Source organism: Variovorax sp. OV084, from assembly GCF_900111625.1.
In the GTDB taxonomy this organism is placed as follows: Bacteria; Pseudomonadota; Gammaproteobacteria; order Burkholderiales; family Burkholderiaceae_C; genus Variovorax.
The window spans coordinates 112,109-167,575 of record NZ_FOII01000011.1 but is presented as its reverse complement, the minus strand read 5'-3'; the positions used below and the strand labels follow the sequence as shown (position 1 = coordinate 167,575).

54 protein-coding genes (2 of these 54 only partly in view) are annotated in these 55,467 nt (G+C 67.9%); 25 read left to right on the top strand and 29 right to left on the bottom strand.

All coding sequences use genetic code 11. From position 1 onward, the window contains the following. From BMW87_RS24105 to BMW87_RS24065, 9 genes are all read right to left on the bottom strand, one after another. Positions 1–811, bottom strand: the 5' portion of a protein-coding gene (locus tag BMW87_RS24105; RefSeq protein ID WP_093079068.1) for a DMT family transporter. It extends 38 nt beyond the left edge of the window; 811 of the gene's 849 nt are visible here — the first part of the coding sequence; its start codon is at positions 809–811; its stop codon lies beyond the left edge, outside the window. Between the two features lie 84 nt (positions 812–895). Beyond that, entirely contained in the window at positions 896–1,603 is a 708-nt protein-coding gene (locus BMW87_RS24100) for an AraC family transcriptional regulator (RefSeq protein WP_093079066.1), read from the bottom strand. Between the two features lie 50 nt (positions 1,604–1,653). After that, positions 1,654–2,205 (bottom strand): hypothetical protein, encoded by a 552-nt coding sequence (locus BMW87_RS24095; protein WP_093079065.1) that lies wholly within the window; start codon positions 2,203–2,205, stop codon positions 1,654–1,656. Between the two features lie 43 nt (positions 2,206–2,248). Continuing rightward, complete coding sequence (locus BMW87_RS24090) at positions 2,249–3,412, bottom strand: SLC13 family permease (protein ID WP_177192835.1); 1,164 nt, start codon at positions 3,410–3,412, stop codon at positions 2,249–2,251. Beyond that, complete coding sequence (locus tag BMW87_RS24085; RefSeq protein ID WP_093079063.1) at positions 3,409–4,671, bottom strand: MFS transporter; 1,263 nt, start codon at positions 4,669–4,671, stop codon at positions 3,409–3,411. The genes BMW87_RS24090 and BMW87_RS24085 overlap by 4 nt, the downstream gene beginning before the upstream one ends. A 19-nt stretch (positions 4,672–4,690) precedes the next feature. After that, positions 4,691–5,488 carry a hypothetical protein gene (locus tag BMW87_RS24080; protein WP_093079062.1) on the bottom strand — a complete coding sequence of 266 codons (798 nt, stop codon included), beginning with the start codon at positions 5,486–5,488 and terminating at the stop codon, positions 4,691–4,693. 151 nt (positions 5,489–5,639) lie between these two features. Next, positions 5,640–7,001 carry a sigma-54-dependent transcriptional regulator gene (locus BMW87_RS24075; RefSeq protein ID WP_093079060.1) on the bottom strand — a complete coding sequence of 454 codons (1,362 nt, stop codon included), beginning with the start codon at positions 6,999–7,001 and terminating at the stop codon, positions 5,640–5,642. Beyond that, complete coding sequence (locus BMW87_RS24070; RefSeq protein WP_093079108.1) at positions 6,986–8,446, bottom strand: sensor histidine kinase; 1,461 nt, start codon at positions 8,444–8,446, stop codon at positions 6,986–6,988. The genes BMW87_RS24075 and BMW87_RS24070 overlap by 16 nt, the downstream gene beginning before the upstream one ends. 37 nt (positions 8,447–8,483) lie before the next feature. Further along, positions 8,484–10,016: a class I adenylate-forming enzyme family protein gene (locus BMW87_RS24065; protein WP_093079059.1), complete on the bottom strand. Its 1,533-nt coding sequence runs from the start codon at positions 10,014–10,016 to the stop codon at positions 8,484–8,486. A gap of 179 nt (positions 10,017–10,195) precedes the next feature. Here BMW87_RS24065 and BMW87_RS24060 point away from each other — a divergent pair, with 179 nt between their 5' ends. After that, on the top strand, positions 10,196–10,693 hold the full coding sequence (locus BMW87_RS24060) for a hypothetical protein (RefSeq protein WP_093079057.1): 498 nt from the start codon (positions 10,196–10,198) through the stop codon (positions 10,691–10,693). A gap of 15 nt (positions 10,694–10,708) precedes the next feature. Here the strand turns inward: BMW87_RS24060 and BMW87_RS24055 are convergent, their stop codons facing one another. The 3 genes from BMW87_RS24055 to BMW87_RS24045 are packed head-to-tail and all read right to left on the bottom strand — an operon-like array spanning position 10,709 to position 16,498. Then, a complete protein-coding gene (locus BMW87_RS24055) occupies positions 10,709–12,151 on the bottom strand; it encodes an efflux transporter outer membrane subunit (protein WP_093079056.1) in 1,443 nt (480 codons plus the stop codon). 5 nt (positions 12,152–12,156) lie between these two features. Then, a complete protein-coding gene (locus tag BMW87_RS24050; RefSeq protein ID WP_093079054.1) occupies positions 12,157–15,294 on the bottom strand; it encodes an efflux RND transporter permease subunit in 3,138 nt (1,045 codons plus the stop codon). 13 nt (positions 15,295–15,307) lie between these two features. Then, entirely contained in the window at positions 15,308–16,498 is a 1,191-nt protein-coding gene (locus tag BMW87_RS24045) for an efflux RND transporter periplasmic adaptor subunit (RefSeq protein WP_093079107.1), read from the bottom strand. A gap of 138 nt (positions 16,499–16,636) precedes the next feature. On the opposite strand from BMW87_RS24045, the gene baeS reads away from it, so the two are divergent. Next, positions 16,637–18,022 (top strand): sensor histidine kinase efflux regulator BaeS, encoded by a 1,386-nt coding sequence (baeS, locus tag BMW87_RS24040; RefSeq protein ID WP_093079105.1) that lies wholly within the window; start codon positions 16,637–16,639, stop codon positions 18,020–18,022. Then, a complete protein-coding gene (locus tag BMW87_RS24035; RefSeq protein ID WP_218149769.1) occupies positions 18,019–18,723 on the top strand; it encodes a response regulator in 705 nt (234 codons plus the stop codon). The genes baeS and BMW87_RS24035 overlap by 4 nt, the downstream gene beginning before the upstream one ends. A gap of 18 nt (positions 18,724–18,741) precedes the next feature. On the opposite strand, the gene BMW87_RS24030 is transcribed toward BMW87_RS24035, so the two are convergent. Genes BMW87_RS24030 through BMW87_RS23995 form a run of 8 tightly spaced genes read right to left on the bottom strand, consistent with a single transcriptional unit; the run spans position 18,742 to position 26,012 of the window. Continuing rightward, positions 18,742–19,878, bottom strand: coding sequence for a DegT/DnrJ/EryC1/StrS family aminotransferase (locus BMW87_RS24030; protein ID WP_093079053.1), 1,137 nt, complete (start codon positions 19,876–19,878; stop codon positions 18,742–18,744). Further along, positions 19,875–20,843: a Gfo/Idh/MocA family protein gene (locus BMW87_RS24025; protein ID WP_093079051.1), complete on the bottom strand. Its 969-nt coding sequence runs from the start codon at positions 20,841–20,843 to the stop codon at positions 19,875–19,877. The genes BMW87_RS24030 and BMW87_RS24025 overlap by 4 nt, the downstream gene beginning before the upstream one ends. 19 nt (positions 20,844–20,862) lie before the next feature. Continuing rightward, positions 20,863–21,639 carry a hypothetical protein gene (locus BMW87_RS24020; protein ID WP_093079050.1) on the bottom strand — a complete coding sequence of 259 codons (777 nt, stop codon included), beginning with the start codon at positions 21,637–21,639 and terminating at the stop codon, positions 20,863–20,865. Beyond that, on the bottom strand, positions 21,636–23,069 hold the full coding sequence (locus tag BMW87_RS24015) for a glycosyltransferase family 4 protein (protein WP_256216887.1): 1,434 nt from the start codon (positions 23,067–23,069) through the stop codon (positions 21,636–21,638). The genes BMW87_RS24020 and BMW87_RS24015 overlap by 4 nt, the downstream gene beginning before the upstream one ends. Further along, positions 23,066–24,067, bottom strand: a complete 1,002-nt coding sequence (gene lipA, locus BMW87_RS24010) for a lipoyl synthase (RefSeq protein WP_093057742.1) — start codon at positions 24,065–24,067, stop codon at positions 23,066–23,068. Before lipA ends, BMW87_RS24015 begins: the two co-directional genes overlap by 4 nt. Positions 24,068–24,074: 7 nt before the next feature. After that, positions 24,075–24,782, bottom strand: coding sequence for a lipoyl(octanoyl) transferase LipB (gene lipB, locus BMW87_RS24005; protein WP_177192834.1), 708 nt, complete (start codon positions 24,780–24,782; stop codon positions 24,075–24,077). 31 nt (positions 24,783–24,813) lie between these two features. After that, positions 24,814–25,122, bottom strand: a complete 309-nt coding sequence (locus tag BMW87_RS24000; protein WP_093079048.1) for a YbeD family protein — start codon at positions 25,120–25,122, stop codon at positions 24,814–24,816. Continuing rightward, positions 25,119–26,012 carry a D-amino acid aminotransferase gene (locus BMW87_RS23995; protein WP_093079047.1) on the bottom strand — a complete coding sequence of 298 codons (894 nt, stop codon included), beginning with the start codon at positions 26,010–26,012 and terminating at the stop codon, positions 25,119–25,121. The genes BMW87_RS24000 and BMW87_RS23995 overlap by 4 nt, the downstream gene beginning before the upstream one ends. 158 nt (positions 26,013–26,170) lie before the next feature. Between BMW87_RS23995 and BMW87_RS23990 the strand changes: the two genes are divergently transcribed. The 20 genes from BMW87_RS23990 (at position 26,171) to BMW87_RS23895 (ending at position 46,680) form a co-directional block, all read left to right on the top strand. Beyond that, positions 26,171–26,656 carry an ATP synthase subunit I gene (locus BMW87_RS23990; RefSeq protein ID WP_093057738.1) on the top strand — a complete coding sequence of 162 codons (486 nt, stop codon included), beginning with the start codon at positions 26,171–26,173 and terminating at the stop codon, positions 26,654–26,656. A 4-nt stretch (positions 26,657–26,660) separates the two neighbouring features. Continuing rightward, on the top strand, positions 26,661–27,530 hold the full coding sequence (gene atpB, locus BMW87_RS23985; RefSeq protein ID WP_093057737.1) for a F0F1 ATP synthase subunit A: 870 nt from the start codon (positions 26,661–26,663) through the stop codon (positions 27,528–27,530). A gap of 60 nt (positions 27,531–27,590) precedes the next feature. Next, a complete protein-coding gene (gene atpE / locus BMW87_RS23980; protein WP_007830191.1) occupies positions 27,591–27,854 on the top strand; it encodes a F0F1 ATP synthase subunit C in 264 nt (87 codons plus the stop codon). Positions 27,855–27,942: 88 nt separating this feature from the next. After that, the gene (locus BMW87_RS23975; protein WP_093057736.1) at positions 27,943–28,413 is read left to right on the top strand and encodes a F0F1 ATP synthase subunit B; all 471 of its coding nucleotides are present in this window, start codon (positions 27,943–27,945) and stop codon (positions 28,411–28,413) included. An 8-nt stretch (positions 28,414–28,421) separates the two neighbouring features. Further along, the gene (locus BMW87_RS23970) at positions 28,422–28,952 is read left to right on the top strand and encodes a F0F1 ATP synthase subunit delta (protein WP_093079045.1); all 531 of its coding nucleotides are present in this window, start codon (positions 28,422–28,424) and stop codon (positions 28,950–28,952) included. A 48-nt stretch (positions 28,953–29,000) separates the two neighbouring features. Next, positions 29,001–30,554: a F0F1 ATP synthase subunit alpha gene (atpA, locus tag BMW87_RS23965; protein WP_093057734.1), complete on the top strand. Its 1,554-nt coding sequence runs from the start codon at positions 29,001–29,003 to the stop codon at positions 30,552–30,554. A gap of 33 nt (positions 30,555–30,587) precedes the next feature. Continuing rightward, positions 30,588–31,463, top strand: a complete 876-nt coding sequence (atpG, locus tag BMW87_RS23960; protein WP_093057733.1) for a F0F1 ATP synthase subunit gamma — start codon at positions 30,588–30,590, stop codon at positions 31,461–31,463. A 90-nt stretch (positions 31,464–31,553) separates the two neighbouring features. After that, positions 31,554–31,940: a hypothetical protein gene (locus tag BMW87_RS23955; RefSeq protein ID WP_093057732.1), complete on the top strand. Its 387-nt coding sequence runs from the start codon at positions 31,554–31,556 to the stop codon at positions 31,938–31,940. Positions 31,941–32,077: 137 nt separating this feature from the next. Beyond that, positions 32,078–33,478 carry a F0F1 ATP synthase subunit beta gene (atpD, locus tag BMW87_RS23950; RefSeq protein WP_093057731.1) on the top strand — a complete coding sequence of 467 codons (1,401 nt, stop codon included), beginning with the start codon at positions 32,078–32,080 and terminating at the stop codon, positions 33,476–33,478. Positions 33,479–33,496: 18 nt separating this feature from the next. Continuing rightward, positions 33,497–33,916 carry a F0F1 ATP synthase subunit epsilon gene (locus BMW87_RS23945; RefSeq protein ID WP_093057730.1) on the top strand — a complete coding sequence of 140 codons (420 nt, stop codon included), beginning with the start codon at positions 33,497–33,499 and terminating at the stop codon, positions 33,914–33,916. A 230-nt stretch (positions 33,917–34,146) separates the two neighbouring features. Next, positions 34,147–35,316, top strand: a complete 1,170-nt coding sequence (locus BMW87_RS23940) for an ROK family protein (protein ID WP_093079044.1) — start codon at positions 34,147–34,149, stop codon at positions 35,314–35,316. After that, on the top strand, positions 35,313–36,851 hold the full coding sequence (locus tag BMW87_RS23935) for a sugar ABC transporter ATP-binding protein (protein WP_093079042.1): 1,539 nt from the start codon (positions 35,313–35,315) through the stop codon (positions 36,849–36,851). Before BMW87_RS23940 ends, BMW87_RS23935 begins: the two co-directional genes overlap by 4 nt. After that, a complete protein-coding gene (locus BMW87_RS23930; protein ID WP_093057727.1) occupies positions 36,814–37,845 on the top strand; it encodes an ABC transporter permease in 1,032 nt (343 codons plus the stop codon). Before BMW87_RS23935 ends, BMW87_RS23930 begins: the two co-directional genes overlap by 38 nt. Before the next feature lie 43 nt (positions 37,846–37,888). Next, positions 37,889–38,851, top strand: coding sequence for a substrate-binding domain-containing protein (locus BMW87_RS23925; protein WP_093057726.1), 963 nt, complete (start codon positions 37,889–37,891; stop codon positions 38,849–38,851). A 37-nt stretch (positions 38,852–38,888) separates the two neighbouring features. Further along, the gene (locus BMW87_RS23920; protein WP_177192837.1) at positions 38,889–40,016 is read left to right on the top strand and encodes a Gfo/Idh/MocA family protein; all 1,128 of its coding nucleotides are present in this window, start codon (positions 38,889–38,891) and stop codon (positions 40,014–40,016) included. 25 nt (positions 40,017–40,041) lie between these two features. After that, a complete protein-coding gene (locus tag BMW87_RS23915) occupies positions 40,042–40,749 on the top strand; it encodes a phosphatase PAP2 family protein (RefSeq protein WP_093079039.1) in 708 nt (235 codons plus the stop codon). A 77-nt stretch (positions 40,750–40,826) separates the two neighbouring features. Then, positions 40,827–41,348 carry a DUF3617 domain-containing protein gene (locus tag BMW87_RS23910; protein ID WP_093079037.1) on the top strand — a complete coding sequence of 174 codons (522 nt, stop codon included), beginning with the start codon at positions 40,827–40,829 and terminating at the stop codon, positions 41,346–41,348. Between the two features lie 39 nt (positions 41,349–41,387). Then, on the top strand, positions 41,388–42,416 hold the full coding sequence (locus BMW87_RS23905; RefSeq protein WP_093079036.1) for a ligase-associated DNA damage response exonuclease: 1,029 nt from the start codon (positions 41,388–41,390) through the stop codon (positions 42,414–42,416). Continuing rightward, entirely contained in the window at positions 42,413–44,068 is a 1,656-nt protein-coding gene (locus BMW87_RS23900) for an ATP-dependent DNA ligase (RefSeq protein ID WP_093079034.1), read from the top strand. Before BMW87_RS23905 ends, BMW87_RS23900 begins: the two co-directional genes overlap by 4 nt. Further along, the gene (locus BMW87_RS23895; RefSeq protein WP_093079033.1) at positions 44,065–46,680 is read left to right on the top strand and encodes a ligase-associated DNA damage response DEXH box helicase; all 2,616 of its coding nucleotides are present in this window, start codon (positions 44,065–44,067) and stop codon (positions 46,678–46,680) included. The genes BMW87_RS23900 and BMW87_RS23895 overlap by 4 nt, the downstream gene beginning before the upstream one ends. A 5-nt stretch (positions 46,681–46,685) precedes the next feature. Here BMW87_RS23895 and trxC read toward each other — a convergent pair whose 3' ends face one another. Further along, complete coding sequence (trxC, locus tag BMW87_RS23890) at positions 46,686–47,135, bottom strand: thioredoxin TrxC (protein WP_093079099.1); 450 nt, start codon at positions 47,133–47,135, stop codon at positions 46,686–46,688. Positions 47,136–47,212: 77 nt separating this feature from the next. On the opposite strand from trxC, the gene pdeM reads away from it, so the two are divergent. Continuing rightward, complete coding sequence (gene pdeM / locus BMW87_RS23885) at positions 47,213–47,893, top strand: ligase-associated DNA damage response endonuclease PdeM (protein ID WP_093079031.1); 681 nt, start codon at positions 47,213–47,215, stop codon at positions 47,891–47,893. On the opposite strand, the gene BMW87_RS23880 is transcribed toward pdeM, so the two are convergent. The 3 genes from BMW87_RS23880 to BMW87_RS23870 are packed head-to-tail and all read right to left on the bottom strand — an operon-like array spanning position 47,890 to position 49,944. Continuing rightward, the gene (locus BMW87_RS23880) at positions 47,890–48,429 is read right to left on the bottom strand and encodes a TPM domain-containing protein (protein ID WP_093079098.1); all 540 of its coding nucleotides are present in this window, start codon (positions 48,427–48,429) and stop codon (positions 47,890–47,892) included. The genes pdeM and BMW87_RS23880 overlap by 4 nt on opposite strands. A 5-nt stretch (positions 48,430–48,434) precedes the next feature. Then, positions 48,435–49,334 carry a TPM domain-containing protein gene (locus BMW87_RS23875; protein WP_093079030.1) on the bottom strand — a complete coding sequence of 300 codons (900 nt, stop codon included), beginning with the start codon at positions 49,332–49,334 and terminating at the stop codon, positions 48,435–48,437. 10 nt (positions 49,335–49,344) lie between these two features. Then, complete coding sequence (locus BMW87_RS23870; RefSeq protein ID WP_371127398.1) at positions 49,345–49,944, bottom strand: LemA family protein; 600 nt, start codon at positions 49,942–49,944, stop codon at positions 49,345–49,347. 46 nt (positions 49,945–49,990) lie between these two features. On the opposite strand from BMW87_RS23870, the gene BMW87_RS23865 reads away from it, so the two are divergent. Then, positions 49,991–50,749, top strand: a complete 759-nt coding sequence (locus tag BMW87_RS23865) for a hypothetical protein (RefSeq protein ID WP_093057717.1) — start codon at positions 49,991–49,993, stop codon at positions 50,747–50,749. A gap of 1 nt (position 50,750) precedes the next feature. On the opposite strand, the gene BMW87_RS23860 is transcribed toward BMW87_RS23865, so the two are convergent. The 5 genes in view from BMW87_RS23860 to BMW87_RS23840 are tightly spaced (at most 19 nt apart) and all read right to left on the bottom strand, a layout consistent with a single transcriptional unit that may run on beyond the window. Beyond that, on the bottom strand, positions 50,751–51,425 hold the full coding sequence (locus BMW87_RS23860) for a cysteine hydrolase family protein (RefSeq protein ID WP_093079028.1): 675 nt from the start codon (positions 51,423–51,425) through the stop codon (positions 50,751–50,753). After that, positions 51,422–52,354 (bottom strand): ABC transporter permease, encoded by a 933-nt coding sequence (locus BMW87_RS23855; protein WP_093079027.1) that lies wholly within the window; start codon positions 52,352–52,354, stop codon positions 51,422–51,424. The genes BMW87_RS23860 and BMW87_RS23855 overlap by 4 nt, the downstream gene beginning before the upstream one ends. Further along, positions 52,351–53,472 (bottom strand): ABC transporter permease, encoded by a 1,122-nt coding sequence (locus BMW87_RS23850; protein WP_371258851.1) that lies wholly within the window; start codon positions 53,470–53,472, stop codon positions 52,351–52,353. The genes BMW87_RS23855 and BMW87_RS23850 overlap by 4 nt, the downstream gene beginning before the upstream one ends. A 19-nt stretch (positions 53,473–53,491) precedes the next feature. Then, entirely contained in the window at positions 53,492–55,018 is a 1,527-nt protein-coding gene (locus tag BMW87_RS23845; RefSeq protein ID WP_093079023.1) for an ABC transporter ATP-binding protein, read from the bottom strand. Positions 55,019–55,034: 16 nt separating this feature from the next. After that, positions 55,035–55,467, bottom strand: partial view of a BMP family ABC transporter substrate-binding protein gene (locus BMW87_RS23840; RefSeq protein ID WP_093057712.1) — the 3' portion only. It continues 674 nt past the right edge of the window; only the last 433 of its 1,107 coding nucleotides appear in the window; the start codon falls outside the window, past its right edge; its stop codon occupies positions 55,035–55,037.

Genomic DNA, 55,467 nt, shown 5'->3' with positions numbered 1-55,467 from the left:
TGAGCCAGGCCGCCACGGCGATGGTCCAGGTGAGCGGCCGGCCGGTGACGAGCAGCAGCAGCGCGGTCGAGCCCAGCGGCGTGAGGTAGCTCAGGATGCCGATCTGCCGCGCGTCGCCGCGCTTGAGTGCGATGTCCCATACGAAGAAGGCCGCGCCCAGCGGGCCGAGGCCGCAGAGCACGAGCAGCAGCCAGTCCCGGCCCGACAGCGCCACCGAGGGCTCGAGCACGGCGTGGCAGGCCAGCGAGAGCACACCCGAGACCAGCCCGAACAGGCCGATCGCCGAGGTCGGGAAGGCCGCCACGCGCTTCGTCCAGAGCGAATAGCTCGCCCAGACGAAGGCCGAGCCCAGCGCCGGCACGAAGCCCCAGTACTCCTGCGCCCCCGTTGCCGCCGCGCCGCCGCTGCGCGCGCCGAGGATCGCGATCGCTGCGCCCGCGAACCCCAGCAGGGCAGCCACCACGTGCAGCGGCCGCAGCGACATGCCCGGCAGCAGCACCGGCGCCAGCACCACCATCAGCAGCGGCCACAGGTAGTTGACGAGGTTGGCTTCGACCGGCGGCGCATGCCGCAGCGCGATGAACAGCAGGAAGTGAAAGCCGAACAGCCCGTAGATGCCCAGCGCCAGCGTGCGCGGCGGCACCCGCCAGGCCGAGCGGTCGCGCAGCACCAGTGGCCAGCTCGGCACGCTGCCGATGATCAGCGCAAAGCCGGTCAGGAGAAATGGCGGCAGGTGCGATAGCGCAGTGCCGAGCGAGGCGAGCGTGGCCCAGAGCGCGATGGCCAGCAGGGCGTAGACGGTGGACGACATGGGCGGCAAGGCTAAGCGACGCGGTCGTCGCGCAATGACGGTCCGTCGTCGCGCAACGACGGTCTTGCGCCGGGGAGGGCGCAGTCAGCGGCGCAGTGCGGCTGTGAGTGCGGAGGGCGACCGGTAGCCCGTGCGGCGTGCTGCCTCAGCCACGCTCATGCCGCCCAGCCGCAGCTCACGCGCATGCGCCAGCCGCAGCGAGCGCAGCCAGTGCATCGCGCTCACGCCCTGCTCGTCGCGGCAGCGCTGCGCGAACTGGCTCGGGCTCAGGCAGGCGACATCGGCCAGGTCGGCGACGCTCAACGGCTCGTGCCAGCGGGCCCGGGCCCAGTCGGCGAGCAGGGGCCAGTCGATACGACGCCGGCGCGAATCGGCAGATGCCGGCGCGGGGCTCCAGGCCTCCAGCAACAGCGCGGGGCCGTGCTGCAAGGCCAGGGCCGAGGCCTGCGGCTGCCTCATGCATTGCGCCAGGTAGCGCGCCAGCGCGTGCAGCTGCGGCGAATCGGGCGATGCGCGCTCGGCGCAGCGGGCCCATGCCGGTTGCGTGGTGTCGAGCACCAGGCACAGGCTGCCGTGCTTGCGCGCGCTGAAGTCGTGCCGGTCGCCCGGGGCGACCACCTGCGCCTCGCCCGCGCCGATGCCGGCGCCCCGGCCTTCCACTTCGATCTCCAGCACGCCGTCGAGGCCGATCAGCACCTGAAAGTGGTCGTGCACATGGCTGCCATGCGAGTGGCCGTAGTCGCGCAGGGCGAGTTCATGGTGGGGCGACGGGGAGGAACCGAGGACAGGCATGGGCTGTCATGGATTGTCCGCGCAGCGCCCCGGCAATGCCACAGGCAGCATCAGCTTCCGTCGACGTCCTGCAGCGCCTGCCCGTTGACCCGCACCGCTTCGACCACGCGCCCCTGGCCCGTTGCCAGCGGCTGTGAGCGGCCCTCGGCCCGCACCTTGTCGCCGACCTTCAGCGCCAGCCGCGCGAGGCCGTCGGGCTTTGTGTGGACGAAGTCGCCGGTGTCCAGCACCACGCCGTTGGCCTGTCCGTGGCGCGCGTAGTTGAAGCGGACTACCGTGCCGTCGATGCGTTCACTGGCGGCCACCTGCCGCGGCGCCTTGCCGTCGACCGAGGCCAGCCGCTCGAAGCGGTAGACCGTGTGTTCGGTTTCGCCTTTGGGCGAGGGGTCTTGTTCGATGCCCTCGATCACCAGCGCCTGGCCGGCCTGCAGGCCGGCAAACGCGGGCGCGGCGCATTCGTCGTGGCGATCGAACACGAACTGCGTGGGCACGCCGTCGGTGTCGATCAGCACGCCTTCGATGTGGCCCTTGGGGCTGTAGACCAGGTGCTGGAAGCGGCCTTCGACCGACCAGACGTCGAGGGTGTCGTGAGGATGTGGCATGGAATGTCCTTTTTCGAGTGTGGTTGTGAAACGGAAAACGCGATCAACCGAGCCGCAGCAGCACCACCGATGCCGCGCACACGATCAGGAAGGGAATGCTGATGCGATGGAACTCGCGCAACCCGTGCGGCACCTTGGCCAGCCGCAGCGCGATGAGATTGGCCAGCGAGCCCAGCACGCAGCCGAAGCCGCCCACGCTCACGCCCGCCGCCAGCGCGGGCAGGTCGTGCACGTAACGGTCCAGCAGGATGGTGGCCGGCACGTTGCTGATGAACTGCGAAGTGACGATGGCCGCCAGGTACGCACGCCAGCCCTCGGCAATCGGCCACTGGCCCATCAGCGAAGCCACGGCCGGCAGTTCGGCCAGCTGTCGCAGGTCGACGAACATCAGCGCGATGATCGCCAGCAGCGCCCAGTCGACGCCCAGCAGCACGCGGCGCTGGAACAGCATGTAGGCGACGAACACCACCGCCAGGCCAGCCAGCAGCCAGTGCCGGTCGAGCGCGACGACGAAGCCCACGAACAGCACGCCCGACAGCGCCAGCAGCCTCGGCTGCACCGGTGAGGCCTCGGCCGCCGGCTTGAGCGCGATGGCCGTGCGCGGCACCAGCAGCCACACGGCCACGAACAGCCAGAACAGCATGACGAGCACGGTGGGCGCCATCATGAGCATGAAGCCGCCGAAGCTCTCCCCGGTGCGGTGCCACAGGTACAGGTTCTGCGGATTGCCGATGGGCGTGAGCGCGGAGCCCGCGTTCACCGCCAGGGCCTGGAGCACCACCAGCCGCGCCAGCGGCAGGTGCGCCTGCGTGGCCAGCACGCGCGTGAGAGGTACCAGCAGGAACAGGCTCACGTCGTTGGTGACCAGTGCCGACAGCACGGCGGCCGTGGCGGTGAGCAGCAGCGCCAGTTGGCGCAGATTGGTGGTGCGCGCCAGCAGCCGCTGGGCGGCCGACTGCAGCATGCCGCTCTTTTCCACGCCCTGCGTGATGGCGAGCAGCCCGGCCAGGGCCCCCACAGTCTGCCAGTCGATCAGCTTGAGCCAGTCCATCGGCGCGCGCGGGCGCACGAAGGCGAACAGCACCGCCACCGCCACCAGCACCCAGAGCAGGCCGTTTCCGCCGCCTTCGTGGGTTGCGGGAGCGTCGGCCCCGGAAGCGGCGGACGAGGAGGAAGATGCCAGGGTCGGCACGGTGTCTTTGGTCATGGAGCGGCGGTGGTCAGTGCGGAGGCGGCCGGCGCGTTCGCCATCGAACGGCGCCGGTCGCGAGTTTCCGGCATTGCGAGCGCAAACAGCGTCAGCGCAGCGGCCGCGATGCCCGCCAGCATCACGAAGGCCGTGCCATAGCCGGCCAGGTGCGCGACCGTGCCCGCCACCAGGTTGCTGAGCGCCGCGCCAAGCCCCACGCAGGCCGCGCCGATGCCCAGCGCGAAGTTGAAGTGCCCGCTGCCGCGCGTGATGTCGCCGATCATCAGGGTCAGCATCACGCCGAAGATGCCCGCGCCGATGCCGTCCAGCACCTGCAGCGACAGCAGCGCGGCCGGGCTGTCGGCCAGCAGGTACAGCAGCCCGCGCACCGGCAGCACCGCGAAGCCGGCCAGGAAGATGGGTTTGCGCGCCAGCCGCGGCGCCCAGCGTCCGACCGCCAGGGCAATCGGAATGGTGACCAGCTGCGTGACGATCACGCCTCCCGACAGCCACAGCGTGGCCGAGGTGCCGGCCTGCGTGCCGACCTTCTGCGCCACCAGCGTGAGCATGGCGGCGTTGGCCAGGTGGAACAGGAAGGCGCAGACCAGCAGCACGATGAAGCGGCGGTCGTACCAGCGTGCGGTGGAACGCGGTGCGTCGGCCTCCTCGTGATCGGCATCGGCGCCGCGCGCCAGCCGTGGATCGACGTCGCGCTTGCGGATCAGCATGGCCGCCGCGATGGTCGGCAGCGCCATCGCCACCGCGTAGAAGAACATGGCATGCGGCCCGAACGCGTGGCCCACCCAGCCCGTGCCCAGCGCCCACAGCACCGTGCCGGCCGCTGTGATCGCGGCGTTGCGGCCGACGCGGGCGTCCAGCCCGGCGCGGCCCACCATGCCCAGGCTGACGGCCGCGATGGCCGGCGCCACCAGCGTGCCCGCAGCGCCGATGAGCGACTGGCCCGCCAGGATCACGCCGTAGCCCGGCCAGTTCGCCATGACCACCAGGCACACCGCGATGAGCGAAATGGCGCCCGCGATCCAGCGCGGCTTATGCCGTGCGCTGTCGATCAGCGCGCCGGCCGGCGCCTGCACCAGCAGCCCGACCAGCGCCGAGACGAACATCACGGTGCCGATGCGCTGCGGGTCCCAGGCCAGCGTGCCGGCCATGAAGACGATCAGGAACGGGCCGACGCCGCCCTGGATGTCGGGCGCGAAGAAGGCCAGTGCGTCGAGTGCGCGCAGGCTGCGGCGCGAAGGTGCGGCGGAGGAGGTCATGGCAGGCTGGACTGGAAGATCAGGACGCCGGCATCGGGGCCGGTGGCGCCATCAGCGGCGCGTATGGCGAGGGGCCGGCGCCCCTCGGACCACGGGGACCGCCGGGGCCTCGGTGCGCAGGCACCAGCCCCGGGCCGCCGAACACCTCGCGCACCGTGTCCGCGGTCGGACCCATGCTGGTGGCCTCCAACGCCGTGCCCTGTGCGCCGCGCGTGCCCCAGCCGCGCGCATGGAACTGGGCGCCGGGCTGCAGTTGCGCGCCGTACATCGCGCCGATGTGCGGCGGAAAGCGCACGGTGGTCTTGTCCGCAAGCAGCACGCCGTGCACGTCGCCACGGTCGGTGTACAGCAGGCGATCGATGCGCCCGCCCGCCGACAGGGCAACGAGCGCGCCCGGTTCGCGCGGCGGCGGGGCTATGCCGGGCACCGGCGGCTCGTCGGTCACGCTGCGGCCGTTGGCGGCGAGCGACTGCATGCGCACCACCGGCACGCCGGGTGCGCGCCAGCCGCTGACCTGCACCGTATCGCCGGGCCTGAGTACCTGCATTACGGCGGCCGAGAGGTGCGGCGGAAATGCGACCTGCGTGCCGTCGGCCAGCAGCAGCCCGTCGGCCTCGCCGTTCGGGTTGAGCAGCCATTGCTGCACGCGGCCGCTGGCGACCGTGCCCGCTGTCGGCACGGCGTGTGGCAGTGGCGCGGTGGCGCCGGGCCGCTGCGGGGGGATCGGTCCGCCCGGTGGTGGGGGCGGCATCTGGGCGAAGGCGGCGCTGCCGGCCAGCAGGCAGGCGGCGGCGATGAAGGTGATGCGGGGTGTCATGGTCAGCTCCTTGTGTGGATGGATGCCCAAGGACATCTCACACAACGTGCCAGCGCATGAATCCTTTTAAATCAACGACTTGCGCGTGTCCGGCAGCCGGCGTCCGCATGATCCGGAGACACCGGGTGTCCGGTTTGCGGACACCTGCGGCTCATTCGAGCCCGTACTGCGCCAGCTTGCGATACAGCAGTTGCCGGTGAATGCCCAGCCGGCGTGCCGTTTCGGCGCGGTTGCCCTGCGTCTGCGCGAGCGCGTGGGCGATCAGCAGGCGCTCGAGCTTCTCGACGGCGGCTGGCAGTTCGCCCTCGAGCCAGTCGGCGGGCAGCGTGGCGGGGGCTTCGCCGGGAGCTGCGGCACCGAGCGCGAGGTCCAGGTCCGCGCCGCCGATCACGCGGTGCCGCACCAGCGCATGGCAGCGCTCCATCACGTTGCGCAGCTCCCGCACGTTGCCCGGCCACGGGTGGCTCAGCAGCCGCTGCGCCGCCTCGGCCGACAGCGCCTTGGGCACGGCATCGGGCGCACCCTGCAAGGCGGCGCGGCGCAGGAAGTGCTCCGCCAGCGGAATGATGTCCGCCAGCCGCTCGCGCAGCGGCGGCATGCGGATCGACAGCACGTCGAGCCGGTACAGCAGGTCTTCCCGGAAGCGTCCTTCGCGCACGGCGGCGGCCAGGTCGCGGTGCGTGGCAGCGACCACGCGCACGTCGACCTTCACCGTCTTGTGGCTGCCCAGCGGCGTGACCTCGCCCTCCTGCAGCGCGCGCAGTATCTTGGCCTGCACGTCCAGCGCCATGTCGCCGATCTCGTCGAGCAGCAGCACGCCGCCGTCGGCCGCGCGAAAGCACCCGGGCCGCTCGCCGGTGGCACCGGTGAAGGCGCCGCGCACGTGGCCGAAGAGTTCGCTTTCGAGCAGTTCCTTCGGGATGGCCGAGCAGTTGACGGCCACGAAAGGGCGTTCGGCGCGGGCCGAGTAGCGGTGCAGGGCGCGCGCCACCATTTCCTTGCCGGTGCCTGTCTCGCCGAGCACCAGCACCGGCATCGCGTTGGCGGCGGCCAGGCCGATGCGCTTGTGCACCTCGCGCATCGCCTGGCTCGGGCCGATCAGGTCGGTGTCGTCGTCCCCGGTGTTGCTGGCCGATGGCGAGGCTGCCGTGTGCCGCTGCAACGCGCGTTCCAGCACCTCGCGCACCGCCTCGCGGCTGATCGGCTTGGCCAGGTGGTCGAAGGCACCCAGCCGCATCGCCTCGATGGTGTTGCCCGCGCTCGAGAACGCGGTGAGCACGATCACCGGCGGCAGCCGCGCCATGCGCGCCTGCAGGGCCGCAAGCGTCTGCAGGCCATCCATTCCGGGCATGCGGTGGTCGAGGAACACGGCGTCGAAGCGCTCGCGCGACAGCGTCTCGATGGCCTCGTTGCCGCTGGCGACGGCGACCGTCTCGTGGCCCAGGCCCTGAAGCGTTTCGGCCAGCGTGTCGCGGAAGGCGTCGTCGTCGTCGACGATCAGGAGGTGCGCCATGGAAGTTCCAGTTCGAAGCGGGTGCCCGGTGTCAGCGGCATGTGATGCAAGTCACCGCCGTGCGCCAGCGCCACTTCGCGCGCCAGCGCCAGGCCCAGCCCGGTGCCGTCGGCGCGGCCGGTGGCGAAGGGCTCGAACAGGCTGGCCTGCAGCGATTCGGGCACGCCGGGGCCGTCGTCGTCCACGCGGATGGCCAGCGTGCGCGCATCGGGCTGCAGGGCCGAGAGCACGACGTGGCCGCCGCGCGGCGCATGGCGCACCGCGTTGTCGAGCAGGTTGTCGATCGCGCGCGCCAGGTGCACCGGGTCGAACACGGCGCTGGCGGGCGTGTCGTGCTGCAGCGTGACCTGCACGCCGGCGGCATCGGCCTTCGGCGCCACGGCGGCAACACGCTCGTCGAGCCAGCGGTGCAGCTCCACTTTTACCGGAGCCAGCGTCACCGGCTGCACGAGCGCAAGAAGGCTCTGCACCAGCCCGTCGAGCCGGTCGATCTGCCCGACGATCACGCGCAGTGCCTCGCCCTGCTTCTCGGGCGTGGCGGCCAGCGCGTTCTCGGCCTTCAGCCGCATGGTGGCGATGGGGTTGCGGATCTCGTGCGCGATGCCGCCCGTCATGCGGCCCAGCGCGGCCAGGCGCTGGTCGCGGCTGCGCTGCTGGGCGGCCGCGCGCAGGTGGGCGCGGGCCTCCTCGAAGCGCTGGCGGTAGTGGTTGAAGCCGTCGACGATGCGGTCGAGCTCGCGCACGCCGGTGCGAGGCAGCTCCGGCATGGCACCGCCGTCGGCATCGGCCTGCGCCAGCCGGTTTTCCAGGCGTTGCACGTGGCGCAGTCCGCGCAGCAGGATGAAGCCCAGCCACAGGCCCGAAGCCAGTACCAGCAGCAGCAACACGCCCAGCCCGGTGCGCAGGCTGTCCTGCGCAGCCAGCGCACCGCCGTTGGTGCGGGTCATGGTCCAGGCCGCCAGGTCGTTGCCCGGCGCCGCCAGCGGACAGGCCGCGACGATCAGCGCCTCGCGGCTGCCGCGCACCACGTCGGTCTGCGGCTGTTGCGTGCGGGCCGCAAGCTGCGCCATTTCGGCGATCAGCGGCTGCTCGGCGGCAGGCACGTCGCGCTTCACGCCGCTGCCTTCGTAGGTGGGGTAGGCGTAGGCCAGTTGGCCGCCGCTGGCCTGCCACACGCCGCCTTCGACGTGCGGCGCCTCGACCAGCACCAGCTGCAGCAGCACTTGCAGCAGGTCGACCTGGGGTTGTGCGGGGGCGGGCGCGGTGGCCGACCTGGCATAGCGCGCGGCGATGGCCCGGCACGACTGCTCGGTGGCCGTGCGCCCCGCCGCCACCTGCGCCCCCGCACTGCTGCGGTACAGCGTCAGCATCACCACGGCCAGCGCGGCGCACATGCCGAACAACAGCACCCAGAAGAACAGCAACTGAGCGCGCAGGGATTTCATCTGGCGCGATCCTGCTCCGCCTTCGGGCTGCTGCGCATCAGCCGTGGTCACGTTCACGCAGTTCGCGCTTGAGCACCTTGCCGATCGCACTGCGCGGCAGCTCGTCGATGAAGCTCAGCCGCGCCAGGCGCTGTGTCTTGCCGAGCTGGGCGTTGGTCCATTGCAGCAGCGCGTCTTCGCTCGTGGCGTCGCCCTCGCGGCGCACCACGAAGGCCACCGGCGTCTCGCCCCATTGCTCCGACGGTACGCCGACCACGGCCACATCGGCCACCGCCGCATGGCCGCGCAGCACGGCCTCGAGGTCGCTCGGGTAGATGTTGAAGCCGCCGCTGATGATCATGTCCTTCTTGCGGTCGAACAGCGTGAGGAAGCCGTCGGCGTCGAAGCGGCCCACGTCGCCGGTGCGGATGAAGCGCTTGCCGGTGGCGTCGAACCACTCGGCCTCGCGCGTCTTCTCGGGCTGGCGGTGGTAGCCGGTCATCATGCCGCCCGAGTGGCCCACCACCTCGCCGGCCACCTCGGTGTTGTTGCGCGGCAGCTCGTTGCCTTCCTCGTCGATCAGGCGGATGTCGCTGCCCTCGGCGGGCTGGCCCACCGTGTGCAGCTTGGTCGGGTGCAGGTGCGCTTCCAGGATGCAGGTGCCGCCGCCCTCGGTCATCCCGTAGAACTCGATCAGCCCGCCGGGCCAGCGCTTGAGCACGTCGGCCTTGAGCGCGGCGTTGAAGGGCGCGCTGGTGCTGAACTTGAACTTGTAGGAAGACAGGTCGTGCTCGTCGAAGCGCGGGTGCGCCATCAGCCGCTGGTACTGCACCGGCACGAGCATGGTGTGCGTCACGCGGCGCTTCTCGGCCAGCTGCAGATAGCCGAGCGCGTCGAACTTGGGCATCAGCACCACGCAGCCGCCGAAAGCCAGCGTGGGGAAGAACACCACCAGCGTGGTGTTGGAGTAGAGCGGCGTCGACAGCAGCGTGACGGTGTCGGTGCTGTATTCGTACCTGGCGCCGCGCTGCACGTGGGACCAGCGCATGCCGTGGCCCTGCACGATGCCCTTGGGCTCGCCGGTGGTGCCCGACGAATAGATGATGTTGAAGGCCCACGCGGGCTGCACCTCGACGGCCTCGGGCTGCGAACCGGCCGGCGCCAGCCAGCCTTCGATGTCGCGGCCGACCTGCGAGCCGTCCAGTGCCACGCGCGGAATGCCGCCTTCCTTCGCGGGGCCGATCACGTCGGCTGCCGATGCGTCACTGAACAGGATGCGCGCGTCGGCGTCCTCGATCATTCGGGCCAGGCTGGCGGGCGTGGAGCCGGGCGCCAGCGGGGCCACCGCGACGCCCGCGCGCAGCGCACCCAGGAACACGGCCGCGTAGTTCACCGACGACGAGGCGCAGATCGCAATGGCGTCGCCCGCCTTGAGCCCGTCGCGCTGCAGGCTGGCCGCGACGCGGTCCATCAGCGCGTCGAGCGCGCGGTAGTCCAGCGTGCGCGTGGCATCCGCCAGCGCGGCGTGATCGGGGGTGTGTTGTGCGTGGAGGCGAACCAGATCGGCAATGGCGCCGAAACTGCGTTCCATAGAGGCTTGAACAGCGGGGTGCATGGGAGAGTCAGTCCTTCATCTTGGCCAGCCGGCAGGATAGCGGACCTGTCGCGCGTGGCCAGCGCCTGGGCGACGCCTGCCGGTGCAGGACACAGCGCCGTCAGTTGCCGATCAGGAAGGCGGGGCCACGATGCCCGACCACCAAGGAGCTCACCATGGGATTACTCGACATCCTCCAGCAGGCCATCGGCAACAACAGCAACAACCCCGAGGCCCATATCGATCAGGTCGCGCAGCACGCCTCGCCCGGCGAACTTGGCGCGGGGCTCGCCGCGGCCATGCGCTCGGACCAGACGCCGCCTTTCGGCGACACGGTCGGCAAGCTGTTCGGACAGTCGTCGCCCACGCAGCAGGCTGGTGTGCTCAACCAGATCCTGGCCACGCTGGGCCCGGCCGCCGCCTCGGCGCTGGCCGGCGGCGTGCTCGGGCGCGTGCTGCAGCCGGGGCAGACGCAGGTCACGCCCGACCAGGCCTCGCAGCTGTCGCCCGCGCAGGTGACCGAGATCGCCACGCACGCCGAGCAGCAACATGCGGGCGTCATCGACGAGGTGAGCCAGTTCTACGCGCAGCACTCGGGGCTGATCAAGACACTGGGCGGCGCGGCCATCGCCATCGCGCTGGCGAAGATGAAAGAGAACGCCACGCGCGGCTGAAAGACTCCGGGTCGATCAGCGTGCCGACGCCGTGGTTTCGGCCCGCACCGTGTCCCCGCCGCCCATCGCCTTGTAGAGCGTGATGCGGTTGCTCTGCTCCGACAGCCGCAGGCCGATCAGCGTCTGCTGCGCCGTGTAAAGCGAGCGCTGCGCGTCCAGCACTTCGAGAAAGCTGTAGCTGCCGCTGCGGTAGAGCGCGTTCGACAGCGTGTAGCTCTTCTGCGTGGCATCGACCAGCGACTGCTGCGCCGCAATCTGCTCGCCGATCGAACCGCGCGTGGCCAGCGCATCGGCCACTTCCCTGAACGCGGTCTGCACCGTCTTCTCGTAGGTGGCGAGGTCGATCTCGCGCTGCGCCTTTGCCGAGTCGAGGCTGGCGCGGTTGCTGCCGGCGTTGAAGATCGGCAGGCTGACCGACGGCGCGAAGCTCCAGGTGCTGTTGCCGCCCTTGAACAGGCCTGACAGCGCCGTGCTCGACGAGCCCGAGCTCGCGGTCAGCGAGATCGTCGGGAAGAAGGCCGCACGCGCCGCACCGATGTCGGCGTTCGAGCCTTGCAGCGTGTGCTCGGCGGCCAGCACATCGGGCCGCTGCTGCAGCAGTGTCGAAGGCAGCCCCGCGGGCACGTCGACCAGTGCGCTGGCCGTGGCCATGCCTGCGGCCGGCAATAGCTCGTCGGGCACGGTGGCGCCGGCCAGCAGGTCCAGCGCGTTGCGATCGAGCGCTACCTGCGCGGTGTAGCTGGCCACGTCCACACGCGCCGAATCAACGGTCGTCTGCGCCTGGGCCAGCGACAGCGCCGAGCTGGCGCCCAGTTCATGCATGCGGCCGGTCAGCGCATACGTGCGCTGCTGGCTGGCCAGCGTGTCCTGCGCGAGCTTCAGCCGTTCGTTGTCCGCGGCCAGCGTGAGCCAGGCCGAGGCGACTTCCGCCACCAGGCTGATCTGCGTGCTGCGGGTCGTGGCCTCGGTCGACAGGTAGCTTTGCAACGCCGCCTCGTTGAGGTTGCGCACACGGCCGAACAGGTCGAGCTCGTAGCTGCTGAAGCCCAGCGACGCGCTGTATGTCGAGCCGATGGACGATTCGCCGCTGCTGCTTGTTGCCGCCGAGGTGCGCGCGCGGGTGGCACCCGCCGTGGCCGCGATGCTGGGGAACAGTTCGGCGCGCTGCACGCCGTATTGCGCGCGCGCCTTCTCGATGTTCTGCACCGCCACGCGCAGGTCGCGGTTGTTGGCCAGCGCGAGCGCGACGGTGCGGCGCAGCCGGTCGTCGGTGATGAAGCTCTGCCAGCCGGTGGTGGCGGAGGCGGTTGCGTCCTTGGCCTCCTTCGCACCCGTGGAGGCCGGCCAGGTGGCGGGCACCGGCGCTTCGGGCCGCGAGTACACGGGCGCGAGGTTGACGCAGCCGGCCAGCAGCGCGGCCGTGATGAGAGCGGAGAGTCTGAAATGAATTCGGGTCATGGCATTCATGCCTCAGGCAGCGCGGTCAGCGTGGATGCCGCCGCGGGTTTTTTCTTTTGCGCGAAGAAGCGCCGGATCACGACGAAGAACAGCGGCACGAAGAAGATGCCCAGCGCGGTGGCGGTCGCGATGCCGCCGAGCACGCCCACGCCGATGGCGCGGCGGCTGCCCGAGCCCGCGCCGGTGCTGAGTGCCAGCGGCAGCACGCCGAACATGAAGGCCAGCGAGGTCATGAGGATGGGCCGCAGCCGCAGGCGCACGGCCTGCAGCGTGGCCTCGACCAGCGCAACGCCTTCGTCCTGCAGCTGCTTGGCGAATTCCACGATCAGGATCGCGTTCTTCGCCGACAGCCCTACCGTGGCCAGCAGCCCCACCTGGAAGTACACGTCGTTCGACAGCCCCGCCAGCTTCGTGGCCAGCACCGCGCCCAGCACGCCCAGCGGCACCACCAGCATCACCGAGAACGGCACAGACCAGCTCTCGTACAGCGCGGCCAGGCACAGGAACACGAACAAAATCGACACCGCGTAGAGCAGCGGCGCCTGTGAGCCCGACAGGCGTTCCTGATACGAGCTGCCGGTCCATTCGTAGCCGATGCCCTGCGGCAGCTGCTTCATGATGTTTTCCACCGCGTCCATCGCCGCACCCGAGCTCACGCCCGCGGCGGGGTCGCCGATCAGCTCGAACGACGACATGCCGTTGTAGCGCGACAGCTGCGGCGAGCCGTACGTCCAGCGGCTGCTGGCGAAGGCCGAGAACGGCACCATCTCGCTGCTGGCGTTGCGCACGTACCAGCTGTTCACGCTGTCGGGCTGCATGCGGAAGGGCGCGTCGGCTTGTACGTAGACCTTCTTCACGCGGCCGTTGTTGATGAAGTCGTTCACGTAGCTGCCGCCCATGGCGCTGGACAGCGTGTCGTTGATGTCCGAGGTCGACAGGCCCAGCGCCGCGGCCTTGCGGTCGTCGATGTCGATGGCGAACTGCGGTGTGTCGTCCAGGTTGTTGCTGCGCACCTGGCTCAGCGCGGGGTCTTTCTTGGCCAGGGCCAGGAACTGCTCGCGCGCCTGTGCCAGCGCATCGTGGCCGATGCCGCCCAGGTCCTGCAGCTGCACGTCGAAGCCCGCGTTCGAGCCCAGGCCGCGCACGGCCGGCGGCAGCATCACGAACACGTTGGCGTTGCTGGTGCGCGCGGCCATCTCCATCGTGAAGCGGCGCGACAGCGATGCGGCGTCTTGCCCGTCGCCGCCGCGTTCGCTCCAGTCCTTCAGCGTGATGAAGGCATTGCCCGTGGCCTGGTCGCCGCTCAGGCCGGTCAGCGTGATGTAGTGGCTGACTTCCTTCTGCGAGGACAGGTATTGCTCGAAGCTCTTCATGGTCTGCTGCAGCTGCTCGTCGGTGGCGCTGGCGGGCAGCTTCACCTGGGCCATCAGCGTGCCCTGGTCTTCGTCGGGCAGGAACGAGGTGGGCAGGCGCATGAAGGTCACGGCCAGCACGCCCACCAGCAGCGCGTATACCAGCAGGCTGCGCTTGCCGCGCCGCAGCAGGCCGCCGACGCCCGAGCGGTAGCGGTCTGCATTGCGCTCGAAGTTGCGGTTGAACCAGCCGAAGAAGCCGCGCTTCTCCTGATGCTGGCCGGCCTCCACGGGCTTGAGCAGCGTGGCGCACAGTGCCGGCGACAGCGTAAGCGCCACCAGCACCGACAGCAGCATGGCCGCGACGATGGTCACCGAGAACTGGCGATAGATCACGCCCGTCGAGCCGCCGAAGAAAGCCATGGGAATGAACACCGCCGACAGCACCAGTGCAATGCCCACCAGCGCGCCGGTGATCTCGCGCATCGACTTGCGCGTGGCTTCCTTCGGCGAGAGCCCTTCCTCGGTCATGAGCCGCTCGACGTTCTCCACCACCACGATGGCGTCGTCCACCAGGAGGCCGATGGCCAGCACCATGCCGAACATGGTCAGCGTGTTGATCGAGTAGCCCAGCAGCGCCAGCACGCCGAAGGTGCCCAGCAGCACCACCGGCACCGCGATGGCGGGCACCAGCGTGGCGCGCAGGTTCTGCAAAAAGAGGTACATGATCAGCACGACCAGCACCATCGCCTCGCCCAGCGTCTTGGCCACTTCCTCGATGGAGATGCGCACGAAGGGCGTGGTGTCGTAGCCGACCACGGCCTTCATCTGGTTGGGGAAGAAGGGCGCCAGCTCCGCGAGCTTGGCCTTCACCGCGTTCGACACCGTGAGCGCGTTGGCGCCGGTGGCCAGCTTCACGCCCATGCCGGACGACGGCTTGCCGTCGAAGCGCGAGCTGACGGTGTAGCTCTCGCTGCCGAGTTCGATGCGCGCGACGTCGCCCAGCCGCACGATCGCGCCGCTGCTGCTGTCCGACTTGACGATCACCTCGCGGAACTGGTCGGCGGTGCGCAGCTTGCTGCGCGCGGTGATGGTCGCGGTGAGCCGCTGGCCCGCGGCCGCCGGCAGCGCGCCGAGCTGGCCGGCAGAGACTTCGGTGTTCTGGCTGGTGAGCGCGGTGGTCACGTCCGAGGGCATCAGCGAATACTTCTGCAGCCTGGCGGGGTCGAGCCAGATGCGCATGGCATAGCCCGAACCCAGCGTCTGCACGTCGCCCACGCCGTCGATGCGGCTGAGCACGTCGAGCAGGCTGCTGGAGATGTAGTCGCCGATGTCGGTGGCCGAGGCGCTGCCGTCCTGCGAGACCAGCGAGACGATCATCAGGAAGTCGGTGCCCGATTTGGTGACCGTCACGCCCTGGCTCTGCACCGATTGCGGCAACTGCGACTCGGCCTGCTGCAGCTTGTTCTGCACCTGCATCTGCGCCACGTCGGCGTTGGTGCCGGCCTCGAAGGTGAGCTCGATGCGCGCGGTGCCCGACGAGGTGCTGCTCGACGACATCGAGACGAGCCGGTCGAGGCCCTTCATCTTCTGCTCGATCACCTGCGTGACCGAGTCCTCGATGGTCTTGGCCGAGGCACCGGGGTAGGTCGCGTTGATGGAGACCTTGGTGGGTGCGATGTTGGGATACTGCTCCAGCGAAAGCGTGGCAATGGACAGCCCGCCGGCAAGCATGATGACGATGGCGATGACCCACGCGAAGATGGGCCGGTCGATGAAGAAGCGTGCCATGTGCGTTGCTTCCTCAGCGGCTGGTGCCGGCGCTTGCCGCGCTGGCCACCGTTGCGGTGGTGTCGGCGGTCACGGGTTTCACTGTGTCGCCCACTTTGACTTTGAGCGAGCCCTCGACGATCACGCGCTCGCCCGCCTTCAGCCCGTCGGTCACCTGCCAGCGGTTGCCGACAGCGCGCGACACCTTCAGCGCGCGCTTCTCGACCTTGTTGTCGGCAGTGACCACCAGCGCGGAGGCATCGCCGCTGGCCGTGCGCGTCACGCCCTGCTGCGGCACCAGCAGCGCCCGTTCGGCCACGCCCTCTTCGAGTACGGCGCGTACGTACATGCCGGGCAGCAGCGTGCGCTCGGGGTTCGGCACCAGGATGCGCAGCGTGACCGCGCCCGTGCCTTCGCTGACGGTGACGCTCGCGAACTGCAGGCGTCCGGCGTGGGCGTAGACCGTGCCGTCTTCCAGCAGCAGCTTCACGGAGGCTTCGCTCTTGTCGCTGCTGCTCTTGAGCGTGCCGGCCGCCAGTTCGCGCTGCAACCGCAGCAGATCGGTGGTCGATTGCGTTACGTCGACGTGGATCGGGTCGAGCTGCTGCACGGTCGTGAGCGCGGTGGTCTGACTGGCCGTGACCAGCGCGCCCGGCGTGACCGTCGAGGCTTCGATGCGCCCCGCGATCGGCGCGGTGATACGTGTGAAGCCGAGGTTGATGCGCGCCGTGTCGAGCGAGGCGCGGGCCACGCCGAGTTCGGCCTCGGCCTGCTGCAGCGTGGCCTGGCTGTCGTCGTTGGTCTGCTGGCTGACGGCGTCGATCTTCGCGAGCTCGGCATTGCGGCGCGCGGTGACCTTCGCGGAGTTGACCGTGGCCTCGGCCTTGGCGACGCTGGCCTGCGCGCTGGCGTAGGACGCCTTGTAGCTGGCGGGGTCGAGCTGGTAGAGCACCTGCCCGGCCTTGACCAGCGCACCTTCTTCGAACAGGCGCTGCTGCACGATGCCGCCGACCTGCGGGCGGATCTCCGCGCTCAGGCGGGCGCGGGTGCGGCCCGACAGCTCGGTGGTGATCGGCTGGTTCTCGGGCTGTATGGTCACCACGCCGACTTGCGCGGCGGGGAGCTGGGGCGGTGCGGAAGAAGAGCCGGAGCATCCCGCGATCGCGCCCAGCAGGCCGAAGGCCAGAGCGCACGCGAGGCCGGTGCGGATGAAGCGGGAAGACATGTTCAGAAGATTCCAATCGGGTTTGGAATCCATGGTCTTCAGTGAATGTGGAGCGAATGTGGAGGTCCCTGCGGCATGCACGGCCATGGGCGCTGAATGCACCGCGCGGGCCTCATCTGGCTTATCTTGTGGCCCTTCATGAAGATCAGCATCACCACCAAGCTCTTTCTCGCCGTGCTGGCCACCGCCGTGCTGGCCGTGGTCGCGATGGGCGCCGCCTCGCGCTGGAACTTCGAGCGCGGCTTTGTCGGCTACCTCAACGAGCAGGGCGTGGAGCGGCTCGACTCCGTTCTGCCGAACGCCGTTGCGGCCTACCGGCAGAACGGCAGCTGGGACTTCCTGCGAGACGACCCTGGCCCGTGGTTCGAGATCATGCGGCCCGCGCCTTCCGCCTCGGGCGAGCGCTTCGAGCCGGGGCGCACCCCGGCGCTGGTGTCCGACCTGACGGGCGCCGTGCTGCGCATCGCGCTGCTCGATACGGACAGGAAGGTGATCGTGGGCTTCAGGGAGATTCGCAAGGGTGCCATTGAACGTGCCGTGGTGGTCGACGGCAAGACCGTGGGCTGGGTCGCGATGATGCCGTTCCAGAGCGTGAGCGAGGCCGGCGACCAGCGCTTCCAGAAAAACCAGCTGCGCGCGAGCTGGGTCATCGGCAGCCTGTGCGTGCTGCTGGCTGCGGGCATTGCGTGGTGGATCGCGCGGGTGCTGCTCGCGCCCGTCAAGCGTGTGGCAGCGGCCACGCACCGATTGACATCGGGCGACTACGCGAGCCGCGTGGCGGTGGCATCGCACGATGAGGTTGGGCAACTGGCGCGTGACTTCAATTCGCTGGCCTTCACCTTGCAGCGCAACGAGCGGATGCGTCGCGAGTTCATGGCCGACGTGTCGCACGAGCTGCGCACGCCGCTGGGCGTGCTGCACGGCGAACTGGAGGCAATGGAAGACGGCGTGCGCCGCCTCGACGCGCAGGCCGTGCGCTCGCTGCAGCACGAAGTGGGCATGCTCAACAAGCTGGTGACCGACCTGTACGACCTGTCGATGGCGGACGCGGGCGCACTCGCGTACCGCAAGGCCGACATCAACCTGCGGGAGCTGCTGGAGCTGAGCGTGGATTCGTTCCGCGAAAGGCTGGCTTCGGCTGGCCTGCGACTGGAGCTGGTGCTGCCCGCGCAGCCGCTGATGATGTTCGCCGACGAGCGGCGCATGCAGCAGCTCTTCAGCAACCTCGTGCTCAACGCCTGCCGCTATACCGACGCGGGCGGCGTGCTGCGCATCGAGGCGCGCGAAGACGACAACCAGATCGCGATCGATCTCATGGATTCGGCGCCGGGCGTCGACGCGGCGCTGCTGCCGCGCCTGTTCGAGCGCTTTTTCCGCGGCGAGGGTTCGCGCAACCGGGCCAGTGGCGGCGCGGGGCTCGGCCTTGCCATCTGCCGCAGCATCGTCGAGGCGCATGGCGGCACCATCGAGGCCAAGGCTTCGCCGCTGGGCGGGCTGTGGATTGCGGTGCGGCTACCGCAATGAACGACACGACCATGGCAACTGCTTCTTCTTCGTCCGCGCACGTCCTGATCGTCGAGGACGAGCCGCGCATGGCGGCGCTGCTCGCCGACTACCTCCAGGCCTCGGGCTACACCTCGCAATGGATCGCCAACGGGCTGGAGGTTGTGCCCTCCGTGAAGGCTCGCCGGCCCGACCTCGTGCTGCTCGACCTGATGCTGCCCGGACAGGACGGCATGAGCGTGTGCCGCGAGCTGCGGTTGTTCAGCGAGGTGCCCGTCATCATGCTCACGGCGCGCGTCGAAGAGGCCGACCGCCTGATGGGCCTCGAGATCGGCGCGGACGACTACATCTGCAAGACGCCATTCAGCCCGCGCGAGGTGGTGGCGCGCGTGAAGGCGCTGCTGCGCCGCAGCGGCTATGCGTCACGCGAGGCATCGCCCCTGCAGATCGACGAGCAGACGTACAAGGCGACGCTGCACGGCACCCCGCTGGGGCTCACGCCGATCGAGTTCCGCCTGCTGAAGGCGCTGGCCGACGCACGGGGCCGTGTGCTGTCGCGCGACAAGCTGCTCGACCATGTGCATGCAGACCAGCGCGCAGTGACCGATCGGGCGGTGGACAGCCATGTGAAGAACCTGCGCCGCAAGCTCGATGCGGCGAGCCAGGGGCAGGAGTTGATACGGTCGATCTACGGGGTGGGGTACCGGCTCGACTTGCCTTGATCGCCGCGTTCGCCCGTATCACGCGCCAGTCGCAGCAGCTCGCCGCACGGCACCGATGATGTACTCGATTTCCTCGTCGTCGAGCATCGGGTAGAGCGGCAACGCGAGCGAACAGCCGGCCAGCGTCTCGCTGCGCGGCAGGGAGCCGTTGCCGTGCCAGGGCTGGAGTGCCTCGTGCCGGTGCAGCGGCTGCTCGTAGTAGATGCGGGTGGCGATGCCGGATGCGGCCAGCCGGGCCGCAAAGGTTTCGCGTTCGCGCGGGCCAGGCAGCCGGACGACGAAGTAGTTCCACGCGTGGCCGGGCGAGTCTGGCGGCAAGCGAATCGGCAAGTCCGCCCAGGCCGACAGGTAGCGTGCGGCGATGGCACGCCGTCGCGCGATGTGGTCCGGGAAATCGTCCAGGGCGGCATTGAGCAGGCAGGCCTGCAGTTCGTCCATGCGGCTGTTGTGCCCGAGGCAGTGGTGCTGGCCGTCGTGGTAGCCGTGGTTGCGCAACAGGCGGGCCTTGCTGGCGTGGAGCGGGTCCCTGAAGGCCAGTGCACCGGCGTCGCCGGCAGCACCGAGAGTCTTGGTCGGATAGAAGCTCATTGCCGCGGCGTCGCCCCAGGTGCCGGCGTTGCCCGCCGCGGTGCCGTCACTGGCCCGGGCACCGAGGCACTGGGCCACGTCCTCGACCAGCAGCAGTTTTTCGTCGCGGCAGTAGGCGGCCAGCTCGGGCAGGCCGCTCGGGTCGCCGAAGAGGCCGACCGCGAGGATCGCGCGGGTCCGGGGCGTTCGGGCATTGCGGAAATGCGCAAGCGTTGGCAGGAAGTCGTCTGGCGCACTGTCGACGAAGACCGGCCGCGCGCCGGCGCCGAGCACTGCTTCCGCGCACGCGACGAAGGTGTAGGTAGGCATCAGGACCTCGTCCAGCGCGTCCCCTCCGCCCGCGCTTCCGATGCCGAGGCTCTTGAAGGCCAGCAAAAGCGCTTCGGAACCCGACCCCACGGCCACGGTCTCGCGGCCATGCAGCAGCGCCGACAGCCGCGCCTCCAGAGCCTGGACCTGCGGCCCGAGGATGTACGTGCCGCTGCGCAGCACGGCGGCGAGGGCCTGGGCCAGGCGCGTCGCCATCGGTTCGGCGGAAGCGGCCGGCCGGAACAGCGGGATTTTCATGCGTGCAGTATCTGGCAGGCCCGGGTGACAGCCACAAGGCCGTCGGCACCCGACGCGACGCGGCTGGCCTGACCCAGGATGGCGCGCCGGAAGCCCTGGTACTGCCGTGTCAGGGCATCGTCGCCGGTCGTCGTCGCTGTCGAACGGCGCAGATCCAGCAACTGCTCACGGTGGCCGTCGCACACATGCAGTCGGGCGCTGGCCGGCATGCTGCCGTAGCCGCTCTCGAATTCGGCGATCAGGGCACCCAGCCGCACTCGGGCGCGGATGCTTTGTTCGCCGATGTGCCGCGCGAGCACTTCCAGCGGTGCTTCCACGGGAATCGCGCACAGCCAGGCGAACAGGTCGATGTCGTGCACCATCAGGTCCAGTACGCTGTCCCTGGCCGTGGCGACGCGGGTCGAATAGCGGCGAAACCGCATGAAGGGACGCCGGCCCTGCTGGCCCCGGCTGTGGCTTGCCGCCGCGTTCCGCAGTCGGTCTAGCACGGCTTCGTCGAACACCGGGTTGAAGCGCTCGATGTGCCCTGTGCTCAGGGTGACGCCGCATTGCCGCGCGGTGCGGATCATCAGGGCGCCTTCGTGCCGGTCGATGCAAAGCGGCTTCTCGACCAGCACGTGGCAGCCGCGCCGCATCAATGCCATCGCGACTTCGGCGTGCGCGTCGTCGCTGGTGGCGACTGTGACCGACGCGATGCCCGGCGGCAGATCGTCCAGGCTCGGCAACAGCGGCAGCGCCGCGAGTTCGCTGGCAGCGCGGGCCGACGACGAGCAATCCACCAGGGCACGCAGGTGGAAGCCGCTCAAGGCGAGGAGCTTTCGGGCATGGACGCAGCCGAAGCGGCCGAGGCCCACGACTGCATGGGCCAGCGGAGCGTCGAGCGGGAGCGGAACCGCGAAGGTGGCGATGGGGTCGGCGACGATGGCCGCGCTGTCGTCGTCGATGGCAGGCGTCGTGAAGGACATCGCGGCGTCGATGGCTGTGTCAGCTCATTGCGTCGCGCAGCCGGTCGGCCACGGCTTGCAGATGGGCGCCACGGATCACGTGCTTGTACACGCCGGCCGCGACGCGCTCTTCGCCGATGATTTCGAAAGAGGGCTTGGTTGCAGGCGCTTCCGCCAGTTCGTAGCGCGTGGGCTGTGCGGCGAAGAGGCATTCCCGCCCATAGGCCTGGACGCCGAACTCGGCGATGAAGCCCGCCAGCTCCCGCTCCAGCTGGCCGCCGAAGCTGCGCGCATAGCCGTGCATGTCGTCCAGCTTGGCCTGCAGCTCGTGCTCGTCGAGTTCCACCATGACATGGCGCTCGGAAGCCAGCCGCGCCGACGGGCTGGGATGGCCCACGGTGGGATAGCCGAGCGAGACGACCTCGCAGCCGCGCGCTGCGGCGTGCGCGGCGACCTGGTTGGCCAGCAGGCGACACAGGTCGTGCGACGGGTTGTAGTCCTCCGCTTCGTCGGCGACTATGCAGTCGATGCCTTGTTCGACGACGTGCGTCGTCAAGGCACCGACCCACTGTGTGAACAAGCGCGTGTCGCCTTCGAGCAGCGCCCGGTAGATGTCGGCATCGGCGACCGGCTGCACAACGGCTGGAATCCAGTTGGCACCAGCTTGCGCCAGGTTGTCGATCGTCGGCTCGAGCCGCGGCACACCGGTTGACCCGGCGCCGTTGGTTAGCACCACGAAGTCCGGCCGCTCGTTGCGCAGCCACTTCCACAGCAGCAGTTCGTGGCCCGAATGGGCGGCGATCACCAGCGGCTTCATGCGCTTGGGCCGCCCGGGCGGACAAGGGTCGAGATACGGCGCAGCGGACCGGTCACGCGCCATGAGTGACTGGCATAGACCTCGCGCAACTGCGCCTGGAGCAGGGCGAGTTCGGCGCGCGCCTGCCGAACCTGCTGCTCGGCTCCGGCCAGCCGTGCATTGCAGTCGGCGTTCGACTGCGCGGCCGCATGGTCCGCCAGCTGCCGTGCTTCGGCCTGCGCGGCGGCATGGTCCGCCTGCCGCTGTGCTTCGGCCTGCAGCGCGTCGATCCGGTCCTGATACATGCGCTGATGGTCGTTGAAGGACTGCTGAAGGCCTGCGACGTGCTGATGCAGAGACGCAATGGTCAAGTGCGCCGCCGAAGGGCTGCCGCGCCGGATCCAGTCCTGCATGTAGCGGGACATCTCGTCCGCCCGCTGGTTCGCTGGAACCTCGATCACCGGATGTTGCCGGACCATGCGCTGCACGCAACTCTCGAGCGCGCCGAGCGTGGCGTCGAGGCTGCCGTGTGCGCGCATCCATTCGCCGGCCTTGCCCGCATCCCCGGCGTCATAGCGGTCGAGTTCGGCGCCCACGCTCTCCCGCGTGATCGGCCGGATCAGCAGCGCCCGGCCGAAATTCCAGTGCCGTGCATGGGCCACGGTTGCAGCCGTCACCATCTCGGCCATGCCCCACACCGGGTCGAGCACCACCACCGCGTTGCCGGTGCACAGCGCCTCGGTGGCGCAGCGGCCCTTGCCGAAGACGATGTCGTAGCGGCCGAGCGCCTCCGCCGGGTCGGGCAGGTGGTTGCCGGTGCCGCTGCCGATCACGTCCAGCGACAGTCCGCGCTGCACGCAGGCGGCGCGGATTTCCTCCAGCTGCGCGTTGTGCGAGGCGTAGTTGCTGAAGACCAGCGCCGTGCGGGGCTGCGCCGGCAGGTCGTCGCGCCGGGGAAAGCGCGAAAGGTCGACACCGTTCTGGATCAGCTCGATGCGCTCGCGCGCGATGCCGAACTCGTGCACCAGGCGCTGCGCGCAGTTCTCGTCGACGGCCACATGGCACACGACCTGTGCGAACTGCGCCGGGCGCCCGTGATCGTCGCTGCGGTCATGGCATATCGTGAGGACCGGCACGTCGTGGAAATGCAGCAGCGCGCGAACCGTCTCGTGGTGCGTGTTGCCGACGATCACGTCCGGCCGCGCAGCCATGTCGGCCAGGTCGGTGACACAGGCGATGGAGGCGAAGCGCAATTCGTTCGCCATGTCGCCGAAGGCCGTCGCGAAGATGGTGACGGCGTGTCCGCGACGGCGCAGCCACATCGCCAGGTCGCGGGTGAACATTTCGGCGCCTGTGCGATGCAGCAGGTAGCACATCGCCAGCAGGATGTGCAGGGGTTTGCCGGACTGCGGCGCGTCCGGTGTGGGGGCCGTCGCCGTGTCGTTGTTCAATCGAGCGACGGCGCGCCGGCCAGAACGTGTCCTGCCTGCTGGTCTGCGTGATAGCTGGACCGCACCATCGCACCCACCGCTGCATGGCTGAAGCCCATCTTGTAGGCCTCTTCCTCGAACATCTTGAAGGTGTCGGGGTGCACGTAGCGGCGCACCGGCAGGTGCGAGCCCGACGGCGACAGGTACTGGCCGATGGTCAGCATGTCGATGTCGTGGGCGCGCATGTCGCGCATGACCTGCAGGATTTCTTCGTCGGTCTCGCCCAGGCCGACCATGATGCCGCTCTTGGTCGGCACGTTGGGGTGGAGCGCCTTGAACTTCTTCAGCAGGTTCAGGCTGAACTGGTAGTCGCTGCCGGGGCGCGCTTCCTTGTAGAGGCGCGGCGCGGTTTCGAGGTTGTGGTTCATCACGTCCGGCGGGGCGGCCTTGAGGATCTCGAGGGCGCGGTCGTCGCGGCCGCGGAAGTCGGGCACCAGGATCTCGATCTGCGTCATCGGCGAGAGCTCGCGGATGTTCTTGATGCAGTCGACGAAGTGCTGGCTGCCGCCGTCGCGCAGGTCGTCGCGGTCGACACTGGTGATCACCACGTACTTCAGGCGCAGCTTGGCGATGGTCTTGGCGAGGTTGAGCGGCTCGTCCTTGTCGAGCGGGTCGGGGCGGCCGTGGCCCACGTCGCAGAACGGGCAGCGGCGCGTGCACTTGTCGCCCATGATCATGAAGGTGGCGGTGCCGTTGCCGAAGCATTCGCCGATGTTCGGGCACGAAGCCTCTTCGCAGACGGTGTGCAGGTTGCTCTCGCGCAGGATCTGCTTGATTTCGTAGAAGCGCGTGGTGGGGCTGCCGGCCTTGACGCGGATCCACTCGGGCTTCTTGAGCACTTCGCCGGCCTGCACCACCTTGACGGGAATGCGCGAGAGCTTGGCCGCCGCTTTCTGCTTGGCCAGGGGGTTGTAGTTTTCGGCGCTCTGGGCGTCGCGGACGACTTCTGTGGTGCTCATTGGTGTGTCAAGGCGCCAGGAAAGTGGAGAGCTTCTGGCTCAGCACCGTGGCGGCTTCTTCCCATGTGGTTTGGATGCCGATTGTAGAAAGGTCGACCGTTTGCAGCCCTGCATAGCCGCAAGGGTTGATGCGGGAGAAGGGTTCGAGGTCCATCTGTACGTTGAGCGCCACGCCGTGGTAGGTGGCGTGGCGGCTCACCTTGATGCCCAGCGCCGCGATCTTTCCGAGGCCGCGGAACGGGTCGGCGGCGGGCATCGGGCCGGTCAGCGCGGCGTGCGAGAACGGGTCGTCCAGGCGCACGTAGATGCCCGGCGCGCCGGGCACGCGTTGGCCGGTCACGCCGAAATGGGCGAGCGTGCGCAGCACCGATTCCTCGATGCGGTAGACGTATTCCTTGACGAAGTAGCCCGCCCGGCGCAGGTCGATCAGCGGGTAGGCCACGACTTGGCCGGGGCCATGGAAGGTGACCTGTCCGCCGCGGTCGGTCTGCACGATGGGGATCGCGCCAGGGTTCAGGATGTGGTCCTGCTTGCCCGCGATGCCTTGCGTGAACACCGGAGCGTGCTCGCAAATCCATAGCGCATCGGGTGTGTCGGGCGTGCGTTCCAGCGTGAACTGCTTCATTGCTGCGAAGGTATCGGCGTAGTCGACGCGGCCCAGCGGATGCAGCTCGATGGCGGGAACGGTGGCGGGAACGGTGGCGGTGTCTGTCATGGCGTGGTCCGCCGCGCGGGCCGCTTGTGGGTCAAAGCACGACCTTGACCATCGGGTGCGCGGACAGCGCGCGATACAGGTCGTCGAGCTGTTCGCGGCTGGTGGCCGTGACGGTGATGGTCACGCCGAGGTAGTTGCCGGCCTTGCTGTCGCGCAGCTCGACGGTGGTGGCGTCGAAGGTCGGGTCGAATTGCTCGGCGATCTGCGTGACGGCATGCACGAAGCCGTCGACCTTGGCGCCCATCACCTTGATCGGAAACTGCGAGGGGTACTCGATCAGCGACTCCTTGCGCGGGTCGGGGATCGCGTTGGTGTCGGTGGTAGTCGTGTTGTCGGTCATGCCAGGGCTCCGTGCTTCTGTGCGTTGTGTTGCTTGGCCTGCTGGTAGGCCGCGTACAAGCTCTTGTAGATGGGGCCGGGGCGGCCGTTGCCAATAGGTTGGCCGTCGAGCGTGACGACGGGCAGCAGCTCCTTGCTGGCCGAGGAGATCAGCAGCTCGTCGGCGGCGAACACCTCTTCGCGCGAGATGGGGCGCAGCGCAAAGGGAATGCCATGCGCCTTGCACAGGCGTTCGAACAGGCTGTAGCGGATGCCGGTCAGCACGAGGTTGTTCTTGGGCGGGCCCATCAGCTTGCCGTCCTTCACGATCCACACATTGCTCGACGAGGCTTCGCTGAGCCATTCGTCGCGGAACATGATGGTCTCGGCCGCACCGGCTTCCACGCTGATCTGCCGCGCGAGCACGGCGCCCAGCAGGCTGGTGCTCTTGATGTGGGCCTTCTGCCAGCGGAAGTCGGCCGCGGTGACGCAGGCCACGCCCTTGGCGCGGATGGCGTCGGAGATGGGTGGCAGCGGGTTCACCATCACGAACACCGTCGGGCGCAGGCCGCGCACCATCGCGTGGTCGCGTGGTGCCACGCCGCGCGTCACCTGAAAGTACACTGACTGGGGTTCGTCGCCGCCGGGCTCGACCAGGCGCATCACGATCTCGCGCCATTGCTCGAGCGAAAGCGGGTTCTCTATTTGCAGCTCGGCGAGCGAGCGGTCGAGGCGGGCCATGTGCTCCTCGAAGCAAAAGGGCTGGCCGAAGTAGACGGGGACGTATTCGTAGATGCCGTCGCCGAAAATGAAGCCACGGTCGAGGACGCTGATCTTCGCGTCGCGCAGGGCGGTGTACTCGCCGTCGAGGTAACAAAGCGTGGCAGGCAGGGCGTCGGTGATAGGGTGCATGAAGGAATTATGGTTGTGTGCGCCGCGTCGGGTTCGCGTCAGGGAATGCAGCGTCGATTTGCATGCGCGACAGCGCGGGGTGGCGGGACCGGCTGGGTTTTTACTTATAATCAATGGCTTTGTAGAAATTCTGGGTCGTCATCCGGGCTTCATTCGAAATGAAAACAATCGCCCGTCAAGACTCGGAGGTCGCTGAAGACCTCGATGCAGAATTCAAGCCGTTGACCGCCGATGAGGCGCGTGAACTGCGAGCAAAGAACCCTTCGGTCTCCCCATGGCGGGTGATCGCGGGTCAGTTGGTTGTCGGTCTGGTGGTGGCTCTGGCCGCCTGGGGACTGACGGGGAGGCAAAATCTGGGTTGGTCCGCCGCTTACGGTGCGATCGCGGTGGTTGTTCCATCGGCGGTTTTCGCACGCGGGCTGACCGGTCGGTTTTCTTCCTTGAATCCGGGCACTGCGGTGTTCGGATTCTTCCTGTGGGAAATGGTCAAGATGGCCTTGTCCGTGGCGATGCTGATCGCCGCGCCAAGGCTGATAACGGCGCTGAGCTGGCCAGCAATGCTGATCGGCCTGGTGGTGACAATGAAGGCGGCCTGGTTGGCGGTGATGTTCTCGCCCCGGCGCCGGCAACAGAGAGACGAGTAACGGAATGGCTGCTGAAAACGCTGCGGAACATGGTCAGACCGCGGGTGAATACATCGTTCACCACTTGACGCACCTGCAAAGCTCCAAGCCCGGAGGTGTTGCTGACTTCTCGGTTTTCAATTTCGACTCGCTCTTTTTCTCGATCACGCTCGGCATCCTGGGTTGCTGGCTGCTCTGGCTGGCTGCCCGCAAGGCCACTTCGGGTGTTCCCGGCCGTTTTCAAGCGGCTGTCGAACTGCTCGTCGAAATGGTCGACCAGCAGGCCAAGGGCATCGTCCACAACGCCACGAGCCGCAAGTTCGTCGCACCGCTGGCCCTCACGATCTTCGTGTGGATCTTCCTGCTGAACGCAATGGACCTGTTCCCGGTCGATTTGTTCCCGGCAATCTGGGCCAAGATCTTCCACATCGCCGGCGAAGACCCGCACCACGCCTACCTGCGCGTCGTGCCCACCGCCGACCTCTCGGTGACCATGGGCATGTCGGTGGCAGTGCTGCTGATCTGCATCTACTACAACATCAAGATCAAGGGCGCCGGCGGCTGGATCCACGAGCTGTTCACCGCACCCTTCGGCAACCACTGGGCGCTGTACCCCTTCAACTTCGCCATGCAGATGATCGAGTTCGTCGCCAAGACGGTCTCGCACGGCATGCGGTTGTTCGGCAACATGTACGCCGGTGAACTGATCTTCCTGCTGATCGCCCTGATGGGCGGTGCCTGGTCCATGTCGGCCACCGGCATCGGCCTGGCCATCGGCCACATCATCGCGGGCACGGCCTGGGCCATCTTCCACATCCTGATCATCACGCTGCAAGCCTTCGTGTTCATGATGCTGACGCTGGTCTATATCGGCCAGGCCCACGATCACCACTGATCATCAGTTTTCGTTTCTGTTTTTTGTTTTCTCTTCAACCAAAGTCCTCTAGGAGTCATCATGGAAGTTATTAGCTTTGTTGCACTGGCCGCCGGCCTGATCATCGGTCTGGGCGCTGTGGGCGCATGTATCGGCATCGGTATCATGGGCAGCAAGTACCTCGAGTCGGCCGCACGTCAGCCTGAGCTCATGGGTGAACTTCAAACCAAGATGTTCCTGCTGGCTGGTCTGATCGACGCCGCTTTCATTATCGGCACCGGTATCGCTCTGTGGTTCGCAACGGCCAACCCGTTCCTGGCTCAGATCGCCAACCTGCCGAAGTAAGTCTTTCTCGTCGGACCTGCGTCGTCGTTCCCTAGTCCTCTGGCGTCTAGCGAATGGCTTCGATTCAATCCCAAAGAGAGGGTGAAAAGTGAGCATTACCGGTACCCTGATCGTTCAGATGATCGTGTTCCTGATCCTGGTCGGGTTCACGATGAAGTACGTGTGGCCGCCGATCGCGAAAGCGCTGGACGACCGCGCTGCGAAGATCGCCGAAGGCCTCGCTGCCGCCGACAAGGCCAAGTCCGAGCTGTCCGCCGCCAACAAGCGCGTGGAAGCCGAGCTGGGTCAGGCACGCAACGAGTCCGCACAACGTCTTGCCGACGCCGAACGTCGCGCCCAGGCCATCGTTGAAGAGGCCAAGGCCCGCGCGACCGAGGAAGGCAACAAGATCGTTGCAGCCGCACGCGTCGAAGCCGACCAGCAGGCACTGAAGGCCCGTGAAGCACTGCGAGAGCAGGTTGCCGCACTGGCCGTCAAGGGCGCAGAGCAGATTCTGCGCAAGGAAGTGAATGCAGGCGTTCACGCCGATTTGCTCGCCCGTCTGCAGACCGAACTCTGATAGAAGCCATGGCAGAACTCGCCACCATTGCACGCCCCTACGCCGAGGCGCTCTTCAAGGCGTCGTCGTCCGACGTCGCCGGAACCAGCGCCTGGCTCGAAAAGATTGCCGCCATCGCGGCCAATCCGGAGCTCCAGCAGTTCGCCGACAACCCGAAGGCCACGGCCGAACAGGTGATCGGCGTGGTCGCCGGTGCATTCGGTGCACCGTTGGCCGCTCATGCCCAGAACTTCCTGGGTGCGCTCCTCGAGAACGGGCGCTTTTCGGTGCTGCCGGAAATTGCGAAGCAGTTCCGGGCACTGGCCAACGCGAAGAGCGGTTCGTCCGACGCCGTGGTCTACAGCGCCTTCCCGATCGACGGCGCTGCGCTGGCCAATGTGTCGGCCGCGCTCGAAAAGCGTTTCGGTCGCAAGCTCCAGGTCACGGTCCAGCAAGAGCCGGAACTGATCGGTGGCATTCGTGTGGTGGTCGGCGACGAGGTGCTCGACACCTCCGTCAAAGCGCGCCTTGAACAAATGAAAGTTGCGCTGGCAGCCTGACGGTTTCCAGCCCTCTACTTGTAGCCTCAAAGAAAGAAGGAAAGAGTCATGCAACTCAATCCCGCAGAAATTTCCGAACTGATCAAGAGCCGCATCGAGGGCCTCGGGGTCAGCGCCAACATCCGTAACGAAGGCACCGTGGTGTCGGTGACGGACGGCATCGTGCGCGTGCACGGCCTGTCCGACGCGATGCAGGGCGAAATGCTCGAATTCCCGCCCACGGCAGACGGCACGCCGTCGTTCGGCCTGGCGCTGAACCTCGAGCGCGACTCGGTCGGCGCCGTGATTCTGGGCGAGTACGAGCACATCTCCGAAGGCGACACCGTCAAGTGCACGGGCCGCATCCTGGAAGTGCCCGTGGGCCCCGAGCTCATCGGCCGCGTGGTGAACGCACTGGGCCAGCCGATCGACGGCAAGGGTCCGATCAACGCCAAGATGACCGACGTGATCGAAAAGGTCGCGCCGGGCGTGATCGCCCGCAAGTCGGTCGACCAGCCGATGCAGACCGGCCTGAAGTCCATCGACTCGATGGTGCCCGTCGGCCGTGGCCAGCGCGAGCTGATCATCGGCGACCGCCAGACCGGCAAGACGGCAGTGGCCATCGACGCGATCATCAACCAGAAGGGTCAGAACATGACCTGCGTCTACGTTGCGATCGGCCAGAAGGCTTCGTCGATCAAGAACGTGGTGCGCGCACTGGAACAAGCCGGTGCCATGGACTACACGATCGTGGTTGCGGCTTCCGCTTCGGAATCGGCTGCCATGCAATACGTGTCGGCCTACTCGGGCTGCACGATGGGCGAGTACTTCCGCGACCGCGGCGAAGACGCCCTGATCGTCTATGACGACCTGTCCAAGCAGGCCGTTGCCTACCGCCAGGTCTCGCTGCTGCTGCGCCGCCCGCCGGGCCGCGAAGCCTACCCCGGCGACGTGTTCTATCTCCACAGCCGTCTGCTCGAGCGCGCAGCCCGCGTGAACGCCGACTACGTCGAAGCCTTCACCAAGGGTGAAGTCAAGGGCAAGACCGGTTCGCTGACCGCACTGCCGATCATCGAAACGCAAGCCGGCGACGTGTCCGCTTTCGTGCCGACCAACGTGATCTCGATCACCGACGGCCAGATCTTCCTGGAAACCAACCTGTTCAACGCAGGTATCCGCCCCGCCATCAACGCCGGTATCTCGGTGTCGCGCGTGGGTTCGTCGGCTCAGACGAAGATCATCAAGGGCCTGTCCGGCGGTATCCGTACCGACCTGGCGCAGTACCGTGAACTGGCTGCGTTCGCGCAGTTCGCTTCCGACCTGGACGAAGCCACCCGCAAGCAGCTCGACCGCGGTGCCCGCGTGACCGAACTGCTGAAGCAGGCACAGTACAGCCCGCTGCCGATCTCGCTGATGGGCGCGTCGCTGTTCGCCGTGAACAAGGGCTTCATGGACGACCTCGAAATCAAGAAGGTGCTGCCGTTCGAACATGGCCTGCACCAGTTCCTGAAGTCCAGCCACGCCCCGCTGCTCGACAAGATCGAGAAGGCCAAGGCGCTCGACAAGGAAGCGGAAGCCGAATTGCTGGCAGCCGTCACCGCGTTCAAGAAGTCGTTCGCCTGATCGACCCCTTGATCGACGCAAGAAGGAGCTCTCATGGCAGCTGGTAAGGAAATCCGCGGCAAGATCAAATCGGTGGAAAACACCAAGAAGATCACCAAGGCCATGGAAATGGTCTCGGTTTCCAAGATGCGCAAGGCGCAGGAACGCATGCGCGCCGCTCGCCCCTACAGCGAAAAGATCCGCAATATCGCAGCCAACCTCGGCAAGGCGAACCCGGAGTACACCCACGCGTTCATGAAGACGACCGATGCCAAGGGCGTCGGCTTCATCATCGTGACCAGCGACAAGGGCCTGTGCGGCGGCTTGAACACCAACCTCCTGCGTGCCGTCACCGGCAAGCTGCGCGAAGCGCAGGCAGCGGGCAACGTGGTCGAGTCGGTCGCCATCGGCAACAAGGGTCTGGGTTTCCTGAACCGCATCGGCGCCCGCGTGGTGGCCCATGTGACGCAGCTGGGTGACACGCCGCATCTGGACAAGCTCATCGGGCCGGTCAAGACGCTGCTGGACGCCTATGCCGAAGGCAAGCTGTCGGCGGTGTACCTGTGCTACACGAAGTTCATCAACACCATCAAGCAAGAGCCGATGGTGGAGCAACTGCTGCCGCTGAAGGCCGAGACGCTGCAAACCGAGTCGGGTCATCATTCGTGGGACTACATCTACGAACCCGACGCGCAAAGCGTGATCGACGAGCTGCTGGTGCGCTACGTGGAATCGCTGGTGTACCAGGCCGTGGCCGAAAACATGGCGTCCGAGCACTCGGCGCGCATGGTGGCCATGAAGGCTGCGACCGACAACGCGGGTAACGTGATCAGCGAACTGAAGCTGGTCTACAACAAGACCCGTCAGGCAGGCATCACCAAAGAGCTGTCCGAAATCGTGTCCGGCGCGGCCGCGGCCGCAGGCGTTTGATTGAGGCAATGCAACAGGCCGCGTTGCTGATCGGATGCGCTCTGCGCGCCCGGTAACCCAAGGCCTTTATTTAAGGGGACTCTGCGCAAAATGAAGAAGATTCTTGCTCTGGTGGCTATTGCTGCCGCTCTGACTGCTTGCTCCAAGAAGGAAGAGGCGCCCGCGCCTGCACCGGCTCCCGCTGCTGCACCCGCCGCTCCGGCTCCTGCCCCCGCTCCCGCAGCAGCGCCGGCTGCTCCCGCTGCAGCCCCGACGGCATCGGCCGCCGACCTGCCGCAGGAGTGCAACGACTACCTGGCCAAGGTGCAGACCTGCGTGGGTTCGCAAAGCGGCGCCGCTGCTGACGCGATGAAGGCCAGTCTCGACCAGACGAAGGCCACCTGGGCTTCGATGGGCGCCGACAAGGCCGCGTTGGGTCAGGCCTGCAAGGCTGCTTCGGACGCTTTCGCTGCGCAAGCGACGGCCATGAAGTGCTGATGAACTGACGAGAAGAAGTAGAGATTCAAGGGTGCCGGCCCGTCCGGCATTCTTGCAAAAGCGGCCCGTTTTGGCACCAGGACGCTTCTGCAAGAACCTGTCGCAAATTTATTGAGATCCATCCAGAAGGAAACGCCATGGCTGAAGGAAAAATTGTCCAATGTATCGGCGCCGTGGTCGACGTGGAGTTCCCGCGTGACCAGATGCCCAAGGTGTACGACGCCTTGAAATTCGAAGGCGGCGGGCTGACCCTCGAAGTTCAGCAGCTGCTCGGCGACGGCGTGGTGCGCACCATTGCACTGGGCTCGTCCGACGGCCTGCGCCGCGGCCTGATCGTGACCAACACCGGTGCACCCATCACCGTGCCGGTCGGCAAGGCCACGCTCGGCCGCATCATGGACGTGCTCGGCCGTCCGATCGACGAGCGCGGCGAAGTGGGCCAGGAGCTCACCGCTTCCATCCACCGCAAGGCTCCCGCGTACGACGAACTGTCGCCCTCGCAAGACCTGCTGGAAACCGGCATCAAGGTGATCGACCTGGTGTGCCCGTTCGCCAAGGGCGGCAAGGTGGGCCTGTTCGGCGGCGCCGGCGTGGGCAAGACCGTGAACATGATGGAACTCATCAACAACATCGCCAAGGCTCACTCGGGTCTGTCGGTGTTCGCCGGTGTGGGTGAACGTACTCGCGAAGGCAACGACTTCTATCACGAGATGGCCGACTCCGGCGTCGTGAACCTCGAGAAGCTCGAGGACTCGAAGGTGGCCATGGTCTACGGCCAGATGAACGAACCCCCGGGCAACCGTCTGCGCGTGGCGCTGACCGGCCTGACCATCGCCGAGTCGTTCCGCGACGAAGGCCGTGACGTTCTGTTCTTCGTGGACAACATCTACCGCTACACGCTGGCCGGTACCGAAGTGTCGGCTCTGCTGGGCCGCATGCCTTCCGCCGTGGGCTACCAGCCGACGCTGGCTGAAGAAATGGGCCGCCTGCAAGAGCGGATCACGTCGACCAAGGTCGGCTCGATCACCTCGATCCAGGCCGTGTACGTCCCCGCCGACGACTTGACCGACCCGTCGCCCGCCACGACCTTCGCTCACTTGGACTCGACCGTGGTGCTGTCGCGCGACATCGCCTCGCTCGGCATCTACCCCGCCGTGGACCCGCTGGACTCGACCTCGCGCCAGCTCGACCCGAACGTGGTCGGCGAAGAGCACTACAACGTGGCCCGCGCCGTGCAAGGCACGCTGCAGCGCTACAAGGAACTGCGCGACATCATCGCCATTCTGGGCATGGACGAACTGGCTCCCGACGACAAGCTGGCCGTTGCCCGTGCCCGCAAGATCCAGCGTTTCCTGTCGCAGCCGTTCCACGTGGCCGAAGTGTTCACGGGCTCGCCCGGCAAGTACGTGCCGCTGGCCGAAACCATCCGTGGTTTCAAGATGATCGTGAACGGCGAAGCCGACCACCTGCCGGAACAAGCGTTCTACATGGTGGGCACCATCGACGAAGCGTTCGAAAAAGCCAAGAAGGTCGCTTAAGGCGGCATAGGAACTCAGATGGCAAACACCATTCACGTCGACGTGGTCAGCGCGGAAGAGTCGATCTTCTCGGGCGAAGCCAGGTTCGTCGCGCTGCCCGGTGAAGCCGGTGAGCTCGGCATCTATCCGCGCCACACTCCGCTGATCACGCGCATCCGCCCCGGCGCCGTGCGCATCGAAACGGCCGACGGCAAGGAAGAGTTCGTCTTCGTGGCCGGCGGCATTCTCGAAGTGCAGCCCAACGCCGTCACCGTGCTGTCCGACACCGCGATCCGCGGCAAGGACCTCGATGACGAGAAGGCCAACCAGGCCAAGGCCGCCGCCGAGGAAGCGCTGAAGAACGCGAAGAGCGACATCGACATCGCGATGGCTCAGTCCGAGCTGGCCGTGATGGCCGCCCAGATCGCGGCACTGCGCAAGTACCGCCAGAAGAAGTAATCGGTCTTCCCGATTGCTCCGACAAGAAGCCGCCTTCGGGCGGCTTTTTTGCGTCCGTACGCTTTCGCTCGATCATCTTTGGCTGAAACATGGTCGAAGTTCGGCCTTGTCTGGCTGAAGAGCGCCGCCTAGTATTCGCCTTCGTCCAGCAGCCGGGGCTGCGGGCGCAAAGCAAAAGAACACCGGAGACAAAGCGCGTGGCACCCTGGAGTGGCATCACTGCGGACGAGATGCGGCTGCTGGAAACGACCTTCTGGTCGGCCGGCGGCTCGCGCCACGCCATGGCCGAGCAACTCGGCTTTTCCAAGAGCAAAGCCAACGGGCTGATCGCCGGCCTCGTCGACCAGGGCCTGCTCGCCGAAGCCGGCCTGCAACGTTCCTCAGGCGGTCGCCGCGCCGAAAACCTCCAACTGCATGCCGGCCTTGGCGTGCTCGTCGGCATCGACATCGGCGCCACCAGCCTCGACGTGGCCGTGCTTCGGCCCGATCTCACCGTGCTCGCGCAGCACGACGAACCGGCCGACGTGCGCGAAGGCCCGGCCGTGGTGCTGGCCCGCGTGCGCACGCTCATGCGCGAACTGCTGGCCCGCTGCAACGCGAGCGCCAAGGACGTGCTCGGCATCGGCATCGGCGTGCCCGGCCCCGTCAACTTCGAGATCGGCCAGCTCGTGAACCCGCCGCTGATGCCCGCGTGGGACAGCTTCTCCATCCGCGACTACCTGCGCGAGGACTACGCGGCGCCCGTCTTCGTCGACAACGACGTGAACCTCATGGCGCTCGGCGAACTGTGGCGCCTCAAGCGCTCGCTGACCAACTTTCTCGTCATCAAGATCGGCACCGGCATTGGCTGCGGCATCGTCTGCCACGGCGAGGTGTACCGCGGCGCGGCGGGCTCGGCCGGTGACGTGGGCCACATCTGCGTCGACCAGGAAGGCCCGCGCTGCCACTGTGGCAACCTCGGCTGTGTCGAGGCCATGGCCGCCGGCCCCGCGATCACGCGCATGGCGATGCAGGCTGCGGAAGCCGGTGAGAGCGCGACGCTGGCCGAGTGCCTGCGCGTGCATGGGCGCATCGACGCCATCGATGTGGGCCAGGCCAGCCGCGGCGGCGACACGGCCGCCAACGCCATCATCCAGCGCGCGGGCAGCCTGATCGGGCAGATGCTCGCGTCGGTCGTCAACTTCTTCAATCCGTCGCATGTGTTCATCGGCGGCGGCATCACGCGCATCGGCCCGCTGTTTCTTGCGGCCGTGCGGCAGAGCGTGTACCAGCGCTCACTGGCGCTCTCCACGCGACATCTCGAAATTCAATACACGCCGCTGGGCATGCAGGGCGGCCTGATCGGCGCCGGCGTGCTCGCGATGCAAGAGACCCTGAAGGCCCGCGGAGTGGCGCCATGAACGCGGCTGAGAACATCAAGGGCAGCGTCGCCGTCGAGTTCGATGGCGTGGTCAAGGCCTTCGGCCCCGTGCAGGTGCTGCACGGCGTGAGCTTTGCGCTCGCGCCCGGCCGCGTCTACGGCCTGCTCGGCGAGAACGGCGCGGGCAAGTCCACGCTGATGAAGATCCTGGCCGGCTACGAGCCGCTGAGCGGTGGTGCGCTGCGCGTCAACGGACAGCCGCAGCAGTTCGCGAGCTCGCGCGATGCCGAAGCACTGGGCATCGTGCTGATCCACCAGGAGTTCAATCTCGCCGAAGACCTGAGCGTGGCGCAGAACATCTTCCTCGGCCACGAGAAGAAAAAGGGCTGGCTGCTCGACGACGCCTCGATGGAGCGCGACGCCGCCACCGCACTTGCAGCAGTGGGCCTGAACATCGATCCCCGCACCAAGGTGCGAAAGCTCATCGTCGCCGAGAAGCAACTCGTCGAGATCGCGAAAGCCATCGCTCGCCGTGCACGCCTGCTCATCATGGACGAGCCCACAGCCACTCTGACGCCGGGCGAGACCGAGCGCCTCTTCAAGCTCATCGCCCAGCTGCGCGCCGATGGCGTCACCATCGTCTACATCTCGCACAAGCTCGACGAAGTGGAGCAGGTGACGGACGAAGTCATCGTCATGCGCGACGGCCGCTTCGTCGCGCGTGCGCCGACGTCCGAGGTCACGCGCCAGCAGATGGCCAACCTCATGGTGGGCCGCGAACTGGCCGACCTCTACCCGCCGCGCGACGTGGTCGTCGCCGCCGACGCGCCCGCCATGCGCGTACGGAACTTCAGCGTGCCCGGCTGGGCGCAGGACGCGAGCTTCGAAGTGCGCCCCGGCGAGATCCTCGGCTTCGCGGGCCTCGTCGGCGCGGGCCGCACTGAACTCTTCGAAGGCCTGCTAGGCCTGCGTCCCGCGAGCGGCAGCGTAGAGATGCTCGGCAAGCCCGTGCCCCACGACAAGGGCTGGCGCAACCCGCGCGATGCCGCCAAGCACGGCCTCACCTACCTCAGCGAAGACCGCAAGGGCAAGGGCCTGCACGTCAACTTCGGCCTGCGCCAGAACCTCACGCTGATGGCGCTCGAACGCTATGCCCAGCCCTGGCTCAAGCCCGAGGCCGAACGCGGTGCGCTGGCCGGGGCGGTGAAAGACTACGGCATTCGCACCGGTTCGCTCGACGTGAAGGCATCGTCGCTGTCGGGCGGCAACCAGCAGAAGCTCGCGCTCGCCAAGGTGCTTCAGCCGCAGCCCAAGGTGGTGGTGCTTGACGAGCCCACGCGCGGCGTCGACGTGGGCGCCAAGCGCGACATCTATTTCCTGATCCAGCGACTCGCCCGCGAAGGGCTCGCGGTGATCGTCGTCTCGTCGGAGCTGATGGAGCTGATCGGCCTGTGCCACCGCGTCGCGGTGATGCGCGCGGGCCGTCTCGTTGCCACGCTCGACGCGGACCATCTGACTGAAGAGGAGCTCATCGCTCATGCCACCGGAACAGCCAACACCACCGCAGACGCTTGAAGCCGCGCAGCAGCAGCACCGCAGCGAGGCCAAGCCGGGCTGGGTGCAGCGCCTGCACGGGCTCGGCCCGGTCATCGGCCTCGTGCTGCTGTGCATTGCCGGCACGCTGCTGAACGGCGACTTCGCGACCCTCGACAACGCGATGAACGTGCTCACGCGCACGGCCTTCATCGGCATCATCGCTGTGGGCATGTGCTTCGTGATCATCTCCGGCGGCATCGACCTGTCGGTGGGCTCGATGGCCGCACTCATCGCGGGCAGCGTGATCATGTTCATCAACTGGGCCGGCCCGGCCTCGGGCTCGCCGCTGCTCGCGGTGGTGATGGGCGCTGTACTGGCGGTGGTGCTCGGTGCGGTGTTCGGGCTCGCGCATGGCCTGCTCATCACCAAGGGGCGCATCGAGCCCTTCATCGTGACGCTGGGCACGCTCGGCATCTTCCGCGCATACCTCACGTACTTTGCCGACGGCGGCGCGCTCACGCTCGACAACGACCTGTCGGACCTCTATGCGCCGGTGTACTACGCCAGCCTCGCGGGCATTCCGGTGCCGGTGTGGGTGTTCGTGATCGTCGCGGTCATCGGCGGCATCATCCTCAATCGCACAGCGTATGGGCGCTACGTGCAGGCCATCGGCTCGAACGAACAGGTGGCGCGCTACGCGGCAGTCGACGTCGACCGCGTGAAGATCCTCACCTACGTGCTGCTCGGCGTGTGCGTAGGCATTGCCACGCTGCTGTACGTGCCGCGCCTGGGCTCGGCCTCGCCGACCACCGGCCTGCTGTGGGAGCTCGAAGCCATTGCCGCGGTGATCGTCGGCGGCACCGCGCTCAAGGGCGGCGCGGGCAGCATCACCGGCACCGTGGTGGGCGCGATCCTGCTCTCGGTCATCAGCAACATCCTGAACCTCACCAGCATCATCAGCGTGTACCTGAACGCTGCGGTGCAGGGCTTCGTGATCATCATCGTCGCGTTCCTCCAGCGAGGCCGCCGCTAATCCCTTTCCCGTTCGTTCCATCAACCACAAGGAGACACCCAGCATGACGACTTTCACCCGACGCCTCGCACTCACGGCGGTTGCCGCCGCAGCGTTCGCCAGCCTGCCCGCGCTTGCCGCGGAAAAGGTCAACCTCGGCGTTTCGATTCCCGCGGCCACGCACAGCTTCATGGGCGGCATCAACTACTGGGCCAACCAGGCGAAGAAAGACCTGGAGAAGGAACACAAGGACCTGAAGATCACGATCAAGACGGCGGCCAACGCGCCCGAGCAGGCCAACCAGCTGCAAGACCTGTCGACCGTCACCAAGATCAACGCGCTGGTCGTGTTCCCCTTCGAATCCGCCGCGCTGACCAAGCCGGTTGCGCAGGTCAAGGCCAAGGGCGCCTACGTGACCGTGGTGGACCGCGGCCTCACCGACACCAGCGCACAGGATGCCTATGTGGCCGGCGACAACACGGCCTTCGGCAAGATCCCGGCCGAATACATCGTGAAGCAGCTCGGCGGCAAGGGCAACGTGGTGGCGCTGCGCGGCATCGCGACCACGCTAGACAACGAGCGCATGGACGCCTTCAATGCAGTGCTCAAGGGCAGTCCCGACATCAAGCTGCTCGACGCCAAGTACGCCAACTGGAACCGCGACGACGCCTTCAAGGTCACGCAGGACTACCTGACGCGCTTCAAGAGCATCGATGCCATCTGGGCAGCCGACGACGACATGGCCGTTGGCGTGCTGAAGGCCATCGAGCAGGCCAAGCGCGACGACATCAAGATCATCTTCGGCGGCGCGGGCGCCAAGGGCATGGTCAAGACCATCATGGACGGCAAGGACAAGCGCATCACCGCCGACGTGAGCTACTCGCCGAAGTTCATCTACGACGCGATCAAGCTGACGGCCGAGGCGCGCCTGAAGGGCGAGAAGCTGCCGGCGACGACGATCATTCCTTCGGTGCTCATCACCAAAGAGAACGCCAAGGACTTCTACCACCCCAACTCGCCGTTCTAAGGTGACCGAGATCGCTTCACGCAAGCTCCGCTACGCCATGGTCGGCGGCGGCCGCGACGCCTTCATCGGCGGCGTGCACCGCAAGGCCATGGCGCTCGACGGCCAGATCGAGCTCGTGGCCGGCGCGCTGTCGTCGAGCCCGGACAAGGCACGCGCCTCGGGCCGCGACCTCGGCCTGGCCGATGACCGCAACCACGGCGACTGGCAGGCGCTGCTGGCCGACGAGCTGAAGCGCCCGGAGGGCGAGCGCATCGACTTCGTGTCGATCGTCACGCCCAACCACGTGCATTTTCCGGTGGCGCAGGCCTTTGCCGAAGCGGGCTTCCATGTGGTCTGCGACAAGCCGCTGGTGCACACGCGCGAGCAGGCCGATGCGCTGGTCGCGACCGTGGCGAAGCAGGGCACGGTGTTCGGCGTCACCTACAACTACACCGGCTATCCGATGGTGCGGCAGGCGCGCGAGATGGTGCGCTCGGGCCAGATCGGCGAGGTCCGCAAGGTCGTCGTCGAATACAACCAGGGCTGGCTCGCAAGCCACGTCGAAGGCGGCACCAACAAGCAGGCCGACTGGCGCACCGACCCCGCACGCAGCGGCGCGGCCGGTGCCATCGGCGACATCGGCTCGCACGCCGAGAACCTCGTGGCCACCGTCACCGGACTGCAGATCGAAAGCCTGTGCGCCGACCTCGGCGCGCTGGTGCCGGGCCGCATGCTCGACGACGACGGCAGCCTGCTGTTGCGCTTCGAGGGCGGCGCGCGCGGTGTGCTCATCGCTTCGCAGATCAACACCGGCCTGGAGAACGACCTGCGCCTGCGCGTGTCGGGCACGCTGGGCACGCTCGAATGGCGCCAGGAGCAGCCGAGCCGGCTGGTGCACCTGCCGCATGACGGGCCCCTGCGCGTGCTGACGCGTGGCGCGGCGTGGCTGTGCGAATCGGCGCGGCGCGCAAGCCGGCTGCCGGCGGGGCATCCCGAAGGCTTCATCGAGGCCTTCGCCAACGTATACGCAGGCGTTGCTGCGGACATCCGCGCCCGGCTCGCGGGCCAGCCGGCCGATCCGCTGGATGCCGACTACCCGCGCGTGGAAGACGGCGCGCGTGGGGTGCGCTTCATCGAACGCACGGTGGCTTCGTCGAAAAGCGAATTAAAGTGGACGCCCTGGTAGCGCGCAGCGCGCTGCACAGGCCTCCATGACACCTTCCGCATCCGAAGCTTCTTCCACTTCATCGGCAACGCAGCCCTGGCTCGCCGCCCTCTGGCGCCGCTGCATCACGCTGTTCCCCCTGAAGCTGGTCGGCAACACGGTCGCCACCCTCGGCTTCTTCCCGCTGTACTTCTGGATCATGAAGAACGCCGGCCAGGCCTGGGTGCTGCCGCTCACGCCCGTCGACCGGCTGATCGCCTTCTGGCCGGCGCTGCTGCCGGTGTACCTCTCGCTCTGGGGCTACATCGCGCTGCCGGTGCTGCTGGCCAAAGACAAGCGCGAGCTGCTGGGCTTCTCCTTCGGCTGCGCGGCCATGACGGCCCTGGCGCTGCTCGTGTTCTGGTTCATGCCCACGGCGATTCCCAACTTCGCGGTCGAGGCGGCCCCGGGCACCTCGCTGCAGTTCCTCAAGATGGTCGACTCGGCCGGCAACGCCTTTCCCTCGCTGCACGTCTCGTTCTCGGTGTTCGCCTGCGTCATGCTGGCGCGGCAGTTGCGCGATGTGGGTGCGCCGGTTTGGCTTCGCGTCGTGAACGTGGCCTGGGCCGCGGGCATCGTCTATTCGACGATGGCGGTGCGCCAGCATGTGCTGATCGACGTGCTGGGTGGCCTCGCGCTGGGTGTGGCGCTCGGTGTCGTCACGCGGCAGCGCGGCCCGGTGCTCGCGCCGGCGCAGCAGGCGCGTCCGGCTTAGGCCGATTGCGCTATTCCGCCGCCGCGGTGCACGCGGTACAACCCGGGGATCGTCGTCCACCGATGCGGGAGCCCGTCATGAAGATCCGTTTGTCCGCCGCCGCTGCCTGCATGGCGGCCAGCGCCATCGCGTGTCCCGCGTTCGCGCTCGATTTCCCTTCGCGCAAGCCCGGCCTGTGGGAGATCCAGTCCGGGGACCCCACGGGCAAGGGCGCCGGCCACACCATGCAGCAGTGCATCGACGCGGCCAGTGACAAGGCGCTGCGCGACATGGGCCAGGGCATGGGCAAGGACATGTGCTCCAAGCAGGAACTGCGCGCCGACGGCGGCAAGCTGGTGATGGACTCGGTCTGCAAGATCGGCAACACCGTCGCCACCTCGCATGCGGTGATGAGCGGCGACTTCAGCACCGCCTATCGCATGGAAAGCAAGTCGACCTACAACCCGCCGCTGATGGGCCGCGCCGAAGGCGCGAGCGTCATGGAAGCCAAGTGGATCGGCCCCTGCAAGGCCGACCAGAAGCCGGGCGACATGGTCATGTCCAACGGCATGAAGATGAACGTGCTCGACATGATGAAGACCCGGCCGCAAAAACCATAGCCTGTTGCGCAAGCCCGGCTGCGCCTACCATGGCGTGCCATGCCCGCAAAGCAGGAAGAAGATCTCCTCGTTGTCGCCCGGCCCGAGGGCCTGTACTGCCCGCCCGGCGATTTCTACATCGACCCGTGGCGGCCGGTGGCGCGCGCCGTCATCACGCACGCGCACTCTGACCACGCGCGCCCCGGGCATGCGCACTACCTGGCCCACACCGACAGCGCCGGCACGCTGCGCACGCGGCTCGGCCCTGACATCGACCTGCAGACGCTGGCCTACGGCGAGGCCATCGAGCACCACGGCGTGCGCGTCTCGCTGCATCCGGCCGGCCATGTTCTGGGCTCCGCGCAGGTGCGGCTCGAATACGGCGGGCGCGTGTGGGTGGCATCGGGCGACTACAAGACTGAACCCGACGGCACCTGCACGCCCTTCGAGCCCGTGCCTTGCGACACTTTCATCACCGAGTCGACCTTCGGCCTGCCGATCTACCGCTGGCCCACGCAGGCCGTGCTGTTCGCGGAGATCGATGCATGGTGGCGCGCCAACGCGGAAGCAGGGCGCGCGTCGGTGCTGTTCTGCTACGCCTTCGGCAAGGCGCAGCGCATCCTGCATGGGGTGGACGCGAGCATCGGGCCGATCGTCGTGCACGGGGCGGTGGAGCCGCTCAACGCCGTGTACCGGGCGGCAGGCGTGGCATTGCCGCCTACCTTGCGCGTGAGCGACGAAGGCGTCGATGCCGCATTGCTGAAGCGCGCGCTGGTGCTCGCGCCGCCATCGGCACAAGGCTCGCCGTGGATGAAGCGCTTCGGCAACTACGCCGATGCCTTCGCGAGCGGATGGATGCAGCTGCGCGGCACCCGGCGGCGGCGCGGTGTCGACCGCGGCTTCGTGATGTCCGACCATGCCGACTGGCCTGGACTGCAGCAGGCAATTGCAGGCACCGGCGCGGAGCGCGTGTTCGTCACGCATGGCAGCGTGCAGGTGATGGTGCGATGGCTCACCGAGATCGGCCTCGACGCGAAGGGCTTCAAGACCGAGTACGGCGACGAGGACGATCAGGAGGCAGAGGCATGAAAGCCTTCGCCGCCCTCTACCGCGACCTCGACGCCAGCACGTCGAGCCTCGCCAAGCAGGCGGCACTGCAGCGCTACCTGCGCGACGCCGATGCTGCCGATGCCGCATGGGCCGTCTACTTCCTCGCCGGCGGCAAGCCGCGCCAGCTCGTGCCCACCAAGCTGCTGCGCCTGCTTGCACAGGAAGCGGCGGGCCTGTCCGAATGGCTGTTCGACGAAAGTTACGACGCCGTGGGCGACCTCGCCGAAACCATCGCGTTGCTGTTGCCGCCACCGAGCGAGGCGCATGACCTCAGCCTCGCCGGTTGGGTCGAGCAGCATCTGCTGCCGCTGCGCGAAGCCGCAAAGGCCTCGCCCGAGCAACTCGCCGACCGTCTGCGCGCACAGTGGCGGCAGCTCGCTGCCGAGGAGAGGCTGGTGTACTTCAAGCTCATCACCGGTGCGTTCCGTGTCGGCGTGTCGAAGCTGCAGGTCACGCAGGCGCTCGCCGCGGTCGGCGGCATCGATGCCAAGCGCGTCGCGCAGCGGCTCATGGGCTACACGCACATCGGCGCGCGGCCAAGGGCCGACGACTACCGCACGCTCATCGCCCCCGAGTCGAGCGCCGAGCAGGTGCAGAAGACCAGCGGCCAGCCGTACCCCTTCTTCCTCGCGCATCCGTTCAACCTGCCGCTCGAGCAGTTCGACGCCGCGCTGGGCCCGCCGTCCGACTGGATCGTGGAATGGAAATGGGACGGCATCCGTGCGCAGCTCATCAAGCGCGCGGGCGTCGTGTGGCTGTGGTCGCGTGGCGAAGAGCTGGTGACGGAGCGCTTCCCCGAGCTTGCCGCTCTCGGTGAAGCCCTGCCCGACGGCACCGTGCTCGACGGCGAGATTGCCGTGTGGCGCGACGACCGCGTGCAGCCCTTCGCCGAGCTGCAGAAGCGCATCGGCCGCAAGACGCTGGGCGCGAAGCTGCTTCGCGACATTCCCGTGGTGCTGCTGGCCTACGACCTCCTCGAATGGGAAGGCCGCGACCTGCGCGTGCTGCCGCAGTCGCAGCGCCGCACGCTGCTCGACGACCTGGTCACGCGCATGCAGCATCCCTCGCTGCTGCCGAGCCCGATGCTCACGGGCTCAGACTGGCCCGATCTCGCACGCCAGCGCGAAGCGGCACGCACCATGGGCGTCGAAGGAATGATGCTCAAGCGTCGCGACGCGCAGTACGGTGTGGGTCGCACCAAGGACGTCGGTGTGTGGTGGAAGTGGAAGATCGACCCGCTCAGCATCGATGCGGTGCTGATCTACGCACAGCGCGGCCACGGCCGGCGCGCGAGCCTCTTCAGCGACTACACCTTCGCCGTGTGGGACGGCCCGCCCGGGCAGGAAGACCGCAAGCTCGTGCCTTTCGCCAAGGCCTACTCGGGCCTCACAGACGCAGAGATGGCGCGCGTGGACGCAATCATCCGCAAGACCACGGTGGAAAGCTTCGGGCCGGTGAAGAGCGTGAAGCCGACACTGGTGTTCGAGTTGGGCTTCGAGGGCATCGCGCGCAGTACGCGGCACAAGAGCGGCATCGCGGTGCGGTTTCCGCGGATGCTGCGGTGGCGGGAAGACAAGCCGGTGGAAGAAGCGGACACCCTGCAGACGCTGGCGGCGTTGTTGCCCCTATGAAAAGGGCCGTCAAGCAGGCGCTCGACGTGTGGTTCGCTGCGCGCGGCTGGAAGCCCTTCAAATTCCAGCGCGAGGTCTGGAAGGCCATCGGCGAAGGCAAGTCCGGCCTGCTGCATGCCACTACCGGTGCAGGCAAGACCTACGCGGTGTGGCTCGGCGCACTGCAAGCCTTCTCGCAGGCTCGCAAGGCAAGCGCGCGGCCTGTGGCCCCGCCGCTCACCGTGCTGTGGCTCACACCCATGCGCGCGCTTGCGGCCGACACGCTGCGCGCCCTGCAGCAACCGCTCGAAGCCCTCGGCGCCGAGGTGCATCCGTGGAGCGCGGGCGCGCGCAGCGGCGACACCACGTCTGCCGAACGCAGCGCGCAGAACCAGCGCCTGCCCACGGTGCTCGTCACCACGCCCGAAAGCCTTTCGCTGCTGCTCGCGCGTGCCGATGCCCGCGAGGTGCTCGGCCATGTGCAGATGGCGGTGGTCGATGAATGGCACGAGCTGCTCGGCAACAAGCGTGGCGTACAGGTGCAGCTCGCGCTCGCGCGGCTCAAGCGCTGGAACCCCGGTCTCGCGATCTGGGGCATGTCGGCCACGCTGGGCAATCTGCATGAGGCGATGCATGCGCTGCTGGGGCATGAAGAAGGCGTGCTCGTGCAGGGGCAGGTGCCGAAGAAGCTCGTCATCGATTCGCTGCTGCCTGGCATTGCCGAGCGCTTTCCGTGGGGTGGTCACCTCGGCCTCACGATGCTGCCGCAGGTGATCAGCGAGATTGCCGCGAGCAAGACCGCGCTGGTCTTCACCAACACACGCTCGCAGGCCGAGATCTGGTACCAGGCGATGCTCGAAGCCAAGCCCGAATGGGCCGGCCTCATCGCGCTGCATCACGGCTCGCTCGACCGCGAAGTGCGCGAGTGGGTCGAGCTGGGCCTGAAGAGCGGTGAGCTGAAGGCTGTGGTGTGCACGTCGAGCCTGGACCTGGGCGTCGACTTCCTGCCGGTCGAGCGCGTGCTGCAGATCGGCTCGCCCAAGGGCGTGGCGCGGCTGCTGCAGCGCGCGGGCCGTTCGGGCCATGCGCCGGGGCGGGCGTCGCGCATCACGCTCGTGCCCACGCACAGCGTCGAGATGGTGGAAGGCTCGGCAGCGCGCACGGCGATTGCGGCGGGCCACATCGAGGCGCGGCATTCGCCCGACCAGCCGCTCGACGTGCTGGTGCAGCACCTGGTGACGGTGGCGCTGGGCGGTGGCTTCGTGCCCGACGACCTGTACGACGAGGTGCGAGGAACGGCCGCGTACGAAGGCCTTTCGCGCGAGAGCTGGCAGTGGTGCCTCGACTTCGTCTCGCAAGGCGGCCCCTCGCTCGCGGCCTATCCGGACTACAAGCGCGCCGTGCCCGATGCAGAAGGCGTCTGGCGCGTGCCAGATGCGCGGCTCGCGCGGCGGCATCGCATGAACATCGGCACCATCGTGAGCGACGCGAGCATGTCGGTGCAGTACCTCGGCGGCTCGAAGATCGGCAACGTCGAAGAGAGCTTCGTCGCGCGCATGAAGGCCGGCGACTGCTTCCTGTTCGGCGGCCGTCTGCTCGAACTCGTGCGCATCCACGACATGACGGCCTGGGTGCGGCGCGCCAGTGGCAAGCGCCCTGCGGTGCCGCGCTGGAGCGGCGGGCGCATGCCGCTGTCGAACACGCTGGCCGATGCGGTGGTGCAGCAGCTGGCGCTGGCCGGCGAGGGGCACTACGACTCGCCCGAGCTGCAATGCGTGCGCCCGTTGCTCGAAATACAGCAGCAGTGGTCGGCACTGCCGACGCCGCAGACGCTGTTGGCCGAGACCTTGAGCACGCGCGAAGGCTCGCACCTGTTCCTCTATCCGTTTGCGGGCCGGCATGTGCACCTTGGGCTCGCGAGCCTGCTGGCCTGGCGCGTCGCGCAGCACGAGGCGCGTACCTTCTCGATCGCAGTCAACGACTACGGCTTCGAGCTGCTGAGCGCGACCGAGGTCGATTGGGCCGCGCTGCTGCCGCAAGTGCTGAAGTTGCCGGAGGGCGATGACGCGCATGCGGCGTTGCTGCACGAAGTGCTGGCGTCGCTCAACGCGAGCGAACTCGCGCAGCGGCGCTTTCGCGAGATCGCGCGCGTGTCGGGGCTCATCTACCAGGGCTACCCGGGCGAGAAGCGCAGCAGCAAGCAGCTGCAGGCCTCGTCTTCGCTGTTCTGGGAGGTGTTTCGCAAGTACGACCCCGGCAACAGGCTGCTGCAGCAGGCCGAGCAGGAACTCCTCTCGCAGGAGCTCGAAATTGGCCGCCTGCGCGCCAGCCTCGAGCGCATGGCCACGCAGCAGCTCGTGCTGAAGCCGCTGGCGCGGCCGACGCCGTTCTCGTTTCCGCTGATGGTCGAGCTGTTCCGCGAGAAGCTGTCGAACGAGAACGTGGCCGACCGCATTGCGCGCATGGTCGAGCAGTTGGAGAAGGCTGCAGGTGGCGCTGTCACGGCTGGTGGCGTGGAGCGCGTGAAAGGCACGCTGGCCTTCGGTCAGGAGGGGCCGGGCAAGCCGGCGAAGTCGTCATCAGGCGCTCGGCGCGAGCGCAGGCGGCCTTCGCGTCCGTTGCCGCCCCTGTGAACAGATCAGCCGGCGCCGTGCGCCTTCACCCACCGCACGATGTCCGCCGCGCTCATCGCACCAGCCTGCCGAGCCACTTCGCGGCCACCGCGGAACAATGCCAGCGTCGGGATGCTGCGGATGTTGAAGCGCGCGCCCAGGGCGGGCACGGCCTCGGTGTCGACCTTGGCCAATCGCACCCGCGGTTCGAGCTGGGCCGCGGCCTGCTCGTAGCCCGGCGCCATCTGGCGGCACGGGCCGCACCAGGGCGCCCAGAAGTCGACCAGCACCGGGATCTCGTTGCGCGAGATGTGGCGGTCGAAGGTGGCTTCGTCCGGCAGCGCAGTCGAATGGCCGGCGAACAGCGGGCGGTGGCAGCTGCCGCAGTCGGGCGCACTGCCCAGCTGCGCCGCGCGCACGCGGTTGGTCGTGTGGCAATGCGGGCAGACGATGTGCAGCGGGGGCGATTCGGTCATTTGCAGAAACTGGGGGCTGCTGGAGCCCATTGCAAGACGGTCGCCTGCCGGAGCGTCTTTTGCGACACTGGCAACCCGTGACCTTTCCAGACTCCTCCGCCTCGCCGCTCCCGGTCCATTGGGCGGGCGAACTGCTGCACCTGCTGCCCGAGCGGGCACTGTGGTGGCCCGATGCGCGCGTGCTGTTCGTGGCCGACCTGCATCTGGGCAAGGCCGCGACCTACCGCGCGCTCGGCCAGCCGGTGCCGGGCGGCACCACGCAGGAGAACCTGGCGCGGCTCGATGTGCTGATCGAACGGCATGCTCCGCAGCGCATCGTGTTCCTTGGCGATTTCCTGCACGCGGCGCAGGCACGCACCGTGCTCGCCACGGTGGAGGCTTGGCGCACGCGCCATGCGGGCGTCGCGATGACGCTGGTGCGCGGCAACCACGACAGCCGCGCGGGCGATCCGCCGGACACGCTCGGCATCGAGGTGGTCGACGAGCCATTTCTGCTCGGGCCGTTCGCCTGCTGCCACCATCCGCAGTCGCATGCGACGCACTTCGTGCTGGCGGGGCACCTGCATCCCGTTTGCAGGCTCCATGGGCCGGGGCGCGACAGCGTGCGACTGCCGTGTTTCGTGAGTGATGCGCAGCAGGCCGTGCTGCCGGCTTTTGGCGAGTTCACGGGCGGGTGGTTGATGGAATCGGCGCCGGGGCGGCGCTTTCATGCGGTGGGTGGCGATGCCGTGTGGGCCTTGCCGCCGCAGGAAGGCTAGAGCACCACCGGCTCGTCCGGCAGCTCGTTCACGTCCACTTCGCCCTCGCCCAGCGGAAAGTGCTCCACCAGCAGGGCCGAGATTTCTTCCAGCGCCTGCGTGAGCCCATCCTCGAAACGGCCTTCGCGAAAGGCCGCGCCCATGCGCTGCGCCATTGCGGCCCATTCGGCATCGTCTACGCGAGCATTGATGCCGCGGTCCGCCACGATCTCGATGGCGTGTTCGGCCAGCAGCAGGTAGATGAGCACGCCGTTGTTGTGTGCGGTGTCCCACACGCGCAGCTTGCCGAACAGCGTGACGGCACGCTCGCGCGGCGGCGAATGGCGCCACAGGTACGACATCGGCAGGCCGGCCTCGACGCAGATGCGGATCTCGCCGCTGTGGCGTCGCTCGCTCGCGGCCACGCGGCCTGCAAGGCGTTCCAGCGCGGCCGCGGGTAGCGCACGGCGAACCTCGGACTCGTCGATCCAGCGATGGCGCCAGATGCGGCCGAGCTTTGAGAAGAAGCTGGCGTCGGTTGGATTGGTCGTCGTCATCGTGTTCACCAGTCCCCCGACGCGCCGCCGCCGCCGAAATTGCCGCCGCCGCCGGAGCTGAAACCTCCGCCGCCGCCGCCACCACCGCCGCTCCAGCCTCCGCCTCCACCGGAGCTCCAGCCGCCACCCCCGCCGCCGCCAGTCCGCCCGGCGCCCGCGACCAGCGAGACGATGAGTGCGACAAGCGCCGCGATCACCGCGATGGCGATGCTGGTGGTGATGAAGAAAACGACCACGCCCACACCGCCGCCCACGACCATCGTGCCCAGCTTCTTGCCGAGGACGGCGCGCGCGACCGGCGCACCGATGAAGACGCCGACGAACAGGAAGATCGCGAGGTTCTCCCAGTCGAAGCCACCACCGCCGCCGCCTCCGCTGCCCGTGTCGCGCGAAGGCTCCGGCAGCGGCTCGCCGTCGACCAGGCCGATGAGCCGGTCCACCGCCGCGTTCAGACCGCCCGCGAAGTCGTTGTTGCGAAAGCGCGGCTTCATCTCCTCGTCGATGATGCGCACGGCCGCGAGGTCGGGCACCGCGCCTTCGAGCGCCTTGGCCGTGGCAATGCGCATCTTGCGATCGTCCTTGGCCACGACCACCAGCAGGCCGTCGCCGACGTCCTTGCGGCCGATCTTCCAGGCGTCGCCCACGCGCTGCGTGTAGCTGGCGATGTCCTCGGGCGCGGTGGTCGGCACCATCAGCACCACGATCTGCGAGCCCTTGCGCTGCTCGAAGGCTGCGAGCTTGGTGTCCAGGCCGTTGCGCTGCGCGCTGTCCAGCGTGCCGGTCTGGTCGATCACCCGCGCGGTGAGCGCGGGCACCGGCAGCAGGCCTTGGGCCAGCGCGACCCCGGCCAGGGTCGCGAGAACGAGCGCGGCCAGTGCGCGACGGAGCAGTGCGGCAATGGCCATTGGTGCTGGCTTACTTCTTCGGAGCGCTGAAGTCGACAGTAGGCGGCGTGGAAATCTGCGCCTCGTTCTGCACCGAGAAGTTGGGCTTCGGCGCGTAGCTGAAGATCTTGGCCGTGATGTTGGTCGGGAAGCTGCGAGCGAGCACGTTGTACTCCTGCACGCTTTCGATGTAGCGGTTGCGCGCCACGGTGATGCGGTTCTCGGTGCCTTCCAGCGTCACGCGCAGGTCGCGGAAGGCCTGGTTGGCCTTGAGCTCGGGGTAGCGTTCCGACACCACCATCAGCCGCGACAGTGCCGACGAGAGCTCGCCTTGCGCCTGCTGGAACTTGTTGAAGGCTTCGGGGTTGTTCAGCGTCTCGGGCGTCACCTGGATCGAGGTGGCCTTGGCGCGCGCCTCGATCACCTTGGTGAGCGTGTCCTGCTCGAAGCTGGCCTCGCCCTTCACGGTGGCCACGATGTTGGGCACGAGGTCGGCGCGCCGCTGGTACTGGTTGAGCACCTCGCTCCAGGCCGATTTGCTGGCCTCGTCGAGGGACTGGAACTGGTTGTAGCCGCATCCGCTCAGGGACAAGACCGCCGCGAGAATCAAGAGCCAGCGCTTCATCATCATTTGCATTACCTCCGCAGAATTGCCGGAAGGTAGCATAGATGGCTCCATGTCCCTCGACCCTCTACAAGCCCTGCAGGCCGCCAACCGTGCGGTACTGCCCGTTGCTTCCGACGCTTTCGGCACGCTGCTGATCGCGGGCGCGACCGGTGCGCTGGGAGCGGAGCTGCTGCGGCGACTGGCCGGCAGCCACCGGCACGCCCATACCCGCGTGCTGGCGCGCGAGCCCATTCGCGACGGGTTGCGCGGCGTGGAAACCTACCTGAGCCCGGCCCCGCCGATCGCGCAATGGCCGCTGACTTCGGCCCACACGGCCATCGTCGCCTTCGACCCGCCGCGGCTGTACCACGACCGCGAACGCGCGCTGTGGGTGCCCGAGCCTTCAGATTTGCCCGAACTGGCCCGATGGCTGCGCGCTTGCGGCGTGCAGACGCTGGCCATCGTGCAGCCGCACGACCAGGGCCGGCTGCCTGAGGCGCTCAAGCGGGGGCTCGCGAGCCTCGACGAGCAGGCGGTGGTGGCCTGCGGCTTCGAGCGCGTGATCCTCGTGCGCTCGGCGCGCAAGCCGGTGAATGCGAAGTTCGCCAACCCGCTCGAGCGGCTGGCCGCGTGGATGCTGTCCGTCGTGCGCTTCATGGTGCCGAGCAGCGAACAGCCGGTGCGCGCATCGAAGGTGGCCGAGCTGGTCGACGTGGCGCTGCGCATCGCGCCGCCGGGCGTGCACGTGGCCGCACCCGAAATGGTGTGGCAGGCCGCCCAGGGCGACATGCCCGGCGTGGCCGCACGCTGGCTTGGCGTATCGGGTTAATTCATCCGCGCCACTGGCGCAGCAGCTCCGCCGAATCGACCACCAGCCCGAGGTGCAGCGACACCATTGCCAGCGCCGCGCCCTCCAGGTGCGGGTCGGTGCCGCGCACCAGGTCGCGCAGCACGATCACGCGGTAGTTGTGGTTGTTGGCGTCGAAGGCCGTGTTGAGCACGCAGCAGTCGGTAAAGCCGCCGTTGAGCACCACCGTCTCGATGCGCTGGTTGCGCAGCAGAAAGTCGAGATCGGTCGGGTAGAAGGCCGACAGTCGGCGCTTGCTGTCCACGCGCATGTCGCCGGGCTCGACGCGCGTGACCCACTCGGTCCACTTCGAGCCTTCGATGGCGTGCGCGTCGGCATTCGGAATTTCGCCGACATGCAGCGGAAAGGCGCGCCGCCATGCAGAAGGAATGCCGCGAATGTCGTCCACGCCATCGGGCCGCAGCACCGACTTGATGTGCACGATGCGCACGCTCAGCGCGCGCACTTCGTCATGGAAGCTGTCGATGGGCGCCACCACGTCGCGTGCGCGCGGCGCGGGGCAGGGGCAGTCGGGGCTGTCGTCGAGGTGGCCCCGATGCATGTCGATGGAGACGACCGCGGTGGTGGCGGGGTTCAGGTAGTCGGCGAATTGCGCCGCGTCGAGCTCGCGCTCTTCGTTGTAGACCCAGGCCTTCATCGGCGTTCTTCTCTCACGTAGGGTTGGCCCAGCGCGCCGGGCTCTTCATCGGCGCCGCGCCGCGAGAGCGCGACCCACACCATCACGCCGAGCGTCACCGCATACGGCGTCATCATCACGAAGTACTGCGGCAGCTGCACGCCGGCTGCGGCCAGCTGCGGAATCAGCGCCTCGATGCAGCCGAACAGCAGCGCGCCGACCAGCGCCTTCCACGGCGACCAGCGCGCGAAGATCACCAGGCCCACCGCGATCCAGCCGCGTCCGCCGGTCATGCCCGCGATCCACAGCTTGGTGCTGACAACCGAGATGTAGGCGCCCGCCAGCCCCACCAGCGCCGAGCCCGCGAGCACCGCCGCGAAGCGCCATGCCGTCACGCGGATGCCGGCCGCGTCGGCCGCCTGCGGGTTCTCGCCCACTGCGCGCAGCCGCAGGCCGGTGGAGGTGCGTGCGAAGAACCACGCCACCGCGCCGAAGATCGGCAGCGTGAGCCACACCATCGCGTTCTGCTCGAAGAGCCTGCCCACGACCGGCAGCAGCGACAACGGCCACAGCGCCATCGCGCCGATGCCTTCGGTGGCATGGTTGGTCCAGTCGGCCATCGAGCCGACCAGCGCCGTGAGCCCCTGGCAGAAGAACACCAGTGCGAGACCGGCAATCACCTGGTTCACGCGCAGCCAGATCACCATTGCCGCGAACAGCACCGACACCATGCTGGCCGCGAGCATCGCGAGCACCAGCGACACGGCCGGCTGCCCGATGGCGATCTGCGCGCCGATGCCGGCGAGTGCGCCGACCAGCATCAGCCCTTCGGCGCCGAGCGCGAGCACGCCCGCGCGCTCGCAGATGATGAGGCCCAGCGCCGCAAGCGCATACGGCACCGCGAAGTCCGGCGTGCTCGCGAGCCAGTTGAGCATGATGCTGCCGCTCATTGCGCAGCCTCCCCGCCCACGCGGCGCAGCCGGTGGCGAATGAAGAAGTCACTCGACGCCACGCACACCACGATCACCGCCTGGATGAGCTGCACCATCGAGAACGGCACCTGGTAGAACACCTGCAGGCTGCGTCCGGTGACGAACAGCGCCGCCACCAGCAGCGCCACCACCGTGGCCGCGAGCGGGTTGTTGCGCGCGAGAAAGGCGATGAGGATGCCCGAGAAGCCATAGCCCTGATAGAAGGCCTGAGTGAGCCGGCCCTCCTGCCCCGCGACCACCGCGAAGCCCGCGAGCCCGGCCATCGCGCCCGACAGCAGCACCGCGCCGTAGATGGTGCGCCGCACCGGCACGCCGTTGGCATGCGCGACGCGCGGGTTCGCATCGACGAAGCGCAGGTAGAGCCCCACGCGGCTCACGCTCACCAGCCACCACGCTAGCAGCGCGACCACGCCTGCGAGCAGGATCGAACTGCCGATGCCCGCACCCAGCTCGGGCAGCCGCTCGAACACGCGGAACTGCGGCGAGTACGGAAAGTTGTCCTTCGGGTCCTTCCAGCTGCCGTAGACCAGGTGCAGCAGGAAGTTGGCCGCCATGTAGTTGAGCATCAGCGTCGAGATGATCTCGTTCACGCCGAGCTTCAGCTTGAGCCACGCGGGGCCCAGCACCCACAGCAGGCCGCAGCCGATGGCTGCCGCGAACATCAGCGGCAGGCGCAGGTTCTCGGGGCCGATCTGCCACATCGAGATGGTGGTCGCGCCGATGGCGCCCCAGATCATCTGGCCCTCGAGGCCGAGGTTCCAGAAGCGCGCGCGGAATGCGATGGAGCCCGCGAGGCCGACGAGGATCATTGGCGCGGCCTGGAACAGCACGGCGCGGAAGTTCTGGCCGTCGAAGAAGGTCTGCATCACGAACTCATTGGCGAGTTCGTCGGCGGGCACGCCCGCGGCTACGAGGATCGCCGCGGAGATGGCGAAGCCCACGAGCAATGCGGCCGCGAGGATCAGCGCCTGCCAGCGCCAGGCCATGTGCTGGCGGATTTCGAGCGCGTAGCGGCGGCGCGCGAGCGGTTGTGTGTGCTGCTGCGAGTTCACCTGGGTCCTGGGCGCTTGTGCCATGTCGACGGAGAGCGAGGCATCAGCCATGGTCCACCATCGCCTGTCCGATGGCCTGCCGGTCGGCGGGCTGTGCGAACTCGCCGGCGATGCGCCCGCGCGTCATCACGCCCACGCGGTCGGCCAGCTGCAGCACTTCGTCGAGGTCTTCGCTGATCAGCAGTACTGCCGCGCCGCTGTCGCGTGCGGCGCGCAGCCGCGCATGCACCTCGGCACTGGCGCGCACGTCGAGCCCGCGGCTCGGGCTGTGCGCAAGCACCAGCGTAGGCGACTTGCCGAATTCGCGCGCGAGCACCAGCTTCTGCGCATTGCCGCCCGAGAGCAGCGCGGCCTTCTGCGCGACCGAGCGCACGCCCTGCACGTCGAAGGCGCGCACCGCCTCCTGCGTGTCGCTCTGGATGCGGCCGCGGCGCAGGCGCCACACGGGGCCGTAGCGGCCGGTGTGCACGCGGCCGATGGCGTAGTTCTCGGCCACCGAGAGGCCACCCGCGAGCGCGAGCCCGTAGCGGTCGGCCGGAATGGCTGCAATGCCGATGCCGCGGCGTGCCGATGCGGCCATGGTCTTCAGGTCGCCGTGGCCTTCGAGTCGTATCTCGCCTTCCGTGGCTTCACCCGGCAGGCCCATGATCGCGCCCGCCAGTTCGCCCTGGCCGTTGCCGCCTACACCGGCCAGGCCGTAGATTTCGCCCGCGTGCAGTTCGAGGTCCACGCCGTCGAGCACGCGCCGGCCTTCGGGAGAGGCGGGTGTGCGCAACCCGCGCACAGACAGCCGAACGGGGCCGCGCGATGCGGTCGAAGCCTGGAATTCTTGCGTGGCAATCGATTCACCCACCGTGAGCTTCACCAGCTCGGCGACCGATGCTTCGCCCGGCTTCAGCGTGGCCACCGTGCGCCCGCCGCGCATCACCGTCACGCGGTCGGCATACGTCTTCACATCGGCCATCTTGTGCGTGACCAGCACCACGGCGGAACCGGCGCGCGCCAGGCCCTGCACCGTCTGCAGCAGGCGTGCGGCCTCCTGGTCGGTCAGCACGGCCGTGGGCTCGTCGAGGATCAGGATGCGCGCACCCGCGAGCAGCACCTTGAGGATCTCGACGCGCTGCTGTTCGGCAATCGACAGTGCATCGATGCGCTTGGACGGATCGATGTCGAAACCCAGCTCCGAGGCCTTGTTGCGGATGTCGCGCTCGATCTCGCGCAGCCGCTCGCCATGGCTTTGGAACTCGGCCGGCGGCGGCGCGGTGAGCAAAATGTTCTGCGCCACGGTGAACGGTCGCACCAGCTTGAAATGCTGGTGAACCATGCCGATACGGTGCTTCGCTGCGTCACGCGGACCGGCGAAGCGCACCGCGTTGTCGTCCACCAGCAGCTGCCCGGCCTCGGGCGCGTAGAGCCCGGCCGCGATGTTCATCAGCGAAGACTTGCCCGCGCCGTTCTCGCCCAGCAACGCATGCACCTCGCCCCAGCGCGCGGCAAAGTGAGCGTCGGTCAATGCCGCGAAGCCGTCGAAGGACTTGCGGATGCCGGTGAGTTCTAGCGCGTTGGGCATGGCTTCTTCGGGTCGCTTACTTCTGCGTGACCACGCCCTTGACGAACCAGTCCATCTTCCACAGGTCGGCATCGGACAGCACCGCGCCCTTGGCAACGCGCTCCTTGCCGTCGCGGTCGGCGAGCGGGCCGGCGTAGACCTGCTTGCCCTTCATGATCGCGTCGCGCTCGGCGGTGATGACCGCGGCCTTGTCCTTGGGCACGGCGGGGCCGAAGCCCGCGATGTCGGTGCCGCCGTCCTTCATCTCGATGAAGGCGCCGTACTGCGCGGGCTTCCAGTTGCCGGCCATCACCTTCTTCAGCTCTGGCGTCAGGAAGCGGTCCCACACCCACACCGAAGAGCACAGCGTGGCCTTGGGCGCGAACTGGCGCAGGTCGCGGTGGTGGCCGGTGCCGTACACGCCGCGCTCCTGCGCGACGATCTGCGGCGTGGGGCTGTCGACGTGCTGG

Coding starts and splice junctions, on each gene's coding strand:
- BMW87_RS24100 (WP_093079066.1), bottom strand. CDS start 1,603: ATGCCTGTCCTCGGTTCCTCCCCGTCGCCCCACCATGAACTCGCCCTG.
- BMW87_RS24095 (WP_093079065.1), bottom strand. CDS start 2,205: ATGCCACATCCTCACGACACCCTCGACGTCTGGTCGGTCGAAGGCCGC.
- BMW87_RS24090 (WP_177192835.1), bottom strand. CDS start 3,412: ATGACCAAAGACACCGTGCCGACCCTGGCATCTTCCTCCTCGTCCGCC.
- BMW87_RS24085 (WP_093079063.1), bottom strand. CDS start 4,671: ATGACCTCCTCCGCCGCACCTTCGCGCCGCAGCCTGCGCGCACTCGAC.
- BMW87_RS24080 (WP_093079062.1), bottom strand. CDS start 5,488: ATGACACCCCGCATCACCTTCATCGCCGCCGCCTGCCTGCTGGCCGGC.
- BMW87_RS24075 (WP_093079060.1), bottom strand. CDS start 7,001: ATGGCGCACCTCCTGATCGTCGACGACGACGACGCCTTCCGCGACACG.
- BMW87_RS24070 (WP_093079108.1), bottom strand. CDS start 8,446: ATGAAATCCCTGCGCGCTCAGTTGCTGTTCTTCTGGGTGCTGTTGTTC.
- BMW87_RS24065 (WP_093079059.1), bottom strand. CDS start 10,016: ATGGAACGCAGTTTCGGCGCCATTGCCGATCTGGTTCGCCTCCACGCA.
- BMW87_RS24060 (WP_093079057.1), top strand. CDS start 10,196: ATGGGATTACTCGACATCCTCCAGCAGGCCATCGGCAACAACAGCAAC.
- BMW87_RS24055 (WP_093079056.1), bottom strand. CDS start 12,151: ATGACCCGAATTCATTTCAGACTCTCCGCTCTCATCACGGCCGCGCTG.
- BMW87_RS24050 (WP_093079054.1), bottom strand. CDS start 15,294: ATGGCACGCTTCTTCATCGACCGGCCCATCTTCGCGTGGGTCATCGCC.
- BMW87_RS24045 (WP_093079107.1), bottom strand. CDS start 16,498: ATGTCTTCCCGCTTCATCCGCACCGGCCTCGCGTGCGCTCTGGCCTTC.
- baeS (WP_093079105.1), top strand. CDS start 16,637: ATGAAGATCAGCATCACCACCAAGCTCTTTCTCGCCGTGCTGGCCACC.
- BMW87_RS24035 (WP_218149769.1), top strand. CDS start 18,019: ATGAACGACACGACCATGGCAACTGCTTCTTCTTCGTCCGCGCACGTC.
- BMW87_RS24030 (WP_093079053.1), bottom strand. CDS start 19,878: ATGAAAATCCCGCTGTTCCGGCCGGCCGCTTCCGCCGAACCGATGGCG.
- BMW87_RS24025 (WP_093079051.1), bottom strand. CDS start 20,843: ATGTCCTTCACGACGCCTGCCATCGACGACGACAGCGCGGCCATCGTC.
- BMW87_RS24020 (WP_093079050.1), bottom strand. CDS start 21,639: ATGAAGCCGCTGGTGATCGCCGCCCATTCGGGCCACGAACTGCTGCTG.
- lipA (WP_093057742.1), bottom strand. CDS start 24,067: ATGAGCACCACAGAAGTCGTCCGCGACGCCCAGAGCGCCGAAAACTAC.
- lipB (WP_177192834.1), bottom strand. CDS start 24,782: ATGACAGACACCGCCACCGTTCCCGCCACCGTTCCCGCCATCGAGCTG.
- BMW87_RS24000 (WP_093079048.1), bottom strand. CDS start 25,122: ATGACCGACAACACGACTACCACCGACACCAACGCGATCCCCGACCCG.
- BMW87_RS23995 (WP_093079047.1), bottom strand. CDS start 26,012: ATGCACCCTATCACCGACGCCCTGCCTGCCACGCTTTGTTACCTCGAC.
- BMW87_RS23990 (WP_093057738.1), top strand. CDS start 26,171: ATGAAAACAATCGCCCGTCAAGACTCGGAGGTCGCTGAAGACCTCGAT.
- atpB (WP_093057737.1), top strand. CDS start 26,661: ATGGCTGCTGAAAACGCTGCGGAACATGGTCAGACCGCGGGTGAATAC.
- atpE (WP_007830191.1), top strand. CDS start 27,591: ATGGAAGTTATTAGCTTTGTTGCACTGGCCGCCGGCCTGATCATCGGT.
- BMW87_RS23970 (WP_093079045.1), top strand. CDS start 28,422: ATGGCAGAACTCGCCACCATTGCACGCCCCTACGCCGAGGCGCTCTTC.
- atpA (WP_093057734.1), top strand. CDS start 29,001: ATGCAACTCAATCCCGCAGAAATTTCCGAACTGATCAAGAGCCGCATC.
- atpG (WP_093057733.1), top strand. CDS start 30,588: ATGGCAGCTGGTAAGGAAATCCGCGGCAAGATCAAATCGGTGGAAAAC.
- BMW87_RS23955 (WP_093057732.1), top strand. CDS start 31,554: ATGAAGAAGATTCTTGCTCTGGTGGCTATTGCTGCCGCTCTGACTGCT.
- atpD (WP_093057731.1), top strand. CDS start 32,078: ATGGCTGAAGGAAAAATTGTCCAATGTATCGGCGCCGTGGTCGACGTG.
- BMW87_RS23945 (WP_093057730.1), top strand. CDS start 33,497: ATGGCAAACACCATTCACGTCGACGTGGTCAGCGCGGAAGAGTCGATC.
- BMW87_RS23940 (WP_093079044.1), top strand. CDS start 34,147: ATGCGGCTGCTGGAAACGACCTTCTGGTCGGCCGGCGGCTCGCGCCAC.
- BMW87_RS23935 (WP_093079042.1), top strand. CDS start 35,313: ATGAACGCGGCTGAGAACATCAAGGGCAGCGTCGCCGTCGAGTTCGAT.
- BMW87_RS23930 (WP_093057727.1), top strand. CDS start 36,814: ATGCCACCGGAACAGCCAACACCACCGCAGACGCTTGAAGCCGCGCAG.
- BMW87_RS23925 (WP_093057726.1), top strand. CDS start 37,889: ATGACGACTTTCACCCGACGCCTCGCACTCACGGCGGTTGCCGCCGCA.
- BMW87_RS23920 (WP_177192837.1), top strand. CDS start 38,889: ATGGTCGGCGGCGGCCGCGACGCCTTCATCGGCGGCGTGCACCGCAAG.
- BMW87_RS23915 (WP_093079039.1), top strand. CDS start 40,042: ATGACACCTTCCGCATCCGAAGCTTCTTCCACTTCATCGGCAACGCAG.
- BMW87_RS23910 (WP_093079037.1), top strand. CDS start 40,827: ATGAAGATCCGTTTGTCCGCCGCCGCTGCCTGCATGGCGGCCAGCGCC.
- BMW87_RS23905 (WP_093079036.1), top strand. CDS start 41,388: ATGCCCGCAAAGCAGGAAGAAGATCTCCTCGTTGTCGCCCGGCCCGAG.
- BMW87_RS23900 (WP_093079034.1), top strand. CDS start 42,413: ATGAAAGCCTTCGCCGCCCTCTACCGCGACCTCGACGCCAGCACGTCG.
- BMW87_RS23895 (WP_093079033.1), top strand. CDS start 44,065: ATGAAAAGGGCCGTCAAGCAGGCGCTCGACGTGTGGTTCGCTGCGCGC.
- trxC (WP_093079099.1), bottom strand. CDS start 47,135: ATGACCGAATCGCCCCCGCTGCACATCGTCTGCCCGCATTGCCACACG.
- BMW87_RS23880 (WP_093079098.1), bottom strand. CDS start 48,429: ATGACGACGACCAATCCAACCGACGCCAGCTTCTTCTCAAAGCTCGGC.
- BMW87_RS23875 (WP_093079030.1), bottom strand. CDS start 49,334: ATGGCCATTGCCGCACTGCTCCGTCGCGCACTGGCCGCGCTCGTTCTC.
- BMW87_RS23870 (WP_371127398.1), bottom strand. CDS start 49,944: ATGATGATGAAGCGCTGGCTCTTGATTCTCGCGGCGGTCTTGTCCCTG.
- BMW87_RS23865 (WP_093057717.1), top strand. CDS start 49,991: ATGTCCCTCGACCCTCTACAAGCCCTGCAGGCCGCCAACCGTGCGGTA.
- BMW87_RS23860 (WP_093079028.1), bottom strand. CDS start 51,425: ATGAAGGCCTGGGTCTACAACGAAGAGCGCGAGCTCGACGCGGCGCAA.
- BMW87_RS23855 (WP_093079027.1), bottom strand. CDS start 52,354: ATGAGCGGCAGCATCATGCTCAACTGGCTCGCGAGCACGCCGGACTTC.
- BMW87_RS23850 (WP_371258851.1), bottom strand. CDS start 53,472: ATGGCACAAGCGCCCAGGACCCAGGTGAACTCGCAGCAGCACACACAA.
- BMW87_RS23845 (WP_093079023.1), bottom strand. CDS start 55,018: ATGCCCAACGCGCTAGAACTCACCGGCATCCGCAAGTCCTTCGACGGC.